The organism is Collinsella sp. LCP19S3_A7 (assembly GCF_052121995.1).
GTDB lineage: Bacteria > Actinomycetota > Coriobacteriia > Coriobacteriales > Coriobacteriaceae > Collinsella.
Window position 1 is genome coordinate 1 of sequence record NZ_JBQKDE010000013.1, and the last position, 57,671, is coordinate 57,671.

General features: G+C 60.0%; 47 protein-coding genes, 1 tRNA gene and 1 other RNA gene (1 of these 49 running past the window's edge). 38 read left to right on the forward strand and 11 right to left on the reverse strand.

Annotated features, from left to right (window positions below; genetic code table 11):
- The first annotated feature begins 5 nt into the window (after nucleotides 1-5).
- Nucleotides 6-92, forward strand: a complete 87-nt coding sequence (locus tag ACTQV3_RS06760) for an IS3 family transposase (protein WP_226812388.1) — start codon at nucleotides 6-8, stop codon at nucleotides 90-92.
- Between the two features lie 508 nt (nucleotides 93-600).
- On the opposite strand, the gene ACTQV3_RS06765 is transcribed toward ACTQV3_RS06760, so the two are convergent.
- Complete coding sequence (locus tag ACTQV3_RS06765; RefSeq protein ID WP_427719860.1) at nucleotides 601-1,152, reverse strand: LemA family protein; 552 nt, start codon at nucleotides 1,150-1,152, stop codon at nucleotides 601-603.
- A gap of 211 nt (nucleotides 1,153-1,363) precedes the next feature.
- Between ACTQV3_RS06765 and ACTQV3_RS06770 the strand changes: the two genes are divergently transcribed.
- Complete coding sequence (locus tag ACTQV3_RS06770; protein WP_195838605.1) at nucleotides 1,364-1,948, forward strand: TetR/AcrR family transcriptional regulator; 585 nt, start codon at nucleotides 1,364-1,366, stop codon at nucleotides 1,946-1,948.
- Nucleotides 1,949-1,950: 2 nt separating this feature from the next.
- On the opposite strand, the gene ACTQV3_RS06775 is transcribed toward ACTQV3_RS06770, so the two are convergent.
- Nucleotides 1,951-2,040: transfer RNA gene (locus ACTQV3_RS06775), tRNA-Ser, on the reverse strand.
- A gap of 51 nt (nucleotides 2,041-2,091) precedes the next feature.
- Between ACTQV3_RS06775 and tadA the strand changes: the two genes are divergently transcribed.
- The 5 genes from tadA (at nucleotide 2,092) to bilS (ending at nucleotide 8,894) form a co-directional block, all read left to right on the forward strand.
- Complete coding sequence (tadA, locus tag ACTQV3_RS06780; RefSeq protein ID WP_441067901.1) at nucleotides 2,092-3,873, forward strand: tRNA adenosine(34) deaminase TadA; 1,782 nt, start codon at nucleotides 2,092-2,094, stop codon at nucleotides 3,871-3,873.
- 176 nt (nucleotides 3,874-4,049) lie between these two features.
- Nucleotides 4,050-4,145: signal recognition particle sRNA small type (ffs, locus tag ACTQV3_RS06785), an RNA gene on the forward strand.
- 342 nt (nucleotides 4,146-4,487) lie between these two features.
- Nucleotides 4,488-6,371 (forward strand): ABC transporter ATP-binding protein, encoded by a 1,884-nt coding sequence (locus tag ACTQV3_RS06790; RefSeq protein WP_441067899.1) that lies wholly within the window; start codon nucleotides 4,488-4,490, stop codon nucleotides 6,369-6,371.
- Nucleotides 6,372-8,231 (forward strand): ABC transporter ATP-binding protein, encoded by a 1,860-nt coding sequence (locus ACTQV3_RS06795; RefSeq protein WP_441067897.1) that lies wholly within the window; start codon nucleotides 6,372-6,374, stop codon nucleotides 8,229-8,231.
- Nucleotides 8,232-8,342: 111 nt separating this feature from the next.
- A complete protein-coding gene (bilS, locus tag ACTQV3_RS06800) occupies nucleotides 8,343-8,894 on the forward strand; it encodes a flavodoxin family protein BilS (RefSeq protein WP_441067895.1) in 552 nt (183 codons plus the stop codon).
- A 682-nt stretch (nucleotides 8,895-9,576) separates the two neighbouring features.
- On the opposite strand, the gene ACTQV3_RS06805 is transcribed toward bilS, so the two are convergent.
- The gene (locus tag ACTQV3_RS06805; RefSeq protein WP_441067893.1) at nucleotides 9,577-11,877 is read right to left on the reverse strand and encodes an LTA synthase family protein; all 2,301 of its coding nucleotides are present in this window, start codon (nucleotides 11,875-11,877) and stop codon (nucleotides 9,577-9,579) included.
- Between the two features lie 213 nt (nucleotides 11,878-12,090).
- Between ACTQV3_RS06805 and ACTQV3_RS06810 the strand changes: the two genes are divergently transcribed.
- From ACTQV3_RS06810 to ACTQV3_RS06825, 4 genes are all read left to right on the forward strand, one after another.
- The gene (locus ACTQV3_RS06810; RefSeq protein ID WP_441067891.1) at nucleotides 12,091-12,960 is read left to right on the forward strand and encodes a nitroreductase family protein; all 870 of its coding nucleotides are present in this window, start codon (nucleotides 12,091-12,093) and stop codon (nucleotides 12,958-12,960) included.
- 158 nt (nucleotides 12,961-13,118) lie between these two features.
- The gene (locus ACTQV3_RS06815; protein ID WP_427719648.1) at nucleotides 13,119-15,146 is read left to right on the forward strand and encodes a KUP/HAK/KT family potassium transporter; all 2,028 of its coding nucleotides are present in this window, start codon (nucleotides 13,119-13,121) and stop codon (nucleotides 15,144-15,146) included.
- A gap of 187 nt (nucleotides 15,147-15,333) precedes the next feature.
- A complete protein-coding gene (locus ACTQV3_RS06820; protein WP_441067889.1) occupies nucleotides 15,334-16,959 on the forward strand; it encodes a sensor histidine kinase in 1,626 nt (541 codons plus the stop codon).
- A gap of 4 nt (nucleotides 16,960-16,963) precedes the next feature.
- Nucleotides 16,964-17,677: a response regulator gene (locus ACTQV3_RS06825; RefSeq protein ID WP_427727663.1), complete on the forward strand. Its 714-nt coding sequence runs from the start codon at nucleotides 16,964-16,966 to the stop codon at nucleotides 17,675-17,677.
- Between the two features lie 95 nt (nucleotides 17,678-17,772).
- Here the strand turns inward: ACTQV3_RS06825 and rlmKL are convergent, their stop codons facing one another.
- On the reverse strand, nucleotides 17,773-20,340 hold the full coding sequence (gene rlmKL, locus ACTQV3_RS06830) for a bifunctional 23S rRNA (guanine(2069)-N(7))-methyltransferase RlmK/23S rRNA (guanine(2445)-N(2))-methyltransferase RlmL (protein ID WP_441067887.1): 2,568 nt from the start codon (nucleotides 20,338-20,340) through the stop codon (nucleotides 17,773-17,775).
- Between the two features lie 75 nt (nucleotides 20,341-20,415).
- On the opposite strand from rlmKL, the gene ACTQV3_RS06835 reads away from it, so the two are divergent.
- The gene (locus ACTQV3_RS06835) at nucleotides 20,416-21,246 is read left to right on the forward strand and encodes an HAD-IIB family hydrolase (protein ID WP_441067885.1); all 831 of its coding nucleotides are present in this window, start codon (nucleotides 20,416-20,418) and stop codon (nucleotides 21,244-21,246) included.
- A gap of 42 nt (nucleotides 21,247-21,288) precedes the next feature.
- Here ACTQV3_RS06835 and ACTQV3_RS06840 read toward each other — a convergent pair whose 3' ends face one another.
- A complete protein-coding gene (locus tag ACTQV3_RS06840; RefSeq protein WP_195838607.1) occupies nucleotides 21,289-22,080 on the reverse strand; it encodes a DeoR/GlpR family DNA-binding transcription regulator in 792 nt (263 codons plus the stop codon).
- Nucleotides 22,081-22,428: 348 nt separating this feature from the next.
- Here ACTQV3_RS06840 and ACTQV3_RS06845 point away from each other — a divergent pair, with 348 nt between their 5' ends.
- From ACTQV3_RS06845 to ACTQV3_RS06865, 5 genes are all read left to right on the forward strand, one after another.
- On the forward strand, nucleotides 22,429-23,139 hold the full coding sequence (locus ACTQV3_RS06845; protein WP_117564350.1) for a transaldolase: 711 nt from the start codon (nucleotides 22,429-22,431) through the stop codon (nucleotides 23,137-23,139).
- Between the two features lie 9 nt (nucleotides 23,140-23,148).
- On the forward strand, nucleotides 23,149-23,595 hold the full coding sequence (locus tag ACTQV3_RS06850) for a PTS sugar transporter subunit IIA (protein WP_154517874.1): 447 nt from the start codon (nucleotides 23,149-23,151) through the stop codon (nucleotides 23,593-23,595).
- 75 nt (nucleotides 23,596-23,670) lie between these two features.
- Nucleotides 23,671-23,946: a PTS sugar transporter subunit IIB gene (locus tag ACTQV3_RS06855; RefSeq protein ID WP_022094539.1), complete on the forward strand. Its 276-nt coding sequence runs from the start codon at nucleotides 23,671-23,673 to the stop codon at nucleotides 23,944-23,946.
- 72 nt (nucleotides 23,947-24,018) lie between these two features.
- Nucleotides 24,019-25,410, forward strand: a complete 1,392-nt coding sequence (locus ACTQV3_RS06860; RefSeq protein ID WP_117635569.1) for a PTS ascorbate transporter subunit IIC — start codon at nucleotides 24,019-24,021, stop codon at nucleotides 25,408-25,410.
- 324 nt (nucleotides 25,411-25,734) lie between these two features.
- Entirely contained in the window at nucleotides 25,735-26,439 is a 705-nt protein-coding gene (locus tag ACTQV3_RS06865) for a transaldolase (protein ID WP_441535850.1), read from the forward strand.
- A 224-nt stretch (nucleotides 26,440-26,663) separates the two neighbouring features.
- Here the strand turns inward: ACTQV3_RS06865 and ACTQV3_RS06870 are convergent, their stop codons facing one another.
- The 4 genes from ACTQV3_RS06870 to ACTQV3_RS06885 all read right to left on the reverse strand — a co-directional run bounded on the left by ACTQV3_RS06870 (nucleotide 26,664) and on the right by ACTQV3_RS06885 (nucleotide 33,539).
- Nucleotides 26,664-28,811, reverse strand: a complete 2,148-nt coding sequence (locus ACTQV3_RS06870; protein WP_441535851.1) for a Tex family protein — start codon at nucleotides 28,809-28,811, stop codon at nucleotides 26,664-26,666.
- A 475-nt stretch (nucleotides 28,812-29,286) separates the two neighbouring features.
- Entirely contained in the window at nucleotides 29,287-31,206 is a 1,920-nt protein-coding gene (locus tag ACTQV3_RS06875; RefSeq protein WP_441535852.1) for an ABC transporter ATP-binding protein, read from the reverse strand.
- Nucleotides 31,199-33,040 (reverse strand): ABC transporter ATP-binding protein, encoded by a 1,842-nt coding sequence (locus tag ACTQV3_RS06880; protein WP_441535853.1) that lies wholly within the window; start codon nucleotides 33,038-33,040, stop codon nucleotides 31,199-31,201. The genes ACTQV3_RS06875 and ACTQV3_RS06880 overlap by 8 nt, the downstream gene beginning before the upstream one ends.
- Nucleotides 33,033-33,539 carry a MarR family winged helix-turn-helix transcriptional regulator gene (locus ACTQV3_RS06885; RefSeq protein WP_154518326.1) on the reverse strand — a complete coding sequence of 169 codons (507 nt, stop codon included), beginning with the start codon at nucleotides 33,537-33,539 and terminating at the stop codon, nucleotides 33,033-33,035. Before ACTQV3_RS06885 ends, ACTQV3_RS06880 begins: the two co-directional genes overlap by 8 nt.
- Nucleotides 33,540-34,214: 675 nt before the next feature.
- Here ACTQV3_RS06885 and ACTQV3_RS06890 point away from each other — a divergent pair.
- From ACTQV3_RS06890 to ACTQV3_RS06900, 3 genes are all read left to right on the forward strand, one after another.
- Nucleotides 34,215-35,039, forward strand: coding sequence for a PfkB family carbohydrate kinase (locus ACTQV3_RS06890; RefSeq protein ID WP_441048922.1), 825 nt, complete (start codon nucleotides 34,215-34,217; stop codon nucleotides 35,037-35,039).
- Nucleotides 35,032-35,361, forward strand: coding sequence for a TIGR04076 family protein (locus ACTQV3_RS06895; protein ID WP_441535854.1), 330 nt, complete (start codon nucleotides 35,032-35,034; stop codon nucleotides 35,359-35,361). Before ACTQV3_RS06890 ends, ACTQV3_RS06895 begins: the two co-directional genes overlap by 8 nt.
- Nucleotides 35,362-35,542: 181 nt before the next feature.
- The gene (locus ACTQV3_RS06900; RefSeq protein ID WP_441535855.1) at nucleotides 35,543-36,904 is read left to right on the forward strand and encodes an ATP-binding protein; all 1,362 of its coding nucleotides are present in this window, start codon (nucleotides 35,543-35,545) and stop codon (nucleotides 36,902-36,904) included.
- Nucleotides 36,905-37,058: 154 nt separating this feature from the next.
- On the opposite strand, the gene ACTQV3_RS06905 is transcribed toward ACTQV3_RS06900, so the two are convergent.
- Both ACTQV3_RS06905 and ACTQV3_RS06910 read right to left on the reverse strand, forming a co-directional pair.
- Entirely contained in the window at nucleotides 37,059-37,505 is a 447-nt protein-coding gene (locus tag ACTQV3_RS06905) for a low molecular weight protein-tyrosine-phosphatase (RefSeq protein WP_441083450.1), read from the reverse strand.
- A 60-nt stretch (nucleotides 37,506-37,565) separates the two neighbouring features.
- Nucleotides 37,566-38,315, reverse strand: a complete 750-nt coding sequence (locus tag ACTQV3_RS06910) for a MurR/RpiR family transcriptional regulator (protein ID WP_117757480.1) — start codon at nucleotides 38,313-38,315, stop codon at nucleotides 37,566-37,568.
- Between the two features lie 298 nt (nucleotides 38,316-38,613).
- On the opposite strand from ACTQV3_RS06910, the gene ACTQV3_RS06915 reads away from it, so the two are divergent.
- The 18 genes from ACTQV3_RS06915 to atpA form a co-directional block, all read left to right on the forward strand.
- The gene (locus ACTQV3_RS06915) at nucleotides 38,614-39,939 is read left to right on the forward strand and encodes a 6-phospho-alpha-glucosidase (protein WP_089573127.1); all 1,326 of its coding nucleotides are present in this window, start codon (nucleotides 38,614-38,616) and stop codon (nucleotides 39,937-39,939) included.
- Nucleotides 39,940-40,021: 82 nt separating this feature from the next.
- Nucleotides 40,022-41,584 carry a PTS transporter subunit EIIC gene (locus ACTQV3_RS06920; RefSeq protein WP_441535856.1) on the forward strand — a complete coding sequence of 521 codons (1,563 nt, stop codon included), beginning with the start codon at nucleotides 40,022-40,024 and terminating at the stop codon, nucleotides 41,582-41,584.
- Between the two features lie 140 nt (nucleotides 41,585-41,724).
- The gene (locus ACTQV3_RS06925) at nucleotides 41,725-42,021 is read left to right on the forward strand and encodes an anion permease (protein WP_441535857.1); all 297 of its coding nucleotides are present in this window, start codon (nucleotides 41,725-41,727) and stop codon (nucleotides 42,019-42,021) included.
- A 321-nt stretch (nucleotides 42,022-42,342) separates the two neighbouring features.
- A complete protein-coding gene (locus ACTQV3_RS06930; RefSeq protein ID WP_441535858.1) occupies nucleotides 42,343-43,659 on the forward strand; it encodes an ATP-binding protein in 1,317 nt (438 codons plus the stop codon).
- 125 nt (nucleotides 43,660-43,784) lie between these two features.
- A complete protein-coding gene (locus tag ACTQV3_RS06935; protein ID WP_441535859.1) occupies nucleotides 43,785-44,651 on the forward strand; it encodes a hypothetical protein in 867 nt (288 codons plus the stop codon).
- 114 nt (nucleotides 44,652-44,765) lie between these two features.
- Nucleotides 44,766-45,659 (forward strand): aldose 1-epimerase family protein, encoded by an 894-nt coding sequence (locus tag ACTQV3_RS06940; RefSeq protein ID WP_427719707.1) that lies wholly within the window; start codon nucleotides 44,766-44,768, stop codon nucleotides 45,657-45,659.
- A gap of 21 nt (nucleotides 45,660-45,680) precedes the next feature.
- Entirely contained in the window at nucleotides 45,681-46,583 is a 903-nt protein-coding gene (locus ACTQV3_RS06945; protein WP_441535860.1) for a peptidase dimerization domain-containing protein, read from the forward strand.
- Between the two features lie 299 nt (nucleotides 46,584-46,882).
- Nucleotides 46,883-47,950 carry a peptide chain release factor 1 gene (gene prfA / locus ACTQV3_RS06950; protein ID WP_154518366.1) on the forward strand — a complete coding sequence of 356 codons (1,068 nt, stop codon included), beginning with the start codon at nucleotides 46,883-46,885 and terminating at the stop codon, nucleotides 47,948-47,950.
- Nucleotides 47,951-48,581: 631 nt separating this feature from the next.
- Nucleotides 48,582-49,832: a N5-glutamine methyltransferase family protein gene (locus ACTQV3_RS06955; protein ID WP_441031993.1), complete on the forward strand. Its 1,251-nt coding sequence runs from the start codon at nucleotides 48,582-48,584 to the stop codon at nucleotides 49,830-49,832.
- A gap of 209 nt (nucleotides 49,833-50,041) precedes the next feature.
- Nucleotides 50,042-50,845, forward strand: a complete 804-nt coding sequence (locus ACTQV3_RS06960; protein ID WP_427727732.1) for an L-threonylcarbamoyladenylate synthase — start codon at nucleotides 50,042-50,044, stop codon at nucleotides 50,843-50,845.
- Nucleotides 50,799-52,340, forward strand: a complete 1,542-nt coding sequence (glpK, locus tag ACTQV3_RS06965) for a glycerol kinase GlpK (RefSeq protein WP_154518372.1) — start codon at nucleotides 50,799-50,801, stop codon at nucleotides 52,338-52,340. The genes ACTQV3_RS06960 and glpK overlap by 47 nt, the downstream gene beginning before the upstream one ends.
- Nucleotides 52,341-52,463: 123 nt before the next feature.
- Nucleotides 52,464-53,111, forward strand: a complete 648-nt coding sequence (gene upp, locus ACTQV3_RS06970; protein ID WP_040359658.1) for a uracil phosphoribosyltransferase — start codon at nucleotides 52,464-52,466, stop codon at nucleotides 53,109-53,111.
- Between the two features lie 468 nt (nucleotides 53,112-53,579).
- Nucleotides 53,580-53,873 carry a hypothetical protein gene (locus ACTQV3_RS06975; RefSeq protein WP_441031998.1) on the forward strand — a complete coding sequence of 98 codons (294 nt, stop codon included), beginning with the start codon at nucleotides 53,580-53,582 and terminating at the stop codon, nucleotides 53,871-53,873.
- 45 nt (nucleotides 53,874-53,918) lie between these two features.
- Complete coding sequence (atpB, locus tag ACTQV3_RS06980) at nucleotides 53,919-54,716, forward strand: F0F1 ATP synthase subunit A (RefSeq protein ID WP_441032000.1); 798 nt, start codon at nucleotides 53,919-53,921, stop codon at nucleotides 54,714-54,716.
- Between the two features lie 98 nt (nucleotides 54,717-54,814).
- Entirely contained in the window at nucleotides 54,815-55,006 is a 192-nt protein-coding gene (locus ACTQV3_RS06985; protein WP_427727739.1) for an ATP synthase F0 subunit C, read from the forward strand.
- A 21-nt stretch (nucleotides 55,007-55,027) separates the two neighbouring features.
- Nucleotides 55,028-55,624 (forward strand): F0F1 ATP synthase subunit B, encoded by a 597-nt coding sequence (gene atpF, locus ACTQV3_RS06990; RefSeq protein WP_427727741.1) that lies wholly within the window; start codon nucleotides 55,028-55,030, stop codon nucleotides 55,622-55,624.
- On the forward strand, nucleotides 55,617-56,093 hold the full coding sequence (locus ACTQV3_RS06995; RefSeq protein WP_441549919.1) for a F0F1 ATP synthase subunit delta: 477 nt from the start codon (nucleotides 55,617-55,619) through the stop codon (nucleotides 56,091-56,093). Before atpF ends, ACTQV3_RS06995 begins: the two co-directional genes overlap by 8 nt.
- 2 nt (nucleotides 56,094-56,095) lie before the next feature.
- Nucleotides 56,096-57,671 carry the 5' portion of a F0F1 ATP synthase subunit alpha gene (gene atpA / locus ACTQV3_RS07000; RefSeq protein WP_441535862.1) on the forward strand. The gene runs 32 nt beyond the window's last position, so only the first 1,576 of its 1,608 coding nucleotides appear in the window; the start codon lies at nucleotides 56,096-56,098; the stop codon falls past the right edge of the window.

The following is a 57,671-nucleotide window of genomic DNA, read 5'->3' on the forward strand; positions in this document are numbered from 1 at the left end:
ACTTCGTGGTCCATTGGAACACGAGGAGGCGCCAGGTTAAACTGAAGGGACTGACCCCGGAGGAGTTCCGGAGACAGTCCCTTGCGGCGTAGTTCTTATTTAAGCCGTCCAGGTTTTGGGGTGCAGTTCAACGTGCGGCGGGGGTTCTTTCGTCCTGCGGAGTGCGCCTGGGTGTGGGCTCCATAAGGAGCTTGGCCCTAGTGACCCCGCGCAGTTCTGTAGGAAAACCGCGCACCAGGAAGAGGTGCGTGCGCGGTTTTCCGGTTGCCGCTCGCCTGGGGTGAGACGGGGCGTACATTTTTGGGAGTTTTCAGCAGCCGGGTGCGCATGCATACGGGATTTTGGGCGAAAGTCAGGCGCCGTGAGCCGCATCCTGTAGAAAATGAGTGATCCCTGAGGTGCTGAGGGCTCAGAATCAGGGTTTTCAACGCGGTTTTGTGGGCCCGTTCCTGTTCCTTTGGGCTCCAGGATGCTGAAAACTCCAAAATTTGCACGCCGCCCACTGGGGTACCTGTGGGCAAAAAGCAACCGTCCAGCCGAAGTATGCATTCGACGGGACGGTTTATGCATATACCTGATTAAGGATACGCTGCGGATCTGTTAGAACTTGACGGTCGGTGCCTGGCGGGCAGCTTCGGCGGCCTCGAAGCCCTGGCGCTCCTTAAACTGGAAGATGCCGGCAAAGATAACGGCCGGGAACGTCTGGATGGCGTTGTTGTAGCTGAGCACGCAGTCGTTGTAGCTCTGGCGCGCGTAGCTCACCTTGTTCTCGGTGTCCTCGAGCGTAGCCTGGAGCTGCATAAAGTTGGTGTTCGCCTTAAGGTCGGGGTAGGCCTCGGCCACGGCAAAGAGCTGGCGCAGTGCACCGGTCAGCACGTTGTCGGCTTCCATTTTGGCCTCGGGGGTGGTGGCGCTTACGGCGGTGTTGCGCGCGTTGATCACGGCGGCGAGCGTGTCCTGCTCGTGCTTGGCGTAGCCCTTGACGGTCTCGACCAGGTTGGGGATCAGGTCGTTGCGGCGCTGCAACTGCGTGTCGATGTTCTGCCAGGCGTTATCGATACGATTGCGCTTGGTAACCATGTTGTTGTAGATGCCGGCGATGGCGCAGACGATCACAACGACAACAACGATACCGATGATGACGGGAAGCATGATGTCTCCGTTTCGAATGGCAGCGGCGTTTTGCGCCGGCCGTTGTTGGTATAACGTATCTAGTATACCCGCAACCTTTGGCGGTGCCGAACTTTCCGGTAAGCGTTTTGTTTCAACCAGGGAGGGGGCGCCAATATCGAACGGTTGGTACAGGTGTAAGATATGCGACAAATTACGGAATGCTGTCTACGCCTTGAGGATGGCGATACGGATGGACCTTCGTATCAAGAAAACCTATCGTGCCCTGTTCGACGCCTTTACCGAGCTTTTGGAAGAGTATCGGTTTGAGGATTTGACGGTTGCCATGCTTTGCGACCGGGCCCTGATTCGCCGCACGACGTTCTATAAGCATTTTCGCGATAAAAACGATTATTTTGCCTTCTATATCGATGAGCTTATGACGGGCTTGCCGCAAAACCAGACCGACGCAGCGGATGCGGAGCCGCTTGTGGATGTACAGGCGCTTCGCCATGAGGTCTTTGACGATGCCATGAATATGGTACTGGCGCATGAGCAGCTCATGGATAACCTTTTGGCGAGCAGCATGTCGGGCATGCTGACCGGCATGATTTGCGACCGCATCGCGCATTCCATCCGTGAGCGCGTGATGAGCTCGCTTGCCGAAGACGCCCTGGCGCCCGTTTCGCTCGAGACGACATCGGAATTTATCGCCGGTGGCATTATTCGAGTGTTCACAAATTGGTGGGAATCGGGCCACGATCTTGAGCGTCGACCCGAGATGGCCGACGTGGTCGATGCGCTGTTTGAGCGCACCATGACGCCGGTGAATCACTAAGGTGGCGGAGAGAGGGGGATTCGAACCCCCGGAACGCTCTCGCGCTCAACGGTTTTCAAGACCGCCGCATTCAACCGCTCTGCCATCTCTCCGTGAGTCGTAATGATAGCATCGTTTTGAATTTGCAACAGGGAAGGCGAACGATGACGATCACCGAAATCGACGAGAAGTTCATGCGCGAGGCGCTGGCGGAGGCGCGCGCCGCTGCGACAGTGGGCGAGGTGCCGATTGGTGCTGTGGTGGTGCGTGCGGGCGAGATTGTCGCGAGGGCACATAATCGCCGTGAGCTCGACCAGGACCCTTCGGCACATGCCGAGTTTTTGGCCCTGTGCGCCGCCGCTCAGACGCTTGGGCGTTGGCGCCTTTCCGATTGTACGGTCTACGTGACGCTCGAACCCTGCTGCATGTGCGCGGGGCTTATGGTTAACGCGCGCGTGGGGCGTTGCGTGTATGGTGCGGCCGATGCCAAGGCGGGCGCGGTGGGCTCGCTGTATGACCTCAATGCCGATTCGCGCCTGAACCATCGGTTTAATGTGACCGCCGGCGTGCTGGCAGACAAGTGCCGTGAGGTGTTGAGCGGCTATTTTAGTGGGCTGCGTGACACCGATGGTGCTGTCTGCGGTTGTGGGGCCGATCTTGAGGCGCACGTCGCTCATGCCAAGGCACTCACGTGTGCCGAAGATATTGCCGTTGAGGCGGTCGATTTTGGTGTCGCGTGCCGCCGGCCCCGCCGTGTGCTGCTGGCGATCGACTCCTTTAAGGGCAGCGTTTCGAGCGCGCAGGCGGAGGCGGCCGTTGCCGAAGGCGTGTTCCAGGTGTGGCCCGATGCCGATGTGTGCACATTGCCGCTGGCAGATGGTGGCGAGGGAACGCTCGATGCCGTCGCCGCGCGCGGCGGCGAGCTTTTGACCTGCGAGGTTGCAGGGCCCTTGGGCGATCGCGTGTCTGCACGGATGCTGGTGGACGGCGAGCACGAGTCGGCTGTAGTTGAGATGGCCGAGGCGGCGGGTATTGGGTATTCGCCCTGCACGGAATCGGCGGCGTTGGCGGCCACAACCTATGGCGTGGGCGAGCTCATGCTTCGCGCGGTCCGTGCTGGGGCAAAGACTATCTATATTGGCTTGGGCGGCAGCGCTACCAACGATGGCGGCGCCGGTATGCTGCAGGCGTTGGGCGCGCATCTTGTCGATGAGTGTGGCTGCAATATCGCCCCCGGTCTTGCGGGTCTCGAACACGTGACGAGTATCGATTTGGCGCCAGCACTTCGGGCGCTGAATGGAGTGCGTATCGTGGTGCTTTCCGATGTTGAGAATCCGCTCGTGGGGCGCCGAGGAGCCCTGGCGGTGTTTGGCGGGCAGAAAGGCCTGCCGACGGGTGACGTCGAGGCGCTGCGCGGGTACGACGGCTGGATGGTCGGCTACGGTCGTCTGCTCGATGCGGCGATTTTCGAGATGCGAGCCCAGAAGCTTCTGCGCGCGCCCGAGGGCGCACGGTCATTTGGATCGGTGCTTGGTGTGCCCGGTGCCGGTGCCGCCGGCGGCTTGGGTGCCGCGCTGCTGGCGCTCGGTGCGGAGCTGCGCTCGGGCGTGGAGACGGTGCTCGATTTGATTGGGTTTGACGAGTGCGTGCGCGATGCCGACCTGGTCATAACGGGCGAGGGCAATATGGACGAGCAATCCGCCGCCGGTAAGGCGCCGGTGGGCGTGGCCCGTCGTGCGAAGCGATATAGCAAGCCGGTGGTCGCCGTCGTGGGCGGTCGTGCCGACAACCTGGATGCGGTGTATGGACAGGGTATCGACTTGGTTCTGCCGGTCTGCCGCAGACCCATGCCCCTTGACCAAGCGCTCGACCCCCAGGAAGCCACAACCAACCTCATCTGTGCCGGCGAGGCGGCCGCTCGAGCCTACGACCTCGGCCGTATTTAAGTTTATCCAGGCAAGTCTCAATAAGTTGCGGTGGAATAGTTCCTGTTTTTGGCCTTGGCCGTAAAACAGGAACTATTCCACCGCAACTCAAAAGTAGTCTTTTTGGCCCCGTCCCAAATTAGCTACCTTGCCGTAGCGGGCAGGAGCGGGTAAGATATACCGAGCGCCAAGCGCGCTCGATGGGTTCGGATGACGACATGTTCCGAATCTGGTCAGGTCCGGAAGGAAGCAGCCATAAGGAGCCTCTGTCGGGCATCCGAATCCATCGAGCGCACGGGCGCTTTTTGGTGCCGCGAAGTGGTCCCGGTGCCGACGGGCTGTTTGGTGTCTCGCTGGTCCTCGGCTTTGCCTGTGGGATCGCTCGACTACCAAACAGCCCGTCGGCACCGGGACCACTTCGTCCAAAAATCACCCGTAGAGGGCGCATTTATCTGAAGAATTGAATCCCGTGTCTTGCGGCGCTCGCTGGCGTTGCCAAAACATCGGCTGCTACATGCCTTGGGCGCTGGTGACCGTCGCCCTTACATCTGTAACGAGTTGCTTACGCATCTCCAGGGCTCGCCGTACTATCATGAATCAGATTGAAGAGAGATGATGATAGGGAGCGCCTTTTTATGATTGAGCTGCTCAGGCGTTTTGGTGGTAAGTTTCGCCGGTATATGGTGATTGGTCCTGCGTGCAAGCTGATCGAAGTGATCTTTGACCTGCTGACGCCGCTCGTGATTGCCCAGATGATCGATAAGGGCATTGGCGCACACGATGTCAACGCCGTCGTCCACTACGGTATGCTGCTTGCCGCCATGGCTGTGATCGGCATCTCGTTTACGCTCGTCTGCCAAAAGATGGCGGCGCTGACCTCACAGGGCATGGGTACCGACATTCGCGGCGCGCTCTACCAGCACATCAATAAGCTGGGTTATGCCGAACTCGACCGCTTTGGTACGCCGTCGCTCATCACGCGCATCACCAACGACGTCAACCAGGTGCAGCTTGCCGTGGCGCTGGGCGTGCGCATGCTCATCCGCTGGCCCTTCCTGGCGGTGGGCTCCATGTGCGCGGCCCTTGCCATCGACTTTAAGCTCGGCATCATCTTCTTGATTTGCACGCCCGCCATCGGCTTGGTGTTTTGGTTTGTCATGGCGCGCTGCATTCCGTATTACAAGCAGCTGCAGGCAAAGCTCGATCGCATCGCGCTTATCTGCCGCGAGGGCCTTTCGGGCGCCCGTGTGGTCCGCGCCTTTGTGCGCGAGGATCACGAGCGCGAGCGCTTTGCCCTAGCCGCCGATGAGCAGGCGCATGTTGCCATCGCGGTGGGCAAGCTCTCATCAATCCTTAACCCCGTCACGTTTTTGATGATGAACCTGGGCGTGTGCGCCATCCTGTGGGTGGGCGGCATCCAGGTCAACGTGGGCGAGCTTACGCAGGGCCAGGTTATGGCGTTCGTCAACTACATGACGCAGACGCTCACCTCCATCGTGTACGTCGCCAACCTGGTCGTAGTCTTTACCAAGGCGAGCGCCAGCGCGTCGCGCATCAACGAGGTGTTCAATTGTGAGCCGAGCATCACCGATGAGGGCAACCAGCCGGTCGCGCTGCCCAAGCCGAGCGAACTGGCGGGTGGCGCTGTTCCAGTTCCCGCACTGAGCTTTGACCATGCGAGCTTTTCGTTTGGCGCGGGCGCTGCCAACGCCGTCAACGATGTGACCCTGGAGCTGCCGGTGGGCAAAACGCTCGGCATTATCGGCGGCACGGGCAGCGGCAAGTCCGCACTCGTCTCGCTTATCCCGCGCCTGTACGATGCGAGCGCCGGCAGCGTGAGCGTGATGGGCGCCGACGCGCGCACCTGGCCGCTCGACCAGCTGCGCCACGTGGTCGCGACCGTCCCGCAGCGCGCGTCGCTGGTGAGTGGCACCATCCGCAGCAACCTGACCTGGCGCGACGAGGCGGCAACCGACGAGGAGCTGTGGGCGGCGCTCGATATGGCGCAGGCCAGCGAGTTCGTACGCAACAAGCCGCAGGGCCTCGATGCCCCGGTCGAGGCGGGCGGCAAGAACTTTAGCGGTGGCCAGCGCCAGCGCCTGACTATCGCGCGTGCCTTAGTGGGCTCGCCGCAGGTTCTGATTATGGATGACTCCGCCTCGGCGCTCGACTTTAAGACCGACGCAGCGCTTCGCCGTGCCATTCGCGAACGAAGCGTGTGCGGTACCGCCGAGGGCGGGCTGCCGCTGACGACCATCATCGTGAGCCAGCGCGTCTCGACCGTGCGCGACGCCGACGTGATTTGCGTACTCGACCACGGCTCGGTCGCGGGCTTGGGCACGCACGATGAGCTGTATGCAAGCTGCCAGCTCTACCGCGAGATTTGCCAGTCGCAGCTTCGCCGCGAGGAGCTCGAGGGTCAGCAGGGGAGTACGGCGCCCACGCCCGCTCCAAGCCCCGCGTCCGCCCCAGGCGCCCCGACCGCCCCCGCATCCGTCTGCGCAAAGGAGGGCTGCTAAATGAATCCCTACACTTCCTCCGGTTCGGTCGCCACGATGACGGCCAACGTGTCCGGCAACGATAACCTCAGTGACTTGGGTGACGGCCCGCGTCAGCCCGGCGATCCCGAGCGCTATCCCGTGGGCGCGGTAACTCGCCGCCTGCTGGGCTATGTTCGTCCGCACCGCATTTCGTTTGTAGCGTCGTTTGTGAGTGCCGCCGCTTCGGTGATCTTGCAGCTCTACACGCCCATCCTCGTCGGTGAGGGCATCGACCTGATCGTCGCCGCCGGGCAGGTGGACTTCGACGCGCTGCTGCCGCTTGTCACCAAGCTCGCGATTGTCGTCGTAGGTGCTGCGGCTTTCCAGTGGCTGCAGGGCTACTGCGTCAACCGCCTGTCCTACGAGACGGTGCGCGACATGCGCGTGGAGGTGAGCGACAAGCTCAGCCGCATGCCGCTCAGCTTTATCGACAGCCATGCCCACGGCGACCTTATGGGCCGCGTGGTCAACGATGTCGATCAGGTGGGCGATGGCCTGCTGCAGGGCTTTACCCAGCTTTTCACCGGCGTTATCACCATCGTGGGCACGCTCGCGTTTATGCTTTCCATCAACCTGACCATGACGCTCGTGGTGGTGCTCGTCACGCCGCTTTCCATTTTTGCAGCCGGTGCTATTGCCAAGCTCTCCAACAAAAGCTTTACGGCACAGCAGCGCATCCAAGGCCAGCTCGGTGGTCATATCGAGGAGTACGTGGGCGAGCAGAAGCTTGTCGACGCCTTTGCCTATGGCTCCAACGCGCAAGCGAGCTTCGATGCCCTCAATGCCGAGCTCTACACCGCGGGCGAGCGCGCGCAGTTTATGGGTTCGCTCTCCAACCCCGGCACGCGCTTTATCAATAACATCATCTATGTCGTGGTCGCTGTGATCGGCTGCGTGGGCGTGATCACGGGCGTGCCCGCGGCGCTTACGGTGGGCGGCGTGCAGATCTTTCTGTCCTATGCTAACCAGTACACCAAGCCGTTCAACGAGGTCACCAACGTTATTACGCAGATCCAGGCGGCGTATGCCTCGGCGCGCCGCATGTTTGCGCTGCTCGATGCGCGCGAGCAGGAGCCCGACGCGTCGGACGCTATAGAGCTTGCCGCACCGCAGGGCGAGGTCGCCTTTGAGCATGTGGACTTTAGCTACGTGTCCGACCGCAAGCTGCTGCAGGATATCTGCATCGAGGCCAAGCCCGGCATGCGCTTTGCCCTGGTCGGCCCTACGGGCTGTGGCAAGACAACGCTCATCAATTTGCTGCTGCGTTTCTATGATATCGATGCCGGCCGCATTGCGGTCGATGGCCGTTCCTCGCGTGACTACACGCGCGCAAGCCTGCGCCGTGCCTTTGGCATGGTGTTGCAGGATACATGGCTGTTCGAGGGCACGGTGGCAGATAACATCGCCTACGGCTGTCCCGATGCCACGCGCGAGCAGGTTATCGAAGCTGCCAAGCGCGCGCATGCGCACAAGTTTATCGTGCAGCTGCCGCAGGGCTACGACACGGTGATTGGCGAGGACGGCGGCACGTTTAGCCAGGGTCAAAAACAGCTGCTGTGCATCGCGCGCGTCATGCTCACCGACCCGGCGATTTTGCTGCTGGACGAGGCGACCTCGAGCATCGATACCCGCACCGAGCTGCAGGTGCAGGCGGCATTCGACGAGCTCATGGCCGGTCGCACAAGCTTTGTGGTGGCGCACCGCCTGAGCACCATTCGCAACGCCGACTGCATTCTGGTGATGCGCGACGGCGAGATTATCGAGCGCGGCACACACGACGAGCTGCTGGCGGCAGACGGCTTCTATGCCGATCTTTACCGCAGCCAGTTTGCCCAGTAGGGGCCACCGATTAGCGGCCGGTGGTTTACATCTGTCACGTTGGTACTAAGATATTCATCTAATAAATTTCATTAGTGGCTTTAGTTTTGGGGGAAACGAGGCAACGTGACTATGACGTGCTCTTTGGTGGTTAACAGCAAGAGCGGCAATACCAGGATGGTTTCGGGCGCGATCAAGCGCGCTCTGCAGGCTGCGGGTGTTGAGTTTGTCCATGCCGCGGCGTTGAGCGACGATGCGGATGCAGATCAGGTTGCGCTCGAGGCGCAGGGCGCCTGCGCGGCCGACACGGTGCTCGTCGGTTTTTGGTGTGACAAGGGCGCGTGCACGCCTTCGGTCGCGGCGTTGCTCTCCACCTTGCACGGCAAGCGCGTCTTTTTGTTTGGCACCTGCGGTTTTGGCGCCGACCAGAGCTATTATCAGCAGATTATCGATCGCGTGACCTCCAATTTGGCCAATGATGCCGAGCTTGTAGGTTGGGCGATGTGCCAGGGCAAGATGGGCCCTGCGGTCAAGCAGCGCTACGAGGCCATGCTCGAGCAAGATCCCGACAACGCCCGCGCTAAGTTGCTGCTCGACAACTGGGTTGCCGCTAAGGACCATCCGACCAAGGAAGATCTGGACAACATAGCGGCAGCCGCCAAGAAGGCCGTGCTGGGCGAGTAGGTCTATCGCTGCCGCGCATGTGAAATAATACAGAAGCGTAAGCCTCGAAATCCTCGAGGCTTTTTTCTTGACACTCGCGGGAGCAACCGTGGCAAGCGTGTGGGGCGACATTTTCCATCACCCCGATGACGAGGCCGTCCTGGAAGACACGCTCTCCTGCATCCGCTGGATGTATTGAGCGTGGGACGGGCTTTCCAGATGGGCAGGGTTTCGGAAAGTGTGTCCCAGAATCGGCGCTCAGACTGGGATACACTTTCCGCTTTACGCCTTGTCCGGAAACTGTGTCCCGGAATTAAGGCTTGGAATGGGATGCACTTTCCGGTTGAGAGCCTTAGCGGAAAGTGCGACCCGGAATTTACTCTTGAAGTGGGATGCGCTTTCCCAACAGGCCCTCAAGCGGAAACTGCGTCCCATTCCGAAGGCAGATTCTGGGACACGGTTTCCGGATGCAAAAAAGGCCACATGACGTGGCCTTCAACTTATTATATGTTCAGCAGATGCCCCCATGACAAGCCGCGCTTCAACACCGAGGCGGCTGCCCGGCGACGCAGAACGTAAGGTTCATCGCGAGTTCCGCACGAGCCGGAGAGCACTCAATGTGCTCCCCGTGCGAGCAGGACTGTCCGAGCAGGGAACCTTACGTTCCGTGCCGCCGGGCAGACGAACCAGGTAAGACGCGCCGCTACTTGATCTTGGTCGTACCCGGCGCCAGGTTGGGGTCGGTCTCGTTGGCCTCGGTCTGGAGGTGCTCGGTGTACACGTTCTTACCGTCGCGGAACATCTCGTAGTACTGCATCTTGGCGTAATCCTCGCGCGCCTTGGTGGCCGCCGCGGCGACGGCGTCTTCGCCGGTGACGTTGGAGGAGAGCGCCCAGCGCAGGCTAGCGTCCTCGTAGCCCACCGAGTTGATGGCGGGCAGCGACTTGCGCAGCGTCATGTGCGCTTTCTGGTAGTCGGTCAGTGGTGCGCCGATCAGCTGCATCAGCTGGGTGGACAGGTAGTTGGTGGACAGGTCGTCGACCTCGCTCGCCTGGTCGCAGCCGGCAACGTCGTAGTTGGCCCAGATGATGTAGTCGGTCTGCCACAGGCGCTCCTGATGCGTAGCGTCGTCCTCGCCGGTAAACCACTTATCGTTGAACTTGGACGGGAAGAACGGCTGATGGTCGCCCCAGAACACCACGACCACCTTGCGGTCGAGATTGCGCAGGGCATTGAGGAAGTAGCGCAGTGCCTGGTCGGACTGCTCGATGCACGAGACGTACTCGTCGACATCGGAGAGTGTGCCGTCCTCGATGGTCTTGGCGTCCAGATCGGTCGTGTCGATGTTCAGGTGCATCTGCTTATCTGCCGGCAGCAGGCCCGTATCGTAGCCCGAGTGGTTCTGCATGGTCACGTCAAAGATGAACTGCGGGTCGGCGTTCTGGTTGAGCAGCTCAAGGATTTTGTCGTAGGTTGCCTGGTCGGTCACCATGCCGCGCAAGGTGTCGGCTCCCTGGAAATCGTTGATAGACAGGAACTGGTCAAAGCCAAAGTCCTTGTAGACGTTCTCACGGTTCCAGTTGGTTGCGTGGTTGGGGTGCATGGCCGTTGTGGAATATCCGAGCGACTTGAACTGCTCTGCCAGGTTTCCGGTCGTTTCCATGTTGTAGATGGTGTAGGGGTACACGCCCGAGCCCAGGTTGGCCATGGAGTTGCCGGTCATAAACTCAAACTCGGTATTGGCGGTGCCGCCGCCGTAGGCGCTCACGTAGAGCTTGCCGCGGCTGAGGCAGTCGGACAGGTTCTTAAAGTACTGCGGGCCCTCGTAGCCGGCGTGCATCTCCTGATAGATCGAAAGATCCGAGAAGGTCTCGTTCATAATGGCGATGACCGTGGGCTTCTCGCTATCGAACTGCTCTTGGGCGGCGGTACGGGCGTCGCTTGTGGCGGCATCGGACTTGTCATAGGCCTTGGCATACTTTTTGAGCGTTGCCTTGGCGTCGTCGGCGGAGTAGTTGGTGGGTTTGGGCGGCTTGATGGACTGTGCCGCACTAATAAAGGCAGGCAGATAACCCTCGCGCCAGTAGCTCTCGAGCGGGCGCCAGGTGTAGACGGTGATGCCGAGGGTGTTGTAGTAGTCGATAAGCGTGACATGCGCGGTCACGCCGCCCAGGCACAGCACCGCTACGAGCAGGTTGGTGAGCAGCATGCGCTTGGCGTTGGCGGCGCCCTTCTGACGGTGCGGTGCTACCAGGTCGGCGTACTCGCATAGCAGCATGGCGATGGCGGTAAAGCCCATGGACAGCACGCAGAACAGCGAGATCGAGTAGGTGTAGCCGTTGCCGGCGACCGCGGCGGCGGTGGAGATGGCCGAAAGGTCGCCCGGCTGGATGGGCATGGATTTAAACGTGATGACGAAGAACTCGGCAATGCCCAGGATAAAGAGGGCGAAGGCCAGGGCGGCGGGAGCTGCGCCGCGGCGCTGGAACAGGAAGAACAGGCCGACCATGAGCGTGGTGATGATGGCCCACTCGAGCAGTATGCACAGGGGGTAGACCCAGGTAAAGTCGTGGTTGGACGAGACCTCCATGCCCAGCAGCGCAAAGACGCCGGCGAGCAGCAGGCACAGCACGGCGGCGACGAGCGGTTTGCCCACAAAGGCGCCGCGCAGACGGGCGAGCTTGCCGGTGGGGGCGGGGGCGTCGGGCGCGGCGAACGCAAAGACGCGCGGGGCGATGCGGTCGCGTGCGATGCTGGCCCAGGCGCAGCCGGTGAGGATGGCGTTGGTCAGGATGAGCATCACAAAGGCGAGCGGCTCGTTTTGGGCGACGAGGCCCATGGCGCCCCAAATGGTCAAAAAGACCTGGAACAGACCGAAGGCGACGCTCCATCCAAGAGCGCCCTTGGCAACGGTGCCCGACTGCGCGCGAATGGCTTTGGCCTCGCGCAAGACAAGGAAGACGGTCGCCGCAAGACCGACGAGCGAGATGGCGGCTGCGAACATGCTGAGACTCCTCACAAACTTAAAACTACGAAAGCGGGGGTTTACCCGATTGTTACCAAGATATGCGCTGCGATTGGTGGCTGCGCACAACAACCAGCCATATTAGCGCGCATGTGTGGCGGTGTGGCGCAATGTAGTGGCGACCTGCGCGATAATGGACGGGAATTACACGGAAACGTAAAGGCTTCTTAAAGAAATGGCGAGGTTAAGGCGATGAACGAGCAGGTTTGTATGACGAGTGCGGGCGACGTGGGCGCTGGCATGGGCACGGGCGGCTATCCGGTCGAGACCACGGGCAACGCGGTGCTGGACATTTTGGAGCACCGTTCGTCCACGCGCGCTTTTGCGCGCGATGACAACGACCGTCCCGTAGCAGTGACCGACGAGCAGCGGGCGGCGATTCTGCATGCGGCGAGCCGCGCGCCGTCGGCAGGCGCCATGATGATGTATTCCATCGTGAGTATCCGCGAGCAGACAACGCTCGATCGCCTGGCCGACCTGTGCGACCACCAGCCCATGATCGCCAAGGCGCCCTGGGCACTTATATTTGTGGTCGACTATGCCAAGTGGATCGATCTGTTTGAGCACGTGGGTTGCTTTGAGCCCGAGTTTGTCGAGCGCACGGGCAAGGCGCCCCGCCGCGCGCCGGGTTTAGGCGACTTTGCCATCGCGGCGCAGGATACCGTGATCGCTGCCCAAAACGCCGTGGTCGCCGCCGAGGCCCTGGGGCTGGGGAGCTGCTATATCGGCGATGTCGTCGAGAACGCCGAGGAAGTTGCTGCGCTGCTGGACTTGCCGCCCTATACCATGCCGCTGTCGATGCTCATCATCGGCACGCCCCGCAAGGAGCGCCCGGCGATTGCGCATCCCGTGGTGAACCTGGTGCACGAGGAGCGCTATCGCCGCGCCGATGCCGCGACCATGGATGCGCAGGTGGCCGAGATGGACGCGATGTTCCGTCCGCATGCCCGCGAGGTGGGGGAGCGCGTCGTGGATATCTACACCCGCAAGCACACGAGCCCCTTTATGGCCGAGATGAGCCGATCCATGGAGTGGTGGTTCAAAAACTGGCTCGGAAAATGACGAATGTGACAAAGGGACAGTCCCTTTGTCACATTCCATATCGCCGCGGTGGCCTAAAGGCCGTATAAATGTTTATCTAGCTGGGAAAACAGTGCATTAAAACATGGGACGATTATCTATAATCCCCTCGAACGTTAAAGTTGGGAGGAAACCGGCTTATGGAACAAAAGGCCAAGGAGGCAGCCTCGCACGCTGCGATTCCTGTGAGCATCTCGGCGATGCTCGTCACGCTGGGCGTGGTGTATGGCGATATCGGCACCAGCCCCATGTATGTAACCAAGGCGCTCGTTGCCGGCAACGGCGGCATCGGAAGCGTCACGGAGGAGTTCGTGCTCGGCGCACTCTCCCTTGTCGTGTGGACGGTCACGCTGCTGACGACCGTCAAGTACGTGCTCATCTCGCTGCGCGCCGACAACCATGGCGAGGGTGGCATCTTTGCTCTGTACAGCCTGGTTAAGCGCTGCGGCAAATGGCTCATCATCCCCGCCATGCTGGGCGGCGCGGCACTGCTCGCCGATGGCATCCTCACGCCTGCCGTTACCGTGACTACGGCTATCGAAGGCCTGCGCACCATTCCGGCAGTCCATGCCGTGCTGGGCGACGATCAGGCCCGCGTCGTGGCCATCACGCTTGCCATCATCATTGCGCTCTTCTTGGTGCAGCGCATCGGCACGGCCAAGATCGGCCACGCCTTTGGCCCCATCATGACGCTGTGGTTCCTGTTCCTGGGCGGCACGGGTCTGTTCTTTGTCTTCCAGCACCCCGCCGTGCTGCTGTGCCTCAACCCGGTGCGCGGCATCGCCTTTTTGTTGAGCCCCAACAACCATGCGGGCATCATGATTCTGGGCAGCTGCTTCCTCGCCACCACCGGTGCCGAGGCGCTCTACTCCGACATGGGCCACGTGGGCCGTGGCAACATCTACGCAACCTGGCCGTTCGTTAAGTGCTGCTTGCTGCTGTCCTACATGGGCCAGGGCGCGTGGCTTATCAACAACGCCGGCAACCCGGAGCTCATGGGTATCGCCGACCTCAACCCCTTCTACCAGATGCTTACCCCGGGCCTGCGTCCCTTTGCCGTCGGCCTTTCCACCGTCGCGGCCATCATTGCCTCGCAGGCGCTCATCACCGGCGCTTTCTCGCTGGTGTCCGAGGCCAGCCGCCTGGACCTCATGCCGCACATGCAGGTCTTCTATCCTGCCGAGACCAAGGGCCAGCTCTATATTCCCATGGTCAACAACGTCATGCTTGTGGGCTGCGTCATCGTGGTGCTGCTGTTCCAGAGCTCGGCGCACATGGAGGCCGCCTACGGCTTGGCGATCACCCTGACCATGATGTGCACGACGCTGCTGCTCTTCTTCTACTTGCATGTTGATCGCGGCCTTAAGGTCGTCCCGTATATCTTCGTTGTGTTCTTCCTTATGCTCGAGGGCTTCTTCTTTGTGAGTTCGCTCACCAAATTTTTCCACGGTGGCTATTTCACTATTCTTATGGCCATGCTCATCATGGGCGTTATGCTGTGCTGGTACAACGGCACGGCGGTCGAGCGGCGTCAGTTTACGCTGCTGCCGCTGCGCAGCTATCTGCCGCAGCTCAAGCGCCTGCGCGACGACGATCGCTATGAGCTTATGAGCGACAACATCGTGTACCTGACCAAGGACACCAATACCGACTACATCGACCGCGATATCGTCTACTCGATTCTGGACAAGCATCCCAAGCGCGCCCGCGCCTGGTGGTTCGTGAACGTCGAGACCATGGACGAACCGCATACCTTTGCCTATTCGGTCGAGACGTTTGGCACCGACTATGTTTTCCGCGTGCATCTGTACCTGGGCTACAAGGTTAACCAGCGCGTGAACGCCTACCTGCGCCAGGTTGTTCAGGATCTGGCCGCCACTGGCGAGCTGCCGCCGCAGATGCATGACTACTCGGTCTACAAGGATCCGGGCAACATCGGCACGTTTAAGTTCGTCATGATCCGCAAGCTCCTGGCGCCCGAGAGTGACGTGGAGCCGAGCGAGCGCACGGCCATCACGCTCAAGTACATCATCCGCCGCTTTGCCGGTACGCCGGCGCGCTGGTATGGCCTGGAGAACTCCAACGTGAGCTTTGAGTATGTGCCGCTGTTCACCAAGTTCAAGGCTGTGAACAAGATGCAGCGCTTGGCCCCCAACGAGCGCCCGTAGTCGCCGACAGGTTGCATGGAGTTGGCCTTCGATGGACAGGAGTGTGCGCCCTGCTCGCGCACGTGCTGTTTGTCTAACGACCGCAGGCTGCAAAGGCTATACACTTGGAACCACCACAAGGGAAACCGCCACAAAGGTGCTGTCCCTCTGTGGTGGTTTTTGTTTTTAAGAGAGGGGCGGGGTGCCGATGGACGTCCGTGCGGACGGCGATATTGCCGATAGCTTTTGGTGGCGGCGCACAACGCTGACACGTCGCAGCCCTCTGTATGACGCCTGCGTATCGGCGGGGCTGCTGGTCGCGGCGACGATTGTGGGTGCGCTGCTCGACCATCCTGGTCTCGCGCCGAGCATCATGATCGTCTATGTGTTCGCCGTGCAGCTGTGCGCATTCTTTACCTGGAGCCGTCTGTATTGCTTGCTGAGCTCGGCTGCCGCCGTAGCGCTCTACAACTTCTTGTTTGTCGACCCGCGCTGCTCGCTATCGTTTATCGACCGCGTCTATCCCGGCATGTTCTTCATCATGTTTGTGGTCTCGCTTGTGTCGAGCTCGATTGCGTTGGCCCTGCGCCGCGCCTTGGCACAGGCTGCCGCCAGCGACCGTCGCACGCATATGGTGCTCGAGACCAACCGCATGCTGCAGCGGTGTTCCGATCAGCAGCAGATTGTGCATGCCATGGCAACGCAGCTGGCGCGTCTTTCGGGCTGTCCGGTCGTGTGGTACAGCGCCGACGCCGACGATGATGACTTGCTGCCGCGTGCGACGTACACGGCCGTGGGTGACGCCGCGCCGGTGCACCAGCTGACGCCCCAGATGCCGCCGCGGCTCTCGGCGTCCGCCTATGTGGGAACGCCGCTCGATGCCACCTATGGCGGCTCAGCGTTTTATGGCATCTACCTGACGGTTTGCACGGGCGACGGCTTCGTGCGCTCGGGCGACCCCGCCTCGGTGGTGGGCGTGCTGGCTATCGTTGCCGAGCCCGACGTGCTGACGCACGAGGAACGGACACTTGCCGACGCCATCGTGAGCGAAGGCGAGCTGGCACTCGATCGCGCCCGCGCCATGGAGGCCCGCGAGGAGGCGGCGGTGCTCGCCAAAAACGAACAGCTGCGCGCCAATCTGCTGCGCTCCATCTCACACGATCTGCGCACGCCGCTTACCAGCATTTCGGGCAATGCCGACGTGCTACTCGACCAGGGTTCGACCGGCACGGCCGTGCTCGATAGCCAGACGCGCCGCGGCATGCTCCTTTCCATTCGTTCGGATGCGCAATGGCTCAACGCCACCGTCGAGAATTTGCTCGCCATCACAAAGCTCGAGGGCGGCGGCATGCATCTGTCGACCACGCTTGAGCTCATGGACGATATCGTCGAGGAGGCGCTGCGCCACGTGAATCCGGCTGTACGCGAGCACGATCTTAAGGTGGTGCCGTGCGACGAGCCGGCGCTCGTCAACGTCGATGCGCGCCTGATGGTGCAGCTGGTGGTGAACCTGGTGAACAACGCTATTGCCTATACGCCGTCGGGCTCGCATATCGTGATCTCGATTATGGCGAACGATGGACAGGTGGCATGTTCCGTCGCCGATGACGGTCCCGGTATTGCGCCCGAGGAGCAGGGCCGGATCTTTGAATCGTTCTACACTGTCAACCATGGCTTGGCTGATAGCCATCGCAGCGTGGGCTTGGGACTTTCGCTCTGTCGATCCATTATGTTGGCGCATGGCGGTAGCATAGAGGTTGCCGCGGCGGACCCGCACGGCTCGGTCTTTACGATTGGGCTTCCCGCCGCCGACGTTTCGTTTGATAAGGAGTAACGCTGTGTCGAACTCTGCCATGAAACCGCTCATCTTGGTCGTTGAGGACGACCCCGCCGTCCGCAACCTTATCGTTGCCGCGCTCGAGGCGCACGGCTTGCGCCATATGGCCGTGGAGACCGCCCATGCCGCCATCGCCGCCGCCTCATCGCAGGCACCGAGTATTGTGCTGCTCGATCTGGGCCTGCCCGATATGGACGGCGTCAAGGTGGTGGAGTCGGTGCGCGCATGGTCGGGCATGCCGATCATTGTGGTCTCGGCGCGCAGCGAGGATGCGGACAAGATTCGCGCACTCGATGCCGGTGCCGACGACTACCTGACCAAGCCGTTTTCGGTCGAGGAGCTGCTCGCGCGCATTCGCACGACGCTCAGGCGCCTTTCGTATGCGCAAACGGGCGGCGTTGCCTCCGAGGGCTCGTTCGATACCGGTGAGCTGCATATCGATTTTGATGCCGGCATCGCCACGATGGATGGCGAGGAGCTGCATCTGACGCCGATCGAGTACAGGCTCTTGTGCCTGCTGGCGCACAACGCCGACAAGGTGCTGACGCACCAGTTTATCCTGCACGAGATTTGGGGCACGGCAACTAAGAGCGACCTGGCGAGCCTTCGTGTCTTTATGGGCACGTTGCGTAAGAAGATCGAGTCCGATCCGGCGCATCCGCGCTATATCCAGACGCACGTGGGTATCGGCTATCGCCTGGTCACCCAAGGCTAGATCGCCAACCACCATCCCAATATGAGTTGCGGTGAAATACGGTTTAAATTTGCCTAATTCCAGGCAAAACAGTCCGTATTCCACCGCAACTTGGTTTATCTGCCCTTGGGCTTGCTGGCGTAGAACTTCTTCTTTTTGGGCTTGCCGGCGCAGGCAGGCTTGCTGTCGCCGCGCGACCCTCGGTCTCCGGCCTGCGCTTGCGCGGGCGTCGTTGCGCGAGGCTTGCGGGCTTCGGGGTTGCGCAGCTCTTCGGTTCGCTCTGCAATCTCCTCGGCGCTAAAGCCGACTTCGGCCATGGCGTCCTCGATGGGCAGGCGGCGCACGATATAGCAATGGTGCACCTTCTGGTTGCGCGCAAAGTCCTCCGGGATGGTCTGCGCCGTAATGTCCTCTAGCACGACGCCCGCGCGCGCGAGCTTGCGCGTCTCGGGGCGGAAGCCGCGCAGGTTGCAGCTAAAGATGGCGTGGCCGCCCTGTGCGAGCAGGCGCGATACGCCGGCCAAAAGCTCAACATGGTCGCGCTGGACGTCCCAGGTGCGGCGGCCCATCTTTGATGAGTTCGAAAACGTGGGCGGATCGACAAAAATCAGGTCCCAGCGGTTGCGCGTCTGGCGCTGGTCGCGAATCCAAGCAAGCACGTCGTCGCGCACAAAATGATGCTGCGGACCAACAAAGCCGTTCTGGCGCATATTGCGCTCGGCCCAGTCCAGGTAGGTGTTGGAGAGGTCGACCGTCACAGTTTCCTCGACGCCGCCGTCTGCCGCATAGCAGGTAGCGGTGCCGGTATAGGCGAACAGGTTGAGAAAGCGCCGCGCCTGCTTGGCGTGCTCGCGCACCAGGTTGCGGGTGACGCGGTGATCCAAGAAGATGCCGACGTCCAGGTAGTCGTCAAAGTTGACGGCAAAGGTAAGGCCGCCCTCCTCGATGAGAGGCAGACGACGGCGTGCGATATTGGCGCGCTCGCCCGAGCCGCCCTTGCCGGCGCCCTGCTTGCCGTACTGCGAGCCGCCGCGCGAACGCATGCGGGCCTTGGCGTGCACGTGCTCGGCGGGAACATCTAGGATGCGCGGCGCGATGGCCAGAATGTCGAGCATGCGGGCCTGGGCAAGCGCGGGATCGATGGTCTTGGGCGCGGCGTATTCGGCGATGACGAGCCAGCGGCCCGGCGTCTGCGGGCAGCCCTCGTATAGATCGATGGCGGCGGAGTAATCGGGTAGGTCGGCATCGTAGACGCGGTAGCAGCTCACGCCCTCGCGCTTTGCCCACTTGCGGCGCAGACGGGCGTTCTTGCGCAAGCGGTTGGCGAACTGCTCGGACTCGGGGATGAGCACGGGCAGCGGCTTGCCGTCGCCCAGGTCGAGCGTGGCGGCAGGTTCGGGCATGGGGGTGCTGGCGGCTTTGTCGTTGACTTCGTTGGTATCCGCAACCTCGGCCTCGGCATCTGCGCTGGTCGCAGCCTCAAACGCTGCGGCGGCGTGGTCGAGCGACGGCCAGACTTCGACGGTCGCCTCCTCGTTGTTGGGCATGACGGCGATCGAGCGCTCGGGCTCGGCGTGGAGCGAGCGGGCCAGCAATCCATCGCGGGTGAGCGCGGCGACCGGTGCCGCGGCAAGCTCGGGCGCGCGGCGCAGCTCGCCGACCAGCGTCATGGCGTCGTGCATGAGCGAAAGCGGGGTCTCGGTGGTGTCTGCGACCACGGCGGCACCGGCGACAGCGCCTGCATGGTCCAGCACGGTGGCTGGCTTGGCAGCGCAAAAGTCGACAAAACGCTTGTAGCCGGCGCACTTGACCATGCGCTCGGCAGTCTTGCGGGCAGCGGGGTCAATGTCCACGGCGACGATGCGCGCCTGGCGCTCGCGCGCCGCCGCCTCGCGCTCGCGTGCCTCGGCAAGCAGCTGCTCCCACAGGGCGGCGTCGTGCGGCTGCCAGCCCTCAAAGCCCCAGCGCTCGCGTGCAGCGCCCGGGGCGCGGTCGGTCAGAATGTTCACGGCCTCCAGTAGCAGACCGCCGCCGGCGCACGAGGCGTCGATCAGCGTGGGCAGGGCTTCATTCTCGTAATCATCGGCCGTCAGCTCGAGCTCACACAGCGCGGTCCAACCGACCTGCGCCAGCACCAGGGCGGCGTAGTCGGGACGCAGCACGTGTGTGCCCTCGCCGGTGCGGGTCGCGGCGGGCGGCAGGCGCTTGAACAGCGGGTCGCCCGAAAGGTCCAGGCTGATGCTCGCGCGGCGCTGGCGCAGCGAAAGCAGTAGGTGAACATCGGGGTCGGCGGCGTCGACATCGGCGCGACGGCCCGTGGTTTCGGCCAGGCGGTCGCACAATGCGTCCTTGGCGCGCAAGGCAGAGAAGCGTGTGTTGCGCAGCTGCTCGGTCACGCCGCGGGCGGTGATGGCGATAGTGGCGCCGGGACGGATGATGTTCTCCCAGGCGATGTCGTAAACGCTATCGTACAGCTCGTCGGCATCCTGCGCCTCAAAGCGCCCAAGAACCACGAACACGCGGCTCGCCAGGCGCGACCACAGACAGGCGCGGTAGCCTTCTTCGAGCTCGCCCTCAAACGTAGCGCGGCCCTTCAGCCGGCGGACATGCGAAAGCCCGAGGCGTTTAAGCTCATCGGCGAGTGCGGACTCAAAGCCCTCGGGGCAGCTTGCGTAAAATTCCATGGGTGACCTCTCTGGTTGCGTCGCTCCATTATATGATGGATGCTTCGTTTGCCCTTATCCTCGAAAGGAACCCATATGATTGATGCGTGCCCCGATTCCGCCGTGCTCTTTTTTGACGTGGACGGCACGCTGACGTCGTTCGATCCCGACGATATGACCGATAAGGACTTTTCGGCGGTTCGCCCCTCGCAGACGGTGGTTGAGGCGTTCCGTGCACTGCGCGATGCAGGGCACAAGGCATTTATCTGCACGGATCGCCCCCTGTGGCTTATCGCCGATAGCCTGCGTGCGCTCGACCCCGCGGGCGTCGTGGCCATGGCAGGCGCCACGCTCGAGGTCGAGGGACGCGTGGTACACGAGGACTGCTTTGACGAGGACGTTATCGAGGAGCTTGCGCGCCGTATGGCCGCGGCAGGGATTGAGACCTTTTTCGAGACCAACGTGGCTACTTTTGCCCTGGAGCCTGTGGGCGTTGAGCAGTCGTCTCTGATCGGCACTTCTGTGGTGCACAGCACCGAGGAAATGCGCGTCGACGGCAGTCTGCGCGTGGGCAAGGTATGCCTCAGTGTGCCCAGTTTGGCTCGCGTAGCCAATGATGACGGCTTTATCGATTGCGAGTTTGAGCTGTGCAACACCGGTGGTCAGAATCGCGAGCTGAGCCCCAAGGGCATTGACAAGGGCGTGGGCGTGGCGCGAGCGCTGGCGTATCTGGGCCGCGAGGGAAATGCGCGCACCTTTGGCTTCGGCGATTCGGGCAACGACCTGGGCATGCTCGCTGCGGTCGAGACGGCTGTCGCCATGGGCAACGCCATGCCCGAGGTCAAGGCGGTCGCCGACTACGTGACCGACGATGTCGCACACGACGGCACCGTCACAGCGATGCGGCATTTTGGGTTGATTGAATAAATGGCCGGGTCGCCCGCAGGGGGGGCGACCCGGCCATTTGAGCTATTTTGCAATATAGAGCTTGGGATGGCTGCGACTGCTCTCGATCGCCGCCGTCATGATGCCCTCGTCGTCTCCATCAACGATGATGCCATCGAGGTCATCGATCTGCGCGGACTGATAAAAACTGGTCTTGTTGAACTTTCCCTGGTCAACCATCATGTAACTCTGGTTTGAGTTGGTCAGGTACATATGCTTGATCATGGCTGAGAAGTCGTGCTCGACGGTAAAACCGTGGTCGGGGTGGAATCCGTCGGCACTGACAAACGCCTTGTCGGCATGGAGTTTGCTCATGCAGTCGAGCGTTAGTGCGCCCGCGAGATAGAGGTGGCCCTTGCGCACGGAGCCGCCCAGCAGCACTACCGAAGCATTGGGGAGATTAAAGCTGGCATAGTTCGCGATTGCAAGATCGCCGGTGATAATGGTGATCTCACGCTTGTCCATGAGGGCCTTAGCGAAGTAAAAGCCTGTGGTGCCGATATCAATTACCAGAACATCGCCATCATCAACAAGAGTTGCCGCGGTTGCGGCGATGGCCTCTTTGGCCTCGACTTGGACATTGATACGCTCCTCGGGATACGAGATTGCGTTGGAGCGAGAAAGCGATACCGCTCCGCCGCGTACGCGACGCAGCTTGCCTTCGGATTCCAGCGAGACGAGGTCGTGTCGTGCGGTGACTTCCGAAACCGAAAAACGGCGAACGATGTCGGATACCGAGATATTTGGCTTTTCGGCCAGCCAGTTCATAATAAATCGCTGACGCTCGGCCGGTGAAAGGTCTGAAGTAGATGCCATATGCCGCTCCTTTTGAACGAAAGGCAAAAGATACGCCTTTCGTAATCGAAATATAACGTATCGATATGAAAAGGACAAGGCAAAATCGAATGAATCAAATGAACGGAATGGCATGTCCCAAATGCATGCGTAGCAGATAGTTTACACTTAAATAGCGTGTAGAGGGTCTTGTTCTGAAGGTGCCGCCCAAAAGAAGTACGTTCACACCCGATATTCGACCGTTCACGGAAAGATGACAATTGAGCTTTCGATAGCTTTTGAAATGGTTTATAAAAGAAAACCGAAAAGCTTTTGAAACAAAGAAGAAGGCTTTCGATAGCAATAGTGCTAGATGAGAAAGGACCGAACATGGCGATCAAGGTGTTTGCCGACGGCGCTAACCTCGAAGGCATGCTTGACATGCATGACAATGGTAACGTTCAGGGTTTCACGACCAATCCTTCCCTTATGAAGGCCGGTGGCGTGACTGACTATCGCGCTTTTGCCAAGACGGTTCTTGAGCACATCACCGATGTGTCGGTCTCTTTTGAGGTATTTGCCGACGACGAGGCGGGTATGGAAGCCGAGGCCCGCGAGATTGCAACCTGGGCAGACAACGTCTACGTTAAGATCCCGGCACTCAACACCAAGGGCGAGTCCACCGCCGCGCTGGTCAAGCGCCTTTCTGCCGACGGTATCAAGGTGAATGTCACTACCATCTTCACGCCCGAGCAGGTCGACGAGTTTGTCGATGCCGTCTCTGCCGAGACCCCCTCTATTCTGTCCATCTTTGCCGGTCGCATTGCCGATACCGGCGTCGATCCGCTGCCCCTCATGGCGGAGTCCGTAAAGAAGGCTGCCGTCAAGCCTGCTGCCGAGGTTCTTTGGGCGTCTACGCGCGAGGTCCTCAATATCTTCCAGGCGGAGTCCGTTGGCTGCCAAATCATTACGGTCCCCAATGCCCTTCTTGCCAAGCGCAAGAATTTCGGAAAAGATTTACTCGAGTACTCGCTTGATACGGTCAAGGGCTTCGCCCGCGACATTCAGGCACTTGGTTTCCATATCCTGCCCGAGGAGTAGGGGGCGAGCATGCTGACCGATCTTCTTAAGCCCGAGCTTGTTGCCTGCCACGTCGAGGCCTCCGATTGGGAGGAAGCGATCAAGGCGTGCGGTAAGCTGCTCGTTGACGCCGGCAAATGCGACCAGAGCTATGTTGACGCCATGATTTCGTCGGTTCACAAATTCGGTCCCTATATGGTCTTGGAAGAGGGCATTGCCATGCCTCACGCTCAGGCCGATGGCAATGTGAGCGAGGCCGGCATCTGCATTGTCACGCTTGACCCTGCCGTTGCATTTGGACATGAGGATTTCGATCCGGTTCACGTGCTCGTGGGTATTTGCGCACCCGACCCCAAGGCTCATCTTGGCTGCTTGGCGGAGCTTTCGCAGATGTTCGAGGACGAGGACTGCGTTGCCAAGCTCAGCGCATGCGATACGCCCGAGCAGGTTTTGGAGACCATGCGTTCATTCTTTTAGGCCTTAATGGCACGGCGATGCGTCGCCGCTTTTGGATAGACGGAAAACCGTCACGTGTAGGAGAGGAAGGTTGCCATGCATATCATCACCGTATGCGGAAACGGCATCGGGTCTAGCCTGATGCTCGCTGGCAAAGTCGAGGAGCTTTGCGAGGAGGAGGGCATCAAGGCCGACGTTGAGTCTATGGACCTGAACGGTGCTTCTTCCGCAAATCCGGATCTGTTCATCACCGTTAAGGAGCTCGCCCCCGAGCTCCACGGCAACGTTGTGATCGTTCGCAGCTATGTGAACAAGAAGAAGATCCGCGAAGACGCCCTTGAGGCAATCAAGGCGGCCGCTGCTAACGCCTAAAGCGGCATAAAAAAAGGGCGGTTCCCTGTGGAAGAGGGAAACGCGCCCACGTTAGAGAGAAAGGAAGCGCAGATGCAAGCCATCCTTCCCATACTTGAGTTTATCCAATCGATTCTGACCAAGCCAGCGTGGATCATGGGTCTGTTTGCCTTTGTGGGCCTTGTTGCGCTCAAGCGCCCTGCCCACAAGGTGATGACGGGAACCCTGAAGCCCATTCTTGGTTACATCATGCTGTCTGCCGGCGCCGCTGTTGTTCAGGAGAACCTTGCCCCGCTGGGTACCTTCATCGAGACCGGTTTCCACATCACCGGCGTCGTGCCCAACAACGAGGTTGTCGTTTCGATGGCTCAGAGCGTCCTTGGCGTTCAGACCATGATGATCCTGATTCTCGGCTACGTCGTGAACATTATCATTGCCCGCTTTACCAAGTTTAAGTACATCTTCCTGACGGGCCATCACAGCATGTTTATGGCTTGCCTGCTGTCTGCCGTTCTGCAGGCATCTGGCTTCCAGGATGTCCAGCTTGTCATCGTGGGCGGCATGTTCCTGGGCCTCGTGAGCGCTATGCTTCCCGCCGTTGGTCAGCGTTTCACCGAGAAGGTTACCGATGGCGATGAAATCGCCATGGGCCACTTCGGTTCACTCGCCTATTACATCTCCGCTGCAGTCGGTACGCTTTTTGCTAAGGACGCCGAGGAGAACAGCACCGAGAAGATCGAGGTTCCCGAGAAGTTTGCCTTCCTGCGCGACACCACCATCTCCACGGCTCTTACCATGGCCTTCTTCTATCTGGTTACCGCTTTTGCCGCTTACATCGCAGACCCTGCGGTCGTTACCAAGACCGCTGGCGGCGACAATGTGATCGTCTATGCCCTGACTTGTGCCCTGTCCTTCGCCGTCGGTGTCACTATCGTCTACAACGGCGTCCGTATGATTCTCGCCGACCTGGTCCCGGCTTTCCAGGGCATCTCCAACAAGCTGATCCCCGGTGCCATCCCCGCCGTCGACTGCGCTGTCTTCTTCCCCTATGCTCCCACCGCCGTCATCCTCGGCTTTGTCGCTTCCTTTATCGGTGGCGTTGTCGGTATGTTCATCGTGGGCGCTACCCTGGGCATCTTCATCATCCCGGGCATGGTTCCCCACTTCTTCTGCGGTGCTACCGCCGGTATCTACGGCAATGCCACGGGCGGTCGCAAGGGCGCAGCTCTTGGCGCTTTCGTCAACGGCCTGCTCATCACCTTTGCCCCGGCCCTGCTCCTGCCCGTTCTTGACGTCTTTGGCTTCAAGAACACTACGTTCGGCGACTTCGACTTCTCCGTCATTGGTATTACGCTCGGCCGCGCTGCCGAGGCCTTCGGTACCACCGGTGTCTACGCGATTCTCGCCGTCCTTCTGATCGTCGCCTTCGTCCCCAACTTCATCCACACCAAGGGTGCTGTGATCAACCACGTTGAGGAAGAGTAATCCAGGCATACGTTAAGCCCTAATCGGGCGGAGCTCCGATAACCGGCTCCTACACGGAAGCGGTGACGTCTCAAATGAGGCGTCGCCGCTTTTTGTTTTGGAGCGGTTGTGAAAACGCGCCGGTGAAGCGCTGTTTCAGCGCCGCGAACGGAAGCAACCGCGATGATTAGCAAAAACGTTTTGCCGCTGGGGCGTCGATATAAAAATGGTAAAACCGCAAAACCGTTCGCCGAGAAGATAAAAAACCGCAGCTCACGCCTTGATAAACGTAGGTAAAGTTTTTAACAGTTTATCGGTCGTATGCAAACGAAAGGAATCAGGCAGATGGCAATCAAGGTGTTCGCTGACGGTGCAAACCTCGAGGGCATGCTCGACATGTACGAGAACGGCAACGTTCAGGGTTTCACGACCAACCCGTCCCTTATGAAGAAGGGTGGCGTGACGGATTACCGCGCGTTTGCCAAGGAGGTTCTGGCCCACATCACCGATGTGTCCGTCTCGTTTGAGGTCTTTGCCGACGACGTCGAGACCATGGAGGTCGAGGCCCGCGAGATTGCTACCTGGGCCGAGAACGTCTACGTCAAGATTCCATGCGTGACCACCAAGGGCGAGTCCACCGCCGAGCTGGTCCGCAAGCTTTCGGCCGATGGCATCAAGGTCAACGCCACCACTATCTTTACGCCTACGCAGGTCGATGAGATGGTCGAGGCCGTTGACGCCGAGACGCCGTCCATCATCTCGCTTTTTGCCGGCCGCATCGCCGATACCGGCGTCGATCCCATTCCGTTTATGACGGAGTCAGTCAAGAAGGCCGCCGCCAAGCCCAACTGCGAGGTCCTGTGGGCGTCCACGCGTGAGCTCATCAACATTTACCAGGCCGAGGCCTGCGGTTGCCAGATTATCACGGTGCCAAATAGCATCCTGGCCAAGCGCAAGAACATCGGCCGTGACCCGTACGAGGTTTCGCTCGATACCGTACGCGGTTTTGCCAAGGATATCGCCGCTTTGGGTTTCCATATTCTGCCCTAAGCAAGGGTACCCCCTGCAGCGACGTGCAAAATCGCGAGTTTTCAGCATGGTAAAGACTTTTACCAGCTGGTTGAAGCGCGGAACGGCCCCCGTTTTGGCCCTAAAACGCCAAAACGGGGGCCGTTTTTGCTTTTATGGCCCTCTGAAGCGCCGCGGGGCTATCGGGAGATGCTGAATACTCGCAATTTTGCACGCCGCGAAGAGGGGGACGTCCGCTTTGGCGGCTATTTGCCCTGCACCATGGTGAGGGAGATTTTCTTGCGGTCGCGATCGACCTTTTCGACCCACACCTTGACCGTGTCGCCGACGCGCACCACGTCGCTGGGGTGCTTGACAAAGCGGTTGGCCAGCTTGGAGATATGCACGAGGCCGTCCTGGTGCACACCCACGTCGACGAAGGCGCCAAAGTCCACAACGTTGCGCACCGTGCCCTTGAGCTCCATGCCGGGTTCCAGGTCGTCGATGGAAAGTGCTGAGCGGCTAAAGACCACCTCGGGCGCGTCGTCGCGCGGGTCCCGGCCAGGCTTCTTGAGCTCGTTGACGATGTCGATGAGCGTGAGGGTGCCGCAGTCCAGGTCGCTTGCCAGCGCCGAAATGCTGCCGATGCGTCGCTCGATGTCGGGCACGCCGCCGCGGCTGAGCTCGCTTGCCGCCACACCCGCACGCTCCAGGACGGCCGTGGCCACCTCGTAGCTTTCGGGGTGGACGCTCGTCGCATCGAGCGGGTTCTTACCGCCGCTGATGCGCAGGAAGCCCGCGGCGTTGAGATATGCCTTGGGTCCCAGCTTGGGGACCTTCTTGAGCTGGCGGCGATCGGTAAAGGCGCCGTTCTCCTCGCGGTAGGCCACGATGTTTTTGGCTACGCTCGGCGTGATGCCCGATACGTATCCCAGCAGGCTCGCACTTGCAGTGTTTACGTCTACGCCCACGCGGTTGACGACGTCCTCCACCACATGTCCCAGGGTGCGCGAAAGCTCGGCCTGGTCAAGGTCGTGCTGGTACTGGCCAACGCCGATGGACTGAGGCGGAATCTTGACGAGCTCTGCCAACGGGTCTTGCAGGCGACGGCCCAGGCTCATGGCGCCGCGCACGGTGACGTCCAGATCGGGATACTCCTGGCTTGCGAGCTCGGAGGCGGAGTACACCGATGCGCCGGCTTCGTTGACGATGGTGTATCGCAGTCCAGGCGCCTGCTCGGCGATGAACTCCGAGACGACTTCCTCGGTCTCGCGGCTGGCGGTGCCGTTGCCGATGACAATGGTGTTGACGCCGTCCTTCTTGACGAGGCGGGCGAGCTCACGCTTGGTGCCGGCGACGTCGTGGCGCGGCTTGGTGGGGTAGACCACGCCGTGGTCGAGTAGCTTGCCGGTCTCGTCCATGACGGCGACCTTGCAGCCGGTACGGTAGCCCGGATCGAGTGCGAGCACACGGGCGCCGCGTACGGGGCGTGCCGAGAGCAGGCCCTCGAGATTCTTGGCAAAGACGTTGATGGCCTCGGTCTGCGCGCGGACGGTGAGCTTGGCGCGGGCCTCGCGCTCCAGCGAGGGGGCCATGAGGCGCTTGTAACCGTCGGCGATGGCGGCATCAAAGACGGGCGCAAACACGCCCTGGCGTCGGGGCCAACGGCTGCCGAGGCGCGCCGTGGCGGCAGTGCCGTCGACGTTCACGCGCACGCGGAGCTTGCCCTCGCGCTCACCGCGGTCGATAGCCAGCACGCGGTGGTTGGGAATACGGCGCAGCGGCTCGTCATAGCTGTAGTACGGCTCGTAGGGAGTCTTCTCGGTGGGGTCGGTGGCCTCGACGACGATGTCGGCGGTGTTCTGCGTAAAGGCGCGCAGGTCGGCGACGTTCTCGGGGTCCTCGGCCACCGTCTCGGCCACGATGTCCGCCGCGCCGGCAAGCGCCTTTTCGGGCGTGTCGAAGCCGGCCTCCTCGTTGACGTATGCCGCGGCGGCGTCGAGTGCACTGCCCTTGGCCGAGGCCTGCATGATGATCATGTTGGCGAGCGGCTCAAGGCCTGCCTCGCGGGCCTTCTGCGCGCGAGTCATGCGCTTTTTGCGGTAGGGCTTGTAGAGGTCCTCGACACGCTGGAGCTGCGTGGCCTCGCGAATCTGCTGCTCGAGTTCGGGCGTGAGTTTGCCCTGGGCGTCGATGAGCAGGATGACGTCCTCTTTACGCTGCTCAAGATTGCGCAGGTAGGACAGGCGCTCGTCGAGTGCGCGCAGGGCGACGTCGTCCATGCCGCCCGTGGCTTCCTTGCGGTAGCGCGAAATAAAGGGGATGGTGTTGCCCTCGTCGATGAGCTTGACGGCCGCCTCGACGTTGGCGGCCTTAAGGTTGAGCTCGCGGGCGAGCTGGGCGATAAGATCCATGAGACTCCTTGCGTTTGAGGTGCGTTTGCAGCACAGGGCTACCAAGGATACCACCCGACGTTCTGCCAAAGCAGTCTTTTTGGGACGGGGCTTTTTTAGCTACGGTGTTCCGTTAGCTTGACCAGTCTTTTTGGGACGGGGCTAAATTAGCTGTTTTTGGATTAGGGCTCAGTTGCGATTTGTTGATTCATCGATATTGGGATGGAGAACCAGCTAATTTAGCCCCGTCCCAAAAAGACTGTTCCTCCACCACCTCCCAAATCATCCTTACAAAACGAGGCCCTGGCCAAACGGCCAGGGCCTCACCACTTCTTTTCAGGCTGCGAGAAAAGACCGTGTGCGCAGGCGCTCCCCGAGGGAGACGGGGGTGTTTGCTCCGCGCGCAGTTTCGCAGCGAAGCGAGAATGTTTGAGCACGGAGTAAACACCCCGTCTCCCTCGGGGAGGTCCGTTGGGAGCGTAGGGGATGTTTTGAGCTACTCCAGCTCAAACGCTCCGGTGTAGAGCTGGTAGTAATATCCGCGCTTGGCGATCAGCTCGTCGTGGTTGCCACGCTCGATGATGCGGCCGTGATCCAGGCAGATGATTGCGTCGGCGTTGCGCACGGTGGACAGGCGGTGCGCGATGACAAACGTCGTGCGGCCCTCCATGAGCTTATCCATGCCTGCTTGCACGATGGCCTCGGTGCGGGTGTCGATGCTCGACGTGGCCTCGTCCAGAATCATTGCCGGCGGATCGGCGACGGCGGCGCGTGCGATCGAAATCAGCTGGCGCTGGCCCTGCGACAGCTGGGCGCCGTTGCCGGTGAGCATGGTGTCGTAGCCGTCGGGCAGGCGGGTGATAAAGTCGTCGGCGCCCGCGAGCTTGGCCGCCGCGATGCACTCCTCGTCGGTGGCGTCCAGGTTGCCGTAGCGGATGTTGTCCATCACAGTGCCGGTGAACAGGTTCACGTCCTGCAGCACCACGCCCAGCGAGCGGCGCAGATCTGCCTTGCGGATCTTGTTGACGTTGATGCCGTCGTAGCGGATCTTGCCGTCGGCGATGTCATAGAAGCGGTTGATGAGGTTGGTGATGGTCGTTTTGCCCGCGCCGGTGGCGCCGACAAATGCGACCTTCTGGCCCGGCTTGGCAAACACGGACACGCCGTGCAGCACCTCGTGGTCGGGCGTGTAGCCAAAGTCGACGTTGTCCATGACCAGGTCGCCGCGCAGCGGTACGTACTCGATCTCGCCGGTTGCACGGTGCGGGTGTTTCCATGCCCACATGCCGGTGTGGTGGTCGGCCTCCTCGAGCTGCCAGGTCTCGGGGTTCACCTGCGCGTTGACGAGCGTCACGTAGCCTTCGTCGGTCTCGGGCTTCTCGTCGATGAGCTCAAAGATGCGGTCGGCGCCGGCGAGACCCATGACCACGGCGTTGATCTGCTGCGAGATCTGACCGATCTGTCCGCAGAACTGCTTGGTCATGTTGAGGAACGGCACTACGACGGCGATGGAGAGTGCCATGCCCGAGAGGCTCAGGTTGGGCACGTCCAGCTCCAGGAAGATGCCGCCGGTCAGCGCGACCAGCACGTAGAGCAAGTCGCCCAGGTTCCCGAGGATCGGCATGAGGATGTTGGCGTACATGTTGGCCTTCTGCGAGACCTCGAAGAGCTTCTCGTTGCGCTCGTCAAAATCGGCCTCGGCAGCGGACTCGTGACAGAACGCCTTGACGACTTTCTGGCCGTTCATGACTTCCTCGATATGGCCCTCGACCACGCCGAGCTCGGTCTGCTGCGCGATAAAGAAGCGCGCGGAGTTGGAGCCGAGCAGCTTGGTCATAAAGGTCATAAAGGCGACGCCGGCAATAATCACCAGACACATCCACACGCTGTAATACAGCATGATGAAGAACACGGTGACGATGACGATGATCGTCATGAGCAGGTTGGGCAGCGATTGGCTGATCATCTGACGCAGCGTGTCGATGTCGTTGGTGTAGTGGCTCATGATGTCGCCGCGCTGGTGCGTGTCGAAGTAGCGAATCGGCAGGTCCTGCATGCGGTTGAACATCTTTTCGCGCAGCTTCTCGAGCGAGCCCTGCGTGATGACGGCCATGGCGCGGTTCCAGAAGAGCGAGGAGGCGACGCCCACGGCGTAGATGCAGCCGAGGGTGGTCACGAGCTTCAGAATCTTGGGCTGCGCGGCCGTCCAGTCGCCCGACTGCCACGATTCGCTAATGACCTGCAGCGCGCTCTGGAGAAACGTCGCGCCGATGGAGTTGATGATGGCGCAGAGCACAACGCCGGCGACGACGAGGGGCAAAAGCACCGGGTAGAAGCCAAAGAGCATCTTGATCAGGCGCGTCATGGTGCCGCCCTTGCGGTTGCGCGCGCGCTCGGCGGTAGCGGCCTTACTCATGTGCCTCGCCTCCTTCCTGAGTCTGAGCTTGCGGTGCGGTCGTGTCGGTGTTGTCTGCCGCCGTGGTCGTATCGCCGGAAACGTCGCCGGCGTCCTCGCCCTCGGCAGACATCTTGTTTTGCGAGGTAAAGGTCTCGCGGTAGACCTCGCTCGTCTTGAGCAGCTCATCGTGGTTGCCGATGTCCTTGATGCGGCCACCCTCCATGACGATGATGCGGTCGGCGTCCTGAACGGAGCTGATGCGCTGGGCGATGATGAGCTTGGTCGTGTTGGGCAGGTAGCTCGCCAGGCCCTCGCGGATCTTGGCGTCGGTCTTGGTGTCGACGGCGCTCGTGGAGTCGTCCAGGATCAAGATCTTGGGGCGACGCAGCAGGGCACGCGCGATGCACAGGCGCTGCTTCTGGCCGCCGGAAACGTTGGAGCCGCCCTGCTCGATCCAGGTGTCGTAGCCCTTGGGGAAGCCGTCGACAAACTCGTCGGCGCAGGCCAGATGTGCGGCCTCGCGGACTTCCTCGTCGGTGGCGTTCGGGTCGCCCCAGCGCAGGTTCTCGGCGATGGTGCCGCTAAACAGCACGTTTTTCTGCAGGACCATGGCTACCTGGTGGCGCAGCGCGTCCAGGTCGTAGTCGCGCACGTCCACGCCGCCGACGCGCACGGTGCCCTCCGTGACATCGTACAGACGGGCGATCAGGTTCACGAGCGTCGACTTGGCCGAGCCGGTGCCACCGATAATGCCGATGGTCTCGCCGCTCTTAATATGCAGGTCGATATCGTCGAGCGCCTGGCGGCGGGCATGCTCGGAATACTTAAAGCTCACGTGATCGAAGTCGATGGAGCCGTCGGCAACCTCGTGCACGGGCTCGGTCGGGTTAGCGATCGTGGGCTCGGCGGCCAGCACCTCGGTAATTCGGTGCGCCGACTCATCTGCCATGGTCACCATGACAAAGATCATCGACAGCTGCATTAGGCTCATCAGAATCTGGAAGCCGTAGGTAAAGATGGAGGAGAGCTGGCCCACATCGAACAGGGTGCCCTGGCTCGTGATGATGAGCTTGGAGCCCAGGTAGATGATGACGACGAACGCGCCGTTGACGCAGATGTTCATCATGGGGTTGTTGAAGGCGAGCAACTTCTCGGCGCGGGTGAAGTCCATCTGGACGTCGCGCGCGGCGGTGGCGAACTTCTCCTTCTCAAAGTCTTCGCGCACGTAGCTCTTGACCACGCGCATGCCGGTGACGTTTTCCTCGACCGATTCGTTGAGCGCGTCGTACTTGCGGAACACGCGGGTAAAGATCGGGCGCACCTTATAGATGATAAAGAACAGGCCAAAGCCCAGCAGCGGAATGATGACCAGGTAGACCATGGCGACGCTGCCGCCCATGGCGTATGCCATGCTAAAGGCAAAGACCAGCACCAGCGGCGAGCGCACGGCGATGCGGATGAGCATCATAAAGGCCTGCTGCACGTTGTTGATGTCGGTGGTGAGGCGCGTGACGAGCGAGGAGGTCGAGAACTCGTCGATGTTGGCGAAGCTGAACGTCTGGATCTTGTAGAACAGGTCGCGACGCAGGTTCTTGGCAAAGCCGCAGCTGGCATGGCTGCAGGTGATGCCCGCGGCGGCGCCAAAGGCGAGTGACGTCAGCGCGATGAGTACGAGAAGGCCGGCGGTGGGCAGCATCTCGGTAACGGCGGTGCCGTCCTTGATGGCGTCGATCATGTCGGCGGTGATAAACGGGATCATCATCTGGCAGATTACCTCGCCAAGCACCAGCAGCGGCGTAGCGATCGTGACCTTCATGTAATCGCGGATGCTGCCCATGAGGGTTTTAATCATCCAGTTCCTCCCAGGTTTTGCGGATTTTATCGAGCATTTCGGCGAGCTGCTCGCGCTCGTCGTGGGTGAGCGCGCTAAAGGCCCGTTCTCTAAAGCGGATGCGGGCCGCCTGGTCGATGCGGGCGTTTTCCCGGCCGGTTTCGGTCAGGCGAATGGTGAGTTGCCGTCGATCCTTGGGGTTACGGCTGCGCTCAATGAGGCCGTTGAGCTCGAGCTTGGACAGGATCTCGGAAAGCGACCCCGGCTTGAGGCCGAAGTGCATGCCGAGTTCCTGCTGCGACATCTCGCCGCCGGGCTGCTTGGCCAGTAGGCAGATGATGGGCGCCTTGCCGGACACGCCTCCGCCATGAAAATGCATGTAATGGCCGCAAAAGCCCAGGTTATTGAGGATGCGCTTGGCAAGCTTGTCTTCTGAGCTAACCGCTTCGGATACATCCGCCGGCTGTGACGGGTCTCCGCCGGGCTCGTGCGAACAAAGGCTAAGAGGTTCATCGCACATAAATTAGTGCTGCTCCTTTCTTTAGTTAGGTAGTGGAATTGTTTTGTGCCTAACCAATTTAGGAGCGTGAGAAATCAAAGTCAAGGTACCAAACTAGTGGTTACGCGGTTTTACCAAACCGCGTAACGGCTCGACGCTGCAAACCCGCCAGAGCGGCAATCTGCCTTTCAACTTCGGCGGCATGACCAGAAGGTCAATGCCGCCTCGTTTCAAGGCACCTTGCTCGCTCTGGCGGGTTTTCGCTGACTTCGCCAAAACATCGGCGTTGCCCTTGTTGGGATAGTCGTTGGGGACGTTCTTGTTTGACTAGTCGTTTAAGAACGTCCCCAACGACCAACTTAAAAACTATGCCGGATTACGGGGCTGAATGACGGATTGCCGACCATGCCGAAATTGGTAAAAAGAAAACCGCAGGTAGAAGGTTCGCTATGATTTGAAAATAAGGGGTGTGGTTGGCTCATTCAGGTTCAGCCCCGTAATCCGGCATAGTTTTGAAATGGCACTGAATAAGTGGCGGCAAATGAGCCGCAATGAAGCAAGCTAGCCCCTCGTTTCCGAAACCTTTCCGCAACAATTTGCCCTTCGTGCCGCTCGACTCCGCTCGCAACGTCCCCTGCGCTACACTTAGTTGCACTGTGGCGCCGTTGCGCCGCGCCCGATCCAAGGGGGACACTCATGAAGAACACTCAGCTGTTGCTGATCAACGATATGTGCGGCTACGGCAAGGTCGCGCTTTCCGCCATGCTGCCGGTGCTGTCGCACATGGGTTACCGTATCCACAATCTGCCGACGGCACTTGTGTCCGATACGCTCAACTATCCCAAGTTCTACATCCACGACACCACGGAGTACGTGCGTCAGAGTCTTGCCATCTGGGAAGAACTCGGCTTTGAGTTCGACGCCATCTCGACCGGCTTTATCGTGACCGAGGAAGAGACGCGCATCATCTCGGATTTTTGCCACCGCCGTGCGCAAAAGGGCACCAAGGTGTTCGTCGACCCCATCATGGGCGACAACGGCAAGCTCTATGCGGGCGTGCCCGAGTCCACGATTGGCCTTATGCGGCACCTGCTGGAGTGCGCAGACTACGCGGTGCCCAACTATACCGAGGCGTGCCTGCTTGCCGATAGGCCTATTGCCGAGCAAATTACGCCCGAAGAGGCCCGCGCCCTTGTGGACGCCGTGCGCGAGCTGGGTGCCAAGTCGGTGGTCATTACGAGCACCGTGGTCAATGGCACGAACGCGGTTATCGGTTACGACCATGTGGCGGGGGAGTACTTTACGATTCCCTTTGAGCTTATTCCGGTCTATTTCCCGGGCACGGGCGATACGTTCTCGGCAGTGCTCGTCGGCCGCGTTATGGCAGGTTGGAGTCTGCAGCGCGCGACGTCCGATGCCATGCGTGTGGTGGCCGAGCTTATCGAGCGCAATGCCGACCAAGAGGACAAGTCGGCCGGTCTTCCCATCGAGGCCTGCTTGGATGTGATTGACCATGAGTAATGCTGGCGAGGGCGGCATCAGGCCTGCGGGCGAGAACAAGCCGCTCGGTGCGCCGCGGGGCAAGCGTCCGCGTATCCGCGTGAGCTGCATGGACCAGTTGGGGACGTGCCGCTGCCACCATGGTCACAAGCCGGGCGACGTCTTCGACTTCGACCGCGATCGCGGCAAGATGTGCGCCATGGCCTGTCACGTTGGCTTTCCCTATATCGATATTCTGCGCTATGGCGGAACTGTGCCCGGCAACGAGCCCGGCACGGCAAAGTTCTGCTGCCCCGAGGTCGATACGCTGAACGTCTGGCTTGCCGAGATCGTCGACGAGTAGTTGAGCGCAATGTGACAAAGGACAGTTCCTTTGTCACATTCGCGGGCGGTGTCCCTTCTTTTTTGCTTATAATCTCAAATCTCTGCGTTTCATCCGATTTTAGGTTCTAAAAATTCTGCGTTTCATCGATAATCAAGCGTGTAAAACTCTGCATTTCATATGATGACACCGAGGGGAGCCTATGCTGCGCAGGAAAATAGCGGCAGAGCTGGAGCGTTGGCTGAAGTCTTCCGAGCAAAAGGCCTTGTTCATTACGGGTTCTCGCCAGATTGGCAAAAGCTATTCGATTCGCGCATTTGGCAAAGCCAACCATGCAACCTACATCGAGCTTAACCTCATGGAAAACCGCCAGGCAAAAGATGCTCTTCTCGAGGCGCGGGATGCCGATGATTTCATCAGCAGGGTGACGCTTCTTTCGGGAAAGTCGATTGCGCCAGGCAAAACACTCGTGTTTATCGATGAGGTCCAAGAGGCCCCCGACATCATGACGATGGCAAAGTTCCTTGTTGAGGACGGGAGGTGCCGTTGGGCGTTTTCGGGGTCAATGCTCGGGACTCAGTTCAAGGGCGTCAGGTCCTATCCCGTGGGGTATGTCCACGAGCTTAGGATGTTCCCGCTCGATTTTGAGGAGTTTTGCTGGGCAATCGGGGTGAGCGAGGGGGCTCGCCAAACGATACGTGACGCGTGTATCAGCGAGAGGCCCATTCCTGATTACATTCATGACGCGATGATGGCAAACTTCAGGACCTATACCGTTGTCGGCGGAATGCCGGAGGTCGTGCAGCGTTTCCTTGACACGCAGGGCGACCTTGCCTCTGTTCGTCAGCTACAGTCAGAGCTCAATGAACAGTACCGGCGGGATATCTCCAGGTATGCAAGCGGGCGAGCCCTTCAGGTGCAGAGCATCTACGATCAGCTCCCTATTATGCTCGAGGGCGAAAACAAGCGCTTCGTGCTCAATTCCATTGACCCCAAGGCTCACTACGAGAAGTATCAGCGAGATTTTGTATGGCTTGTCGATGCCGGCGTTGCTCTCAAAGCCGATATCGTAACAGAGCCAAAATCGCCCCTGCTCAAGACGGCACGGCCATCGCAGTTCAAGCTATATCAATCGGATACGGGCATGTTGATGGCGCGCTACCCCGTTGGAGTCGCCCAAGCGGCGTATCTTGATAGCAAGGAGCCCAATCTGGGCGGCATTTACGAAAACGTGGTGGCCCAGCAGCTGGCTGCCCAAAATCGCCAGCTTTACTACTATCAGACAAAAAAGCGCGGTGAAGTGGACTTTGTGGTCGATGGACCGGATGGGACGGCTGTTCCGATCGAGGTTAAATCGGGCTCCTATTACCACGCGCACGCTGCGCTCGGTCATGTGCTTGATACGGCTGAATATGGCGTAAGGCTCGGGATTGTTTTCTCGAGAGGCAACGTTGAGCGCAACGGAGCAGTTCTCTATTTGCCGCTATATGCGACCTGGGCCCTTTCGGATGTTTTGGGCGACTCCTGCGCCGAGGGGATAAAGCTGGAGGTCAAGCCGGTCTAGGGCTAGTCCCTTTGTCACATTCATGAGCGTGGGTTTTCTCCCGTTTAGAGCGCACTTGAACGCTCAAAGTGGGAGAAAACCCACGCTCATTTTTCATGTGGAAGATTATCCGCGCCTGTTTCGCGCCGAAGGCGTGGCCCGCGACCTCGCTTGCCTACAGCTGCTCGAGCATGGCCGTGCAGCCGGCGAGCACGTCGCGGTACGTGGCATCGAAATTGCCGGTGTACCAGGGATCGGCCACGTCGCCGGGGCGCTCGGTCCAATCGAGCAAGCGCGTAATCTTGCCGTCGGGGTCGTCGCCAAAGATGCGACGCAGGCCACGCGCGTTCTCGTCGTCCATATAGACGATGTGGTCCCAGTCGCCATACTCCGAGCGGCGCACCTGGCGTGCGCGGTGGGCAACGACGGGAATCCCGACTTCGCGCAGCTTGGCAACGGTGCCGTGGTGTGGCGGGTTGCCAAGCTCCTCGGTCGAGGTCGCGGCGGAATCGATGACAAACTCCGCCTCGCGCCCAGCGCGGCGCACGAGCTCGGTAAACACCGACTCGGCCATCGTCGAGCGGCAGATGTTGCCGTGGCAGATAAACAGTACGCGTTGCATAGGGCGATACCTTTCATATAGAAGGCTGCTAAAGAGTCGAAGCCGGGCGCATGCCAAGTTTTATTTCTTGGCCAGTTTGAAGTAGCGCTCAAATATCAATTCGAAAACGTAATAGAACATCAATCGACTGTCGAGGTCCATGCTGCCCAAGCGGATTTCTTTTTGCACGGTGTAGATAGGGTAGTCGGCTAGTTTCGAGAGGGAATTTCGAGAAAAGCCGGTGAGCGTGACGACCTTGCACCCACGCGTTTTGGCTATCGATGTGGCGTCAATAGACACCTGCGTCTCGCCGCTTACGGAAACGCTGAAGACCAGGTCGTTTTTGCCGAGGAGTTCTGCGTAATGCCTCATGACGTGGCGTTCACTGAGCGTATCGGTGTTCTTGCCCATAATTTTGAGCTTTTCAGCCATCTCGAGGCACGGGTATTTCGAAAAGCCCGAGCAGAAGAAGACGATATGCGAGGCGTCCTGGATAAGACTCACAACCGAATCGATGACCCGGTCGTTAAGCAGATCTTTGGTCTGTACGAGCTGGGTATCAAGAGGAAGTGCCTCGATAGTGAATCGATTGCGATCGAGCGAGGCGGAATACGATTGTTTGAGCTCCGTAAACCCCGAGAAGCCAAGCTTGTGGGCAAGCCTGACGATTGTATTGGGAGCGACGAAGAACCGTTCGGCAACGCTCTTAAGCGTGACATCGTCAATATCATCACGCAGCTCGATGATGTAGCGCATGATCTCGCTTTCGAGATCGTTGAGCTTGCTCTCGCCAGCTCGCACATGATCATAAAAGGATTCTTGATCTTTCATAAGATGTTTCAGCCCCTCGCACCTCGCCGTACATATGGTACCGCTTTGTGTCGCCAGGTGAGAAATCGGTAATCGGTCAAGATTGCCTATTGCCCATGAACTGGGCAAACGCGCGTGTCTGCCTACACATATCTGTGTCGTGAGCGAAATCATGTGTCCCCGTTTCGCATTGGCCCACACGGGGACTTGCAAACGACCTTATGTCGCAAAATACCAATCGAAACGAAGCAAGCCGAGGACAGCCGCGGAGCCCAAGGTCTTCGAGAACACCGATCAGCCAACCCTGGAGGGACGGAACATGAAGGATAAGCTCAATATTGTGATCGTTGGCGGCGGCTCCACGTGGTGCCCTGGCATTCTTAAAGCCCTGACCAAGCACATGGACATTCTGCCGCTGAACCGCGTGATGCTCTATGACATCGATGCCGAGCGCCAGCGTCCGATCGGCGAGTTTGGCAAGATCCTCTTCGCCGAGGAGGAGCCCGGTGTGGAGTTTGGTTACACCACCGATAAGGACGAGGCTTACACCGACGTCGACTTTGTGCTCTGCCAGATTCGTACCGGCGGCTACGAGATGCGTAGCAAGGACGAGAAGATTCCGCTGCATATGGGAATCATCGGCCAGGAAACGGTGGGCCCTGGCGGCATGGCTTACGGTATGCGCTCCATGCATGACATGGTTGAGATCGTCAACGACGTTCGCGCCCATAGCCCGGAGGCGTGGATTATCAATTACACCAATCCGGCTGCTATTGTGGCATATGGTCTCGAGCGTGTCCTGCCCGATGAGCATCGCGTTCTCAACATCTGCGACCAGCCTGTCAACCTCATGCGCTCTTACGGTCGCCTGCTCGGTCGCGATATGAGCAAGACGGAGCCCGTGTACTTTGGCCTCAATCACTTCGGTTGGTTCAAGCACATCTACGATGAAGAGGGCCATGACCTCGTCCCGCAGATTAAGGAGTACACGGAGAAGAACGGCTTCCTTCCTGCCGATGCCGAGCAGCGTGACCAGTCCTGGCTTGATACCTACGCCATGGTCAAGGACATGCTCGAGGACTTCCCCGACTATCTGCCCAACACTTATCTGCAGTACTATCTGTATCCCGAGTACAAGGTCGCTCACCTCGACCCCGACTACACTCGCTCCGACGAGGTTATCAACGGTCGTGAGAAGCGCGTGTTCGCCGAGTGCGAGCGTGTTGCCAAAGTCGGCACCGCAAAGAACTCTTCGGTTGTGCAGAACGATGCTCATGGCGATATGATCGTGGAAATCACCTCGGCCATTTATCGCAACACCAATAAGACCTTCATTGTCATCGTGCCCAACAACGGCATTATCGAGGGTATGCCCGATGACGCCATGGTCGAGGTCGCGGCAAGCGTGGGCGCCAATGGCCCGCAGCCCTATGCGGTTGGCAAGATTGGCACCTTCTATCGCGGTCTTATGGAGAACCAGTACGCCTATGAGCGCCTGACTGTTGAGGCTTGGATGGAGGGTTCCTACGAGAAGGCCCTGCAGGCACTCACGCTTAATCGTCTGGTCGGTGACGCAAAGAAGGCGCGTAAGGTGCTCGATAAGCTCATCGAGGCCAATAAGGATTACTGGCCGGAGCTTAAGTAGCTAGTTCCATAGCGTTTGATAACTGTTATGGGGCGTGTGGGTTGTAGAACTGCACGCCCCGTTTCTTTAAGAGGGGTATCCCATGAACAAAGATGAGCTGCTGGCAAAGTTCCAGCGCCTGGGCAAAGTCCTCATGACGCCTGTCCTGATCCTGCCAATCGCCGGCATCCTTCAGGGCTTTGGCAATGCCTTTACCAGCCCCACCCTTACGGCAGCTGTTCCCTGGCTTGCTGCTCCGGGCTTTGCGATTTTCTTTTCGATTCTTAAGGCCGCAGCCGGCATCGTTATGAGCAACATCCCGGTTATCTTCTCGATTTGTCTCGCCTATGGCTTCGCCAAGTCCGAGAAGGCTACCGCGGCGCTTTGTGGCTTTTTGGGCTACATGTGCATGAACTCCGTGATGGGCACGTTCCTCACGGCGACTGGCGTTATCGATCCCGCCAATCTTACGACGGGCCAGAGCACGATCCTCGGTATCACCACGCTCGACACGGGCGTTATCGGCGGTCTTCTGGTGGGTGCAATCGTCGCATGGCTGCATAACCGTTACTACAAGATTGAGCTGCCTGCCGTGTTCTCCATCTTCAACGGCACACGCTTTATCCCGGCGGTAACGCTGCTCTCATGCAGTGTCCTCGCATTGGTCATGTCCTTTGTTTTCCCGTTTATCCAGAACGCTCTCGGTGCGCTGTCCGAGTTCATCAAGACTACGGGTGCCTTTGGTGCATTTGTCTACGGCGCTGGCGAGCGCATGCTCCTGCCTTTTGGTCTGCATCACTTTGTCTATTTACCGTTCTTCTTCACGTCGCTCGGTGGCGTCGAGACCATCGACGGCCAGACCGTTCAGGGCGCTATCAATATCTACAACGCGATCCTGGGCTCTCCTAGCACGCCGTTTAACATCGAGGTCAGCCGTTTTGTCATGAACGGTAAGGTTATCTTCGCCATGTTCGGTCTGCCCGGTGCTGCACTCGCCTTCTACAAGACGGCGCTTCCCAAGAACAAGAAGAAGACCGCAGCGCTCATGATTGCCATCGTGGTGCCTTGCATCCTCTCCGGCATTACCGAGCCGCTCGAGTATTCCTTCCTGTTTATCGCGCCCATCCTCTACGTGTTCCACGCTCTCATGGCTGGTCTTGCCTATGCGCTGACCTATATCCTGCAGTTCAACGTGGCCGGCTCCGCATCCTTTGGCGGCCCGCTCTTGTCGTTGATCTTTAACGGCATTATGGGTGCAGCCAAGGGCTCCAACTGGCAGGTTATCCTGTTCCTCGGCCCCATCTACTTCTTGGTGTACTACTTCGTCTTCAAGTTCATCATTCTTAAGAAGGATCTAAAGACCCCTGGCCGTGAGGAAGAGTCTGGCGATGAGGCCGAAAAGGCTCCCAAGACCGTGATCAGCGACCTCATTCCCGCCATCGTTGAGGCAGTGGGCGGCGACAACAACATTAAGTCTGTCGAGGCCTGCTTCACCCGTCTGCGCATCCAGCTCAATGACTGTGACAAGGTGGTTGATGACGCCGAGTTTACCGAAAAGCTCGAAGCGCGTGGCATCGTGCATGTTAACGGCGGCGTGCAGATTGTCTACGGCAACATGGCATCTAACTACGCAACCCAGATGCGCGAGCTGCTGGGTATGGAGTAAACGCCCCACATATCTATAAAATCCTGTATAAAAGGCGGTGGCAGACAATGTGTCTGCCACCGCCTTTGAGTTGCCCCACGCGCATTTCGTGTATTTGAAATACACGAAATCGTAGGCTGCTCGTTCTGTTCAAGGTGTGCGTGGACGACACGGGCGCCGCGAGCATCTCGGCGACGGTCGCCTCCACGTTTAGCTCGTGGACCAAGGCCACCATGTGGCTCGTCATTGGCTCCTACCTCATTGCCAGCGCGGTCAAGGAGTCGGGCCTGAGCGAGCGCATCGCCTATGCGTTCATGCTCAAGTTCGTGCGCGACGCCAAGTTGCTCATCATCTCGATCTTCGCGCTCACCTTTGTGCTGTCGCTGCTGATCCCGCATCCGTTCCCCCGCGCCTTCCTCATCCTTGCCGTCGTCTCGGTTATCGCCGAGTCCGCATGAGCCGCTGGGGCATGCCGTACGAGCCCGAGGGCATTCGTGCCATCGTGGCCTGCATGGACAGACACGCGCTCCAGCCCATCGGCAATGCCTTTGACTTTTGCTACTTGGACACCACGAGCTACCGACGAGTCTCACCAAGAGGACTTCTGCTGCATCCAAATCCCCGTCGCCCTCGCGATGTGACAAAGGGGCAGTCCGTTTGTCACATTCCATGCCTTAGAAACTTGCAAATTCTGCAAGTTTCTAAGGTAACATCTTATAAACTTGCAAAAAATGCAAGTTTATAAGATTTCATGTCTGGTCGGGCGCTAGGGAGACTCTATGGATATCGTTCGCCGAAGCCGTTATCTTGATCGACTCATTGCTTTTCAGGATACCGACCTCATCAAAATCGTGACGGGCATACGCCGTTGTGGCAAATCAACGTTATTGGACATGATGAGGGACTATCTGGCGCAACAGGGGGTGCCAGCCGAGCGTTTGCTGACCTTTAAGATGGAATCTCTAGAGTACGCGGGAATTACGGATTATCTGACGTTTTATCGTATGGTTCGGGAGCGCATCGACGGCATCGATCATCCCTACCTGTTCTTTGACGAGCTCCAGAATGTCGAAGGTTGGGAAAAGGCGGTCAACTCGCTCCGAGTGGATTTGCCGTGCGATATCTATGTCACGGGCTCCAATGCCTTTTTGCTATCGAGCGAGCTCGCAACGCTTATCTCGGGCCGATATGTCGAGGTCAAGATGCAGCCTCTCACGTTTGGCGAATATCTTGATTTTCGCTCGATTGATGCGGTCGCCGCTGAAGGGCTTGGTGAGAGGGTCGAACTTGTTTCCAAGACGGGCGATCGCCTTAATTCAAATACCGTGCTTGAGCAGTACATAACCTATGGCGGCATGCCGTTTCTGGCCCATGATGAGCCGAGACGTGAGCTGTGTCGCGACTATATCCGTAGCCTCTACCAGACGATCGTCGCGCGCGATATCCTGTCGCGTGTGACGCGTAGGGGTCGCGGAGCTATCACCAAGCGCGATGTTCTCGAGCGGCTCTGTGCGTATCTGGCAGACAACATCTCCAACCAAACCTCGGTCAACAAAATCGTAGGGACGCTCAACGAATCAGCGGGCGGTAAGACCAACGCATCGACGGTGTCGGCATATATTGACGCTCTGGAAGAGACGTACCTGTTTACCAAAGTAAAAAGGTATGACATCAAGGGGCGGGAGCTTCTTAAGACAGGCGGTAAATATTACATAGCTGATACGGGAATTCGCAGCTATCTTGACGGATATAGAGGTAGCGATAGCGGAAGGATGCTCGAGAACGTTATCTACAACCAGCTTGTCTTTGAAGGATACGAAGTGTTTTGCGGCCATCTACGCGCGGGGGAAATCGACTTTGTCGCAATCGGCGGGGGATCAGACCGCAAATATATCCAGGTTACCGAACGGATCGATGCCGAGGCGACGAGGGAACGCGAGCTGCGACCGCTCAAGCTAAGCACGCTAGGAAAAATTCCTGATTCGTATGAGAAGATCCTGATTGTCAGGGATGGCGACCATCCAACGGACATCGATGGCATCAGAATCGTGGGGGCAGTCGACTTCTTGTTGAGAAATAAGATTACCCGCGGCTAAACGTAAACAGATCCGTTTCGATGCGACAAAGGAGCAGTCCTTTTCGCATTCCGTGCGAGCCCTCGTGCCGTCTGGGGGTATAAGGCTAGCAAGTGTTTATTTGCGAGGCCTAAGGGGCGCCCCGTATGGATATCGATAACTTTGAATGGTGGTATAGCGAGGGCGAGGTTCCGGACGAGGAGTGGGACGAGCTCGCGCCGCATGACGTGTCGAGCGACGAGGACGAGAGCGGCAACGACACCGTCGAGACGGACACCGCTTCCGACTCGGCCGAACCCCTAACCTTTGAACAGGCCTGGGCCCAGGCTGAGGCCGACGAGGCAAAGGCCGACGCCACGGCCACACTGGGTGAGCCGGCCGACATGTCCATCTCGCCGGCAAGGACCCCACAGCCGCGTCACACTATCGACCCCGACAGCACGGCATCCTTTAGCATTCTCGACGTGCCCGCGCAGGGCGCCCAGGCGCCTGCGCCCACGCATCGCCCCGATCTGGCTCGCGAGGAAGGCGCGGGCCGGCGCTCTCCGCTCGGCCCCATCCTCATCGCCTTCATGGCCGGCGTTATCGCCTGCTCGGCAATCGGCAGCGTTTGGAGCCATGTTGAGCAGCAGCGCCAAGACGCCGCCAAGGTCGAGATCTCCGTCGAACAATCGCTCAACCGTACGCGCTCGGTGCATGTGTCGGTCGAGGTCAAGGACGGCGCGACGTGGGATACCGCGCGCGGCGACAGCCAGATGCTCATCCATATCGTAGGCCGCACGCTCAAGGGACAAGCGATCGACGAGCACCAATACGTCAATTCCGAAGGTGACGGTATCGAGCTCAAGCCCGGCGACTACGAACTTACGGTCGATGAGCCACCTGTCGCCACCGACGGCACGCGTTTTCGTGCCTCGAAAAGAATGGTTCCCGCGAGCTTTAACTCGCGGGCGCCCGATACGGTCGACACCACCTCGCAGGGCGGGTTTGACCTTTACGTGGATACCCAGTAGGCGCTCGCCGCCCATTTCCGCTATGGCTACTCAATAATCGCCTGCCGTCCCGTCCCACCGCCAAGAGTGGGACAATAGTCCTCGACACTATTGTTTACTTTTGGAGGAAGTAGCATGTCTACCGTCACTACCATCAGGCGCGGCGGCCTCACCGCGGCCATCGATTCCATGGGCGCCCAGCTCACGAGCCTTGCCCTCAACGGCAACGAGTATCTGTGGCAGGGCGATCCCGCTTTTTGGGGCAAGCATGCGCCCATCCTGTTCCCCATTGTGGGCTCGCTGCGCAACAACACGGCGACGTCTGCGGCCGGCAGCTGCGAGATGGCGCGCCACGGCATCGCGCGTATCGTGGAGCACAAGCTGGTCGAGGTGTCGGAGGACGGTTCGTCCGTTACCTACGAGATCACCGATACGCCCGAGTCGCTCAAGGCCTTCCCGTTCCACTTTAAGCTCAACATGACCTATGCCCTGACTGGCGACGCCACTCTTACGCAGACCTTTGCCGTCACCAACACCGGCGACGTGGACCTGCCGTTTTCGGTGGGCGGCCACCCCGCATTTAACGTGCCCGTTCCCGGTGCCGAGGACGAGGCGTTCGAGGATTACGAGCTGGCGTTTACCGAGGCTTGGACTAACGAGGCCCCCATCATCACGCCCGATGGCCTTATGACGTTCGAGGGAAGCTACAAGGCTCCCGATAACTCGGACGTGCTGCCCATCACACACCGTAGCTTCGACAACGACGCCATCATGTTCACCGATACCCCGGGCTCCACGCTCACGCTGCGCAGTCGCAAGTCGGGCCACGGCGTCAAGATTGACTTTGAGGGCTTTAAGTACATTGGCGTTTGGTCTGCCGCCAACGACGCCCCGTTCGTGGCGCTCGAGCCTTGGACCGGACATACCACCATGGACACCGAGGACGACGTCTTCGAGCACAAGGTCAACACCATCACCTTGGCTCCCGGCGCCACCGACAAGCGCGCCTTCGAGGTTACGCTGCTCTAGAGAGCGGGGGCCATCGGCCGCGTGCTCGAGGAGCGCGGCGTTGAACTTGAATACCTGATCGACGAGGGTGACTACCGTATTGTTTCGGCTGCCGAGTACGGCGCGGGCGAGGGCTGGCTTATGCATGCCGACCTAGCCGAGAAGGGCTATGCCGATATCGTGCTCAAGACGAAGGGCGAAGGCGGACATTCGTCCAACCCCTACGGCGGCACATCGCTCGAGGTATTGAGCCGCGCTATCGCCGCAATCTGCGATATCGAGTGGCCGACGCGCGTGACCGATCTGCTTGCCGCGCAGCTTGTCGAGTTGGGGCTCTACACGGCGGATGAGATTGCCGCCAACGGAGGCGTCATTGTTCGCGACTGCCTCGCCAGCAACAAGCTCTATCCGCTCGTGACCACTACCTGTGCGCCCACGCAGATTGAGGGCGGCAGCACTGGCGCCAACGTGATGCCGCAGGATATGTGGGCCAATATTAACTTCCGCATGCTCGAGGGCACGGGCGTGGCTGATGTTGTTGACCGTTGCCGCGAGGCCGTTGCCGCTGCGGGCCTTACCGGGCGCGTGGAGGTCGAACTGGGCCCCGGCAGCTCAGAACCTTCGCCGTCCCCACGTGTTGGCGGACCGGGGCTCGAGGCCGTTCGCACTATTGCCGCCCGCTACTTTCGTGATCAAAAGGGGGCGGAGGAAAACGTACCGAATGCGGCGGGCGGGGCTGCTGTCGGCATTGTGCCCTCAACTGTGATCGGTGCCACCGATGCGGCGAACTATCAGCGTATTTGCTCTGAATGCATTCGCTTTTCGGCGTTTGTGGTCGACGATGACGAGTGCGATCGCGGTGTCCACGGCACCAACGAGCGCATTACCCGCCGTGCCTACCTCCAGGGTGTCCACTTTTTCATCGCTCTGCTTCAAACGCTCTAGAATGTGACAAAGCGACAGTCCCTTTGTTAGCCGTTGTAGTCGTTGGGGACGTTCTTAAACGACTCGTCGTTAAGGAACGTCCCCAACGACTACGTCCACTCATTCCGTGCGGGTTATATGCAGGTTTGCCTGCGCACGCTATCATATATGGGTTAGACCGCAACTATGTACCCTATACGCGAAGGGATGCGCATGTATCTGAAAATCGACATGTTCTAGCTGGGCTTACCCCGCAACGGCGCCATGCGCCCCATCAATTCCGCCGATTTTCACCTTCACGCATATAAAGGAGTTCCGCCATGCGCGACAAGCTCGAAAAGATCATCAAGGCCTACGAGGAGCTCGAGAAGAAGCTTTCCGACCCGGCCGTCGCCTCCGACATCAAGGAGTTCACGCGTCTCAACAAGGAGTACGCGCACCAGTCCGACCTCATTGCCGCTGCGCGCGAGTACATCGGCGCGCTCGACGACATCGAGGCTGCCAAAGAAATGCTCCGTGACACTACCGATGCCGACGAGAAGGAGATGCTCCAGATGGACATCTCCGAGAACGAGGACAAACTTCCCCAGCTCGAGGAGGACATCAAGTACATGCTCATCCCGAGTGACCCCAATGACGACAAGAACACCATCGTCGAGATCCGCTCCGCCGCAGGTGGCGACGAGGCGGCCATTTTCGCCGGTGACCTGTACAAGATGTACCAACGCTTCTGCGAGTCGCGTGGTTGGAAGACCACCGTGCTCGACTCCAGCCCCAGCGAGGCCGGCGGTTTTAAGTCCATCGAGTTCAAGGTCGAGGGCGACCGTGTCTACTCCGTCATGAAGTTCGAGTCCGGCGTGCACCGTGTCCAGCGCGTTCCCAAGACCGAGTCCCAGGGCCGCATCCAGACCTCCACGGCAACTGTCGCCGTGCTTCCCGAGGCCGAGGAGATCGACGTTCAGATCAACCAGTCCGACCTGCGCATCGATACCTACTGTGCCTCCGGTCCTGGCGGTCAGTGCGTTAACACCACCTACTCCGCCGTGCGCATTACCCACCTGCCCACCAATACCGTGGTGCAGTCGCAGGAGCAGCGTTCCCAGATTCAAAACCGCGAGGTCTGCATGCAGATGCTGCGTGCCCGTCTGTACGAGATGGAACTCGAGAAGCAGCAGGCCGAGCTCGGCGCCGAGCGCCAGAGCCAGATTGGCCACGGAAACCGTTCCGAGAAGATCCGTACTTACAACCAGCCCCAGGACCGCGTGACCGACCACCGTATCGGTTTCAACTCCACCTACAACGGCGTCCTTCTGGGCGACCAACTCGGTGCCGTCATCGAGGCGCTTGCCGCCGCCGAGCGTGCCGAGAAGCTGGCGCAGGCCGTGTAGTAGGTTCCGCCGTTCTACCGAACGGCGGACCGGCCGACGCTGCGCGGGCCGCACCTGTACAATCTGACGTTCAACTTCAAGGGCGCGACCAGAAGGTCAGCGCCCTTTCGTTCCACGTCACCTTGTCTCAAATGCGACCCGCTCGCTGTCCGTCCTCTACCTGCGGCGGGTAGTCATTGGGGACTTATGCTCAACCTGCGGCGCCTTAGATGTAGTCATTGGGGACGTTCTTAAATGACTAGGTTGGGTAAATTACTTTTCGAGTTTATTTAATCTGCTTTGTTGGAAATTAATCTGTCTACCTGCTTAAAGTAATTAACAACCTTCATCTGCTATTGAAAATATTGCTCGAAATATCGTCCAAGAAGTCGCGGGGCCCTTTTTGGTGCGTCGCACGTCAAGTGATTTGGCAAGTTCTTGGTTAGATATTGGTTAGTTTTGGGGCAACCTTGCCAAAAGCTTGACGAATGCAAATCTAGACGTCGGCGAATGAACACTTTGAGCGAGCCCGGTGCAAAATTCTGGGCTGATTCTCGATAATCGCTTCCAATCGTCTCTCGCCGCGTGCCGCCCTCGCGTACAATCTGCTCCGACATTCGCGCGCCGCCCGGCGCTTAAGAGGGGAGGACCCATGGCAAACGAGATCTGGACCATCAGGCGTTGTCTCGAGTGGACCAAGGAGTACCTAGCCGAGCGCGGCGAAGAGCACCCCCGTCTTTCTGCCGAGTGGCTGTTGTGCGCAGCCACGGGCCTAGCGCGCATCGACTTATATATGCGTATGGACGACACGCTCGATGCAGCGCAGCTCGAGACCATGCACGCGGCGGTTGTCCGTCGCGCCAAGGGCGAGCCGCTGCAGTACATCACCGGCAGCACGCAGTTCCGCATGATCGACGTCGCGTGCGCCCCCGGCGTGCTCATTCCACGTCCCGAGACCGAGATGCTCGTCGAGGAAGTCCTCAATTATCTGGATGCCGAGGTTCTGAGCCCCGAGGCTGCCACCCGCCAGCGCGTAGAGTTGCCATGGAACGACGAGGTCGAGCAGGCGCGTAAAGCCGAAGTCGCATTGGCTGACGAACGTGCGACTGCCGAGCGCCGTGCCGCCAACCTCACGGCTGCCGATGAGGCGGCGTTGGGCGGAGACGTGCTGGGCAGCCGAGCTTATGCCGAGGAGCTGGCCGATCGTGAGGCCGAGGAAGCCGCCGCGCAGGCAGCTGAGGCCGAGACCGCGGAAGTCGCTGAGCCCGAGCTCGACGAATACGGCATTGCCATCGAAGGCGTCGAACAAGAGACGGCCCTAGTGCAGGATGCCGCCGCGTCTGTGCCTGCCGACCCCCGCATTGCCCGCGTTCTCGAGGTCGGCTGCGGCACAGGCTGCATTTCGCTCTCCCTTGCTTGGGAGCGTCGCGGCCATGTCGCCTGCACCGCTACCGATATCGAGCCGCGTGCCATCGACCTGGCCACCAAAAACCGCGATGCACTCGGGCTTACGTCCGATGAGGTCGCCTTCAGCCTCACGAACCTGGTGAGCTCTATCCCCCGCGAGGAGTGGGGCACCTTCGACGTGCTCGTTTCCAACCCGCCTTATATCCCGACTGACGTCATGCGCTCGCTGCCGCACGAGGTCAAGGACTTTGAGCCCGATTTGGCGCTCGAGGGCGGCGCCGATGGCCTTGATATCTTCCGCCGCCTGCTCAATGCGGCGCCCTATATGCTGCGCGCCGGCGGCCTGTTTGCCTGCGAGCTCTATGAGGGTGCCCTCGACGCCGCGGCCGAGCTCTGCCGCCAGGCGGGTCTTTCGGACGTACGCATCGTCCGTGACCTCACCGATCGTCCCCGCATCGTTCGAGCTATCGTCACCGAGCCCAAACAACGTCAGTAAAGTACGAAGCGTATTGGCGGCGCGGCGGCGGGAGCGCTGTGCCGGAAATGTAAAGAGGCTTGTCACAGCTCAATTACCCCTCACTTTCACCGACTGCTATAGCCGCTCACCAAACCAACATGCGCTGTGGACAAATAGGTTAAACGTTTCGTGCGAGAATGCCCCTCAGTAAACAAACTTTCACCAGAGCGTAAGGGGCTGGCATACACATGCAGACGGTCTATCGGGTATTCGAGGGAGCGCGCGAGCCGCATCGGCTCGCCGTCGAGCGTACGGCCGAGGTGCTCGGCCGTGGCGGCCTGGCCCTGATCCCAACCGAGACCGTCTATGGCGTCGCTGTGGCAGTCAACGCCTTCTCGGACGCCGTGCCCCAAGATACAAGCGAATCTCTGCCGTGGCCGCGCGATCCGCAGGCTGCCGTCAACGGCGCCGCGGTGCCCGCGCTCGGTACCGGCTACCGTCGCATCTTTACCCTCAAGCAGCGTGAGCTCACCCAAACGGTCGCCTGGCTGGTCGATGATGCCGAGGCCCTCGACCGCTACGGCGTGGATATCCCAGAAGAGGCACGCATACTTGCCCGACGATGCTGGCCGGGCGCCCTGACTATTGTGGTCAAGGCGGCTCCCTGCGTGCCGACCTTTATGCGTGCCGCCGACGACACGGTGGCTCTTCGCGCGTCGGCATCGCCCGTGGTACAGGCGCTCATTCGCACCTGTGGCAGCCCACTTGCCTGTACGAGCGCCAATACACACGGCGCGCCCGCGCCGGCGAGCTTTGCCGACGTTGAAGACCGCATTCTAGAAGGGGTCGACGTGGCCGTCGACGCGGGCGAGACGCCGTGCCGCGACGCTTCGACCATCGTGTCGTTCCAGCACGGCGGGCTCCAGATCCTGCGCCAAGGCGCACTTCCCGCGTCAGAGATTGAGCGGGTCCTGTCCGACCCGATGCAACAGAAAGGTGTAAGCGATGTCGTTGAATCTGGGCAGCCTGGGCATGGAAGATGCCTCGTTTGACTTTGGCGGTTCCTACATCATGGCGCTCGACTGCGGCACCACCTCGGTACTTGCGACCATCGTCGACGAGTACGGCTGCATCGTCGCCCAAGCGCGCCGCAGCGTCAAAACCAGCTTCCCGCGTCCCGGCTGGGTGGAGCAAGACCCCATGGCGGTCCTTGCCAGCCAGATTGCGGTCATGATGGAGGTTCAGTTTAAGAGCGGGATTCATTCCGATCGCATCGCCGCCATCGGTATCTCCAATCAGCGTGAGACCACGGTGGTCTGGGACCGCGTGAGCGGCCAGCCCATCTATAACGCCATCGTATGGCAGTGCCGTCGCACCGCGTCTCTGATCGATAATTTGGTTGAGCAGGGCGCAGAAGAGCTGGTGCGCTCCCGCACGGGGCTTACGCTCGACCCGTATTTCTCGGCCTCCAAGGTGCAGTGGATTCTCGACAACGTCGACGGCGCACGCGAGAGCGCGGCGGCGGGCGACCTCATGTTTGGCACCATCGACACCTGGCTCATCTACAACCTCACCGGCAGCCAGGTCTTTGCCACCGACTACACCAATGCCAGCCGCACGGCACTCTTTAATATCCATACGCTCGATTGGGACGACGACCTGCTGGCGCTCTTTGACGTTCCACGTTCCATGATGCCCGAGGTTCGTTGGAGTTCGGGCGACTACGGCCGCGTCGCGAGCGACATCATGACCAACATGCCACCCATCATGGGCGTGGCGGGCGACCAGCAGGCGTCGCTGTTCGGCCACTGCTGTTTCCATCCCGGCCAGACCAAAAACACCTATGGTACTGGTTGCTTTATGCTCATGAACACCGGCGACGAGGTCGTCGAATCCAAGAACGGTCTGGTCTCCACCATCGGTATAGCCGCGGACGGCAAGATCAGCTACGCACTCGAGGGTTCCATCTTTGCCGCCGGCTCCACCATGAACTGGCTTCGCAACAACATGGGCATCATCTCGAGCGTGAGCGAGTCTGCACAACTCGCCGCTTCGATTAACGACAACGAGGGCTGCTACTTCGTTCCCGCCTTTGCGGGTTTGGGCGCTCCCTGGTGGGACCCGCGTGCCCGCGGTATCGTGTGCGGTCTGACCGGCGCCTCGAGCCGTGCGACCATCGTACGTGCCGCCTGCGAATCCATGGCATATCAGAGCTACGACGTGCTGCGCGCCATGGAGCAGGACGTGGGGCTTTCGATCGAACGCCTGTCTGTCGATGGCGGCGCGTCGCGCAACGAGTTCATCATGCAATTCCAGGCCGACCTGCTGGATATCCCCGTGCTGCAATGCGAGACGGTGGAGACCACGGCAATCGGTGCCGCGTACTTGGCGGGCCTTGCCGTCGGCTATTGGGAAGACCTGGAAGAGCTGGAGCAAAATGCCCAGATCGTTAGGACCTTCCTTCCCCACATGTCCGCCGAGCGCCGCGAGCAAAACCTTGCGGGCTGGCGCGATGCGGTCAAGCGCTCGCTCAGTACCGCACAGTAGGGCTGCGACGGGCCACTCGATACAGCAAACCGCTAAACTTGTGTATGGCGCGCGGCGGCAACATCGCTGCGCGCCATGCCAGCAAGGTCGTTTTATGGCCGCAACGAAAGGGGCAATCAACTCATGACCGTTACCTACGATGCGTCCCGTGTGACGCTTGTCGATCATCCGCTCGTCCAGCACAAGCTGTCGATCCTGCGCGACAAAAACACCGGCACCAATCAGTTCCGCCAGCTCGTGCGCGAACTCGCGCTTTTTGACGGCTACGAGGCCATGCGCGACCTGCCTATGGAAGACGTCGAGGTCGAGACCCCCATCACTACCGCCACGTTCAAACAGCTCGCCGGCAAGAAACTCGCCATCGTGCCCATCCTGCGTGCGGGCCTTGGCATGGTCGACGGCATCCTCGACCTGGTGCCCTCCGCTCGCGTGGGCCACATCGGTATGGAGCGCGACGAGGTTACCCACGAACCGCATGAGTATTACTGCAAGATGCCCAAGGATATCGACCAGCGCATCTGCCTGGTTGTCGACCCCATGCTCGCCACGGGCGGTTCGGCCGAGATGGCCATCAGCTACCTGCGCGAGCGCGGTGTCAAGGACATCCGCATGCTGTGCATCGTCGCGGCCCCCGAGGGCCTCAAGTCGCTGACCGAGAAGGACCCAGATGTGCATATCTATACCTGTGCCATCGACGACCATCTCAACGAGGCTGCCTACATCGTTCCCGGCCTCGGCGACGCCGGCGACCGCATCTACGGCACGCTCTAGTCGCTGGGCATGGGCAGCTGCACGTGCTCATTCGTGCATGATTGGTGCGTGCGGGTGTACGAGTGACGCCTGCACGCATATTTATGAGTGTCGTCGCAGTCACAGAGGGCCCAAAACGCGCTATACCGTAGGTACGGTATAAAGAGTGTCTTAAGAAAATGTACAGTTGTGTATTAACTTACGTTTTCCCACTTGTCATCGCGTGTTCGGTTCGTACAATAGTCAACAACGCTGTCGCGCTGCGCTTACGCGGGTGCGGCGGCGTTTGTCAAGTACGCTCGTCGGCCATCGCGACCCATTCGTCCTCAGTGCTCGGCCTTTTGTCCGTTTGACACCCCAAGGGGCTAAAGACGCGATTAAGGTTGGGTAACAGTGCATTGATTTTGCAATCATGCGCCCTAAAATACTAGGACGATGTGAGCGGGGTATGGCTCCATGTGGGCTATATGTCGCGAGAAGGGAACGCACATGCCGGTTGAGCTGGCAGGCCACGTGCCGTTCATCGCAACGGGATTCGTCGTCGGTCTTGTTGCATTTTTGCCGTTGTACCTTGCGCTTGCTTCGGTGCTGGCGCATCGACGCGATGCCAACATGACGGTAGGCATGTTGGGTATCATGGTGTCGTTTGCGGTGCTCTTTATGGGCGTCGTAATTGTGCACCTGGTAGCCCCCGTGGCGCTCATCGCCTTTTTGTGCGGCGAGCTCGCCGGGTTTTTGATTTGTTGGATCGTGATCGCCTGCATGGTGATTATGAAGGATTAAAGGCGTTGCCCCACCTTGGTGCGGGCAAACAGGGAAGGTGGAATCTTGGACGCATTTGCCAAGTTACCCAGCGCGATCGCCGAGCTCGTCGCTGAGTTCTCCTCGGCTCCGGTCGTGGGTGACCTTAACGCGGGCCTGACGCAGTACTCGTTCTGGCTGCTTATCGCCGCTGTCGTCATGTTCGTGGTCTTTTTCGCGTTTACTAAGAAGCAGAAGGTTGTCCCCGAGGGCTTCTTCGTTAACGGCGTCGAGTGGGTCATCGAGTACGTGCAGGACGATATCGCCAAGGGTGTCGTTGGCGACAACTGGAAGAAGCACTTCCCGTTTTTGGCCTCGCTGTTCTTCTTTATCCTGATCAACAACTTTATCGGCCTCATCCCCGGCATGAAGCCCGGCACCGGTGCCATCGGCTGTACCGCCGCCCTCGCACTCGTATCGTTTGTGTACTTCATCTATTTCGGTATCAAGAAGCACGGCTTCTTTGGGTACTTCAAGAGCCTCGCCCCTGCGGGCGTCGCCTTCCCCATGAACGTCTTCGTGTGGGTCATCGAGCTCTTCTCGCTGTGCCTGCGCCTGGTCACGCTCGCCGTCCGTCTGTTCTGCAACATGTTCGCCGGCCACATCGTCATGGGCTCGTTCGCCATCATGGCCACGCTCTTTGCCCAGCCGATGCTGGAGCACTTTACGGCCATGAACGCCGTGGGCGCCCTGCCCAGCGTGGCGTGGGTTTTGATTCTTTTGGTAATCTACGCCGTCGAGCTGATCGTTGCCTTTGTTCAGGCATATGTTTTTACGGTCCTCGAGGCCGTGTACATTCAGATCGCAGAGGCTGACGCCCACTAGCGGTCGCATTTATTTGGTGTTCGGAGGCGCGGCACCCGCGTGCGCCTCTACAACATAGGTATTTATCCTGCGCACACGCGCACGACAAAGGAGGAATCGTGGGAGTTATCGGATATGGTCTCGGCGTTATCGGTGCCGGTCTCGCAATTGGTCTTGCAGCACTCGGTGCTACGGGCGCTATGGCTCGTCAGCCTGAGGTCCAGGGCCGTGCCTTCACCGTCTTCATTCTTGCATCTGCATTCACCGAGGCTCTGGGCCTGATCGGCTTCGTCGTTACGCTGATTTCGTAATTGAGCACGAAGGTAGTCGCCATGAAGCATTTCAACCACGCGAAAGTCGCTGCTGCGCTGACGGGCGCCATGCTCGCCATGCCGGTGTCGGCATTCGCCGAGGAGTCTGAGAACAAGGCCGAGATCCTCGTCCCCAAGATGGCGGAATTCGTCCCTGCACTCATTGCCTTCCTCATCATCTTCATCGTTTTGGCCAAGTTCGCCTGGCCGCAGATTCTGCAGACGATGGAAGAGCGCGGCAAGCGCATCAAGGACAGCCTCGATGAGGCTGAGACCACCAAGCGCAAGGCCATCGAGGCCCGCAAGGAGTCCGACGCCCTCCTCACCGACGCCCGTCGTCAGGCTGCCGACATCGTGACCGCCGCCCGTCAGGACGCCGAGTCCGAGCGCGCCCGCATTATCGCCAAGGCTCACGAGGAGGCCGAGGACATCATTGCCAAGGCCCACGCCAACGCCGAGGACGAGCGCAACTCCATCTATGCCGCCGCTGCCGGCTCCATCGCCGATCTTTCCGTCTCCGTTGCGACCAAGATTGTCGGCGAGGCCCTCGAGAACGACGACGAGCAGCGTCGTCTGATCGAGCGCTACATCAAGGAAGCAGGTAGCCTGAATGCCTAACAGCCGCATGGAGAACAGGGTTCTCGAGACCTATGCACGCACCCTCCTGGAGGCCGCTAAGGCCGAGGGCCGTGTGTTCCGCGATCTTCACGAGCTTGAGGTCATCGCGAACGCCAGCCCCGAGGTGCTTGCTGTCCTCGGTACCGTGTTCGAGCGCGGCCAGCTCGATCTTCTGCCGCAGATTGCATCGACTTATCGGATGGTAACCGCGACCGACGAGGACGTCGTAGGCGTCACCGTCACCACGGCTGTCCCGCTCGATGACGAGCTGCGCCGCACGATTACCGAGAAATGCGAGGCCGATCTAAAGCGCAAGGTGTTCCTGATCGAGAAGGTCGATCCGTCCATCATCGGCGGTCTGATTCTCGAGGCCCGCGGCCAGCGTCGCGACGTTACCGTCAAGACCCAGCTGCGCGCAGCGCGTGAGGCCCTCGGTTCCACGATTTTGAATAACGGAGGTGAAGCCTAGTTATGTCCGATACCCTCAATGCCGAAAGCATCGCCCGCGCCCTGCAGGCGAAGCTCGATGGCCTGGCGGCTACCGTCGACACGCAAGAGGTTTCCCATGTTGACGAGGTTGGCGACGGCATCGCGCGCGTCTCGGGACTGCGCAACGCCATGGCCGGCGAGCTCTTGGAGTTCAAGAGCTCCGAGACCGGCGAGACCGTCTACGGCCTTGCCCAGAACCTCGACCGCGATGAGGTCGGTGCTGTTCTGTTCGGCGCCGTCAGCGTCATCAAGGAAGGCGACGAGTGCCGTACCACCGGTCGCGTCATGGATATTCCCGTGAGCCGCGCCATGCTCGGTCGCGTCGTCAACCCGCTGGGCCAGCCCATCGACGGCCTGGGCGATATCGTCGCCACGCACCGTCGCCCCATCGAGTTCAAGGCCCCCGGCGTTATCGACCGCACCCCGGTCTGCGAGCCGGTTCAGACTGGTCTGCTCGCTATCGACTCCATGGTTCCTATCGGCCGTGGCCAGCGTGAGCTCATCATCGGCGACCGTAAGACCGGCAAGACCGCCATCGCGATCGATGCCATCCTCAACCAGCGCGGTAAGGACATGGTCTGCATCTACGTCGCTATCGGCCAGAAGGCCTCTACGGTTGCCAACATCCGTGAGACCCTCGCCCAGCACGGCGCACTCGACTACACCATCATCGTCTCGGCTACCGCTGCCGACTCGGCCCCTATGCAGTACATCGCCCCTATGGCCGGTGCCGCTATCGGCGAGTTCTTTATGTACAACGGCGAGAACGGCGAGCCCGCCAGCGAGACCAACCCCGGCGGCCATGTGCTCGTCATCTACGATGACCTATCCAAGCAGGCTGTCGCCTATCGTCAGATGTCGCTGACGCTGCATCGTCCGCCCGGACGCGAGGCCTATCCTGGCGACATCTTCTACCTGCACTCTCGCCTGCTCGAGCGTGCCGTCAAGATGTCCAAGAAGAACGGCTACGGCTCCATGACGGCCCTGCCGGTCATCGAGACCCAGGACGGCGACGTTTCGGCCTACATTCCGACCAACGTCATTTCCATTACCGATGGTCAGATCTACCTGCAGTCCGAGCTCTTCTTCCAGGGCCAGCGCCCGGCAGTCGACGTCGGCATCTCGGTGTCGCGCGTCGGTGGCTCCGCTCAGACCAAGGCCATGAAGCAGGTCGCCGGCAACCTCCGTCTGGACCTTGCCGCCTACCGTGAGCTCGCCGGTTTTACCCAGTTCGGTTCCGACCTGGATGCAGCCACCCAAAAGCAGCTTACCCACGGTGCGCACATGACCGAGCTTCTTAAGCAGGCGCGCTTTAAGCCGTTCGACGTCGCCGAGCAGATCGTTACGCTGTTCGCCGGCAACGAGGGCTTTATCGACGACCTGCCCCTTTCCGAGGTGCTGCCGTTCCGCGCCGAGCTGCTCGAGTACATGAATGCTGGCTTTGGCGGCTTGCTGCAGAAGGTCCGTACCAACAAGATCGACGGCGAGACCAAAGAGCAGCTGCTTCAGGCCATCACCGATTTCAAGAACGAGTACGCCTCCAAGCATGCCTCCACCG

Excerpts from the sequence above, each read along its gene's own strand:
- ACTQV3_RS06765 (WP_427719860.1), bottom strand. The coding sequence starts at position 1,152 with ATGCTTCCCGTCATCATCGGTATCGTTGTTGTCGTTGTGATCGTCTGC.
- ACTQV3_RS06770 (WP_195838605.1), top strand. The coding sequence starts at position 1,364 with ATGGACCTTCGTATCAAGAAAACCTATCGTGCCCTGTTCGACGCCTTT.
- tadA (WP_441067901.1), top strand. The coding sequence starts at position 2,092 with ATGACGATCACCGAAATCGACGAGAAGTTCATGCGCGAGGCGCTGGCG.
- ACTQV3_RS06790 (WP_441067899.1), top strand. The coding sequence starts at position 4,488 with ATGATTGAGCTGCTCAGGCGTTTTGGTGGTAAGTTTCGCCGGTATATG.
- ACTQV3_RS06795 (WP_441067897.1), top strand. The coding sequence starts at position 6,372 with ATGAATCCCTACACTTCCTCCGGTTCGGTCGCCACGATGACGGCCAAC.
- bilS (WP_441067895.1), top strand. The coding sequence starts at position 8,343 with ATGACGTGCTCTTTGGTGGTTAACAGCAAGAGCGGCAATACCAGGATG.
- ACTQV3_RS06805 (WP_441067893.1), bottom strand. The coding sequence starts at position 11,877 with ATGTTCGCAGCCGCCATCTCGCTCGTCGGTCTTGCGGCGACCGTCTTC.
- ACTQV3_RS06810 (WP_441067891.1), top strand. The coding sequence starts at position 12,091 with ATGAACGAGCAGGTTTGTATGACGAGTGCGGGCGACGTGGGCGCTGGC.
- ACTQV3_RS06815 (WP_427719648.1), top strand. The coding sequence starts at position 13,119 with ATGGAACAAAAGGCCAAGGAGGCAGCCTCGCACGCTGCGATTCCTGTG.
- ACTQV3_RS06820 (WP_441067889.1), top strand. The coding sequence starts at position 15,334 with ATGGACGTCCGTGCGGACGGCGATATTGCCGATAGCTTTTGGTGGCGG.
- rlmKL (WP_441067887.1), bottom strand. The coding sequence starts at position 20,340 with ATGGAATTTTACGCAAGCTGCCCCGAGGGCTTTGAGTCCGCACTCGCC.
- ACTQV3_RS06835 (WP_441067885.1), top strand. The coding sequence starts at position 20,416 with ATGATTGATGCGTGCCCCGATTCCGCCGTGCTCTTTTTTGACGTGGAC.
- ACTQV3_RS06840 (WP_195838607.1), bottom strand. The coding sequence starts at position 22,080 with ATGGCATCTACTTCAGACCTTTCACCGGCCGAGCGTCAGCGATTTATT.
- ACTQV3_RS06845 (WP_117564350.1), top strand. The coding sequence starts at position 22,429 with ATGGCGATCAAGGTGTTTGCCGACGGCGCTAACCTCGAAGGCATGCTT.
- ACTQV3_RS06850 (WP_154517874.1), top strand. The coding sequence starts at position 23,149 with ATGCTGACCGATCTTCTTAAGCCCGAGCTTGTTGCCTGCCACGTCGAG.
- ACTQV3_RS06855 (WP_022094539.1), top strand. The coding sequence starts at position 23,671 with ATGCATATCATCACCGTATGCGGAAACGGCATCGGGTCTAGCCTGATG.
- ACTQV3_RS06860 (WP_117635569.1), top strand. The coding sequence starts at position 24,019 with ATGCAAGCCATCCTTCCCATACTTGAGTTTATCCAATCGATTCTGACC.
- ACTQV3_RS06865 (WP_441535850.1), top strand. The coding sequence starts at position 25,735 with ATGGCAATCAAGGTGTTCGCTGACGGTGCAAACCTCGAGGGCATGCTC.
- ACTQV3_RS06870 (WP_441535851.1), bottom strand. The coding sequence starts at position 28,811 with ATGGATCTTATCGCCCAGCTCGCCCGCGAGCTCAACCTTAAGGCCGCC.
- ACTQV3_RS06875 (WP_441535852.1), bottom strand. The coding sequence starts at position 31,206 with ATGAGTAAGGCCGCTACCGCCGAGCGCGCGCGCAACCGCAAGGGCGGC.
- ACTQV3_RS06880 (WP_441535853.1), bottom strand. The coding sequence starts at position 33,040 with ATGATTAAAACCCTCATGGGCAGCATCCGCGATTACATGAAGGTCACG.
- ACTQV3_RS06885 (WP_154518326.1), bottom strand. The coding sequence starts at position 33,539 with ATGTGCGATGAACCTCTTAGCCTTTGTTCGCACGAGCCCGGCGGAGAC.
- ACTQV3_RS06890 (WP_441048922.1), top strand. The coding sequence starts at position 34,215 with ATGAAGAACACTCAGCTGTTGCTGATCAACGATATGTGCGGCTACGGC.
- ACTQV3_RS06895 (WP_441535854.1), top strand. The coding sequence starts at position 35,032 with ATGAGTAATGCTGGCGAGGGCGGCATCAGGCCTGCGGGCGAGAACAAG.
- ACTQV3_RS06900 (WP_441535855.1), top strand. The coding sequence starts at position 35,543 with ATGCTGCGCAGGAAAATAGCGGCAGAGCTGGAGCGTTGGCTGAAGTCT.
- ACTQV3_RS06905 (WP_441083450.1), bottom strand. The coding sequence starts at position 37,505 with ATGCAACGCGTACTGTTTATCTGCCACGGCAACATCTGCCGCTCGACG.
- ACTQV3_RS06910 (WP_117757480.1), bottom strand. The coding sequence starts at position 38,315 with ATGAAAGATCAAGAATCCTTTTATGATCATGTGCGAGCTGGCGAGAGC.
- ACTQV3_RS06915 (WP_089573127.1), top strand. The coding sequence starts at position 38,614 with ATGAAGGATAAGCTCAATATTGTGATCGTTGGCGGCGGCTCCACGTGG.
- ACTQV3_RS06920 (WP_441535856.1), top strand. The coding sequence starts at position 40,022 with ATGAACAAAGATGAGCTGCTGGCAAAGTTCCAGCGCCTGGGCAAAGTC.
- ACTQV3_RS06930 (WP_441535858.1), top strand. The coding sequence starts at position 42,343 with ATGGATATCGTTCGCCGAAGCCGTTATCTTGATCGACTCATTGCTTTT.
- ACTQV3_RS06935 (WP_441535859.1), top strand. The coding sequence starts at position 43,785 with ATGGATATCGATAACTTTGAATGGTGGTATAGCGAGGGCGAGGTTCCG.
- ACTQV3_RS06940 (WP_427719707.1), top strand. The coding sequence starts at position 44,766 with ATGTCTACCGTCACTACCATCAGGCGCGGCGGCCTCACCGCGGCCATC.
- prfA (WP_154518366.1), top strand. The coding sequence starts at position 46,883 with ATGCGCGACAAGCTCGAAAAGATCATCAAGGCCTACGAGGAGCTCGAG.
- ACTQV3_RS06955 (WP_441031993.1), top strand. The coding sequence starts at position 48,582 with ATGGCAAACGAGATCTGGACCATCAGGCGTTGTCTCGAGTGGACCAAG.
- ACTQV3_RS06960 (WP_427727732.1), top strand. The coding sequence starts at position 50,042 with ATGCAGACGGTCTATCGGGTATTCGAGGGAGCGCGCGAGCCGCATCGG.
- glpK (WP_154518372.1), top strand. The coding sequence starts at position 50,799 with ATGTCGTTGAATCTGGGCAGCCTGGGCATGGAAGATGCCTCGTTTGAC.
- upp (WP_040359658.1), top strand. The coding sequence starts at position 52,464 with ATGACCGTTACCTACGATGCGTCCCGTGTGACGCTTGTCGATCATCCG.
- ACTQV3_RS06975 (WP_441031998.1), top strand. The coding sequence starts at position 53,580 with ATGCCGGTTGAGCTGGCAGGCCACGTGCCGTTCATCGCAACGGGATTC.
- atpF (WP_427727741.1), top strand. The coding sequence starts at position 55,028 with ATGAAGCATTTCAACCACGCGAAAGTCGCTGCTGCGCTGACGGGCGCC.
- ACTQV3_RS06995 (WP_441549919.1), top strand. The coding sequence starts at position 55,617 with ATGCCTAACAGCCGCATGGAGAACAGGGTTCTCGAGACCTATGCACGC.